We start from the raw sequence: 56,304 nt of genomic DNA on the forward strand, positions 1-56,304 counted from the left end.
CCGAGGGTTTTAGTATAGCGTTCATACAAGGATACCAACAAAGACGTTGGTGTCCTGTTTGATTTCTACCCATTTTATAAGCACATTCGAAAATTTTATTGACAGCTGAAAATAAAGCGCTTACACTAAATGTAGTTATTAGTTGGCGAGCGCCAAGTAGAAAAGTGAAAGAGTTGTTCGTATGGCATTAAGTAATGAACGTCGAATTGGTCGACATGCTATTATGTTGTTGCTCTCAGATGATTCTGAGCAAGAATTGGCAACACTGAAGCAGTCGAATTGGAATGGTTGTACAGGTAAAGTGGGTTCAATGGAAGCGCATAAAGTCGTAGCAGCCATTGAAACGGCTGCAAAGAAAAATGGGATTATCCAACCGAATATCTATCGTGAAACGCATGCATTGTACCATGCCATTATCGAAGCCTTACATGGTGTTACGAGAGGCCAGGTTCAACTAGGTTCTGTTCATCGGACCGTAGGATTATCGTTTGCTGTGTTAAGGGGCAATCCTTATGAAAATGAGCTAGAGGGAGATTGGATTGCGGTTTCGTTATATGGAACCATTGGTGCACCTGTAAAAGGATCAGAGCACGAAGCGATTGGACTTGGAATCAATCACATATAATACGCCCATAGTATTTTAGCAAATAGGGGGCTATATCTTGGAATCTTTTTTGAAGATTTCATTGATATAGTCCCCTTTTCTATTGTCCCTTTACTTGCCTAAAGTGAAATGAAGAGGAGAGAGAAAAATGGTTCTATTAAACGGTCAGACGTTAACATTCGATGAAGTGAAACGAGTATTATTTGATGGAGATAAAGTGGGATTTTCAGATGAGAGTCGCAAGAAAGTTGAGAAGAGTCGTCAAGCGGTTGAGAAAATCGTTGCTGAGGAACGCATTGTATACGGGATTACAACGGGATTTGGGAAGTTTAGTGATGTGTATATTGATAAAGACAATGTTGAAAAATTGCAACTTAATTTAATTCGCTCTCATGCATGTGGAATAGGGCAACCTTTTCCTGAGGTCGTCTCAAGAGCCATGCTTCTCTTACGTGCCAATGCTTTACTAAAAGGCTTCTCTGGAGTCAGGCCGGTTGTTATTGAGAGGTTATTAGACTTGGTCAATGCTCATATTCACCCCGTCGTTCCTGAGCAAGGGTCGCTTGGTGCGAGTGGGGATTTAGCGCCATTATCTCATCTTGCACTTGCGTTAATTGGGGAAGGAGAAGTGTTTTATAAAGGTCAGAAGGTTCCTACTTTAACAGCTCTAACAAAAGAAGGTATTTTCCCGATTACGTTAACGGCTAAAGAGGGCTTAGCTCTTATTAATGGTACGCAAGCGATGACGGCAATGGGTGTGGTTGCCTACTTAGAGGCAGAAAAGCTAGCGTATCAATCAGAGGTGATTGCCTCGGTGACGATTGAAGGTCTAAGAGGAATCATTGATGCATTTGATGAAGATATTCATCTTGCTAGAGGCTACAAGGAACAAGTCGACGTAGCAGCTCGTATTCGTGACCATTTAGCAGATAGTGAATTAATAACGAGACAAGGTGAACTACGTGTTCAAGATGCGTATTCGATTCGTTGTATTCCTCAAGTTCACGGTGCAACTTGGCAGACATTAAATTATGTCAAAGAGAAGCTCGAGATTGAAATGAATGCCGCAACCGATAATCCACTTATTTTTAATGACGGAGAAAAGGTGTTATCAGGGGGCAACTTCCATGGGCAACCGATTGCTTTTGCAATGGACTTCTTAGCGATTGCAATGGCAGAGCTTGCCAACATTTCGGAGCGTCGAATTGAGCGTTTAGTGAATCCACAACTGAATGACTTGCCACCGTTTTTAAGTCCGGAGCCAGGCTTACAATCAGGTGCCATGATTATGCAATATGCTGCGGCATCGCTTGTTTCAGAAAATAAAACACTCGCTCACCCTGCAAGTGTCGACTCGATTCCATCATCAGCTAACCAAGAAGACCATGTGAGCATGGGAACGATCGGATCAAGACATGCATATCAAGTGATCACGAATACGCGTCGCGTCCTATCGATTGAGACGATTTGTGGCATGCAAGCAGCTGAGATAAGAGGGGTGGAGAAGATGGCATCAGCGACTCGTCATTTCTTGAATGAGGGAAGAGAGATTGCGCCAACAATTAGCGAAGATCGTGTCTTCTCAAAAGACATTGAAGCAATTAATACGTGGTTAAAAGAAAAGACCTCAACAGTAGGAAAGATAAAAAAAAATGAAATGCATTCAAAAACAAGATAAACGAGTTTACTTACCTAGTAACATTCACATCGTTCTAGGTAAGTAGATTTATTTTAATAATGAATAACTGAAAATTTGAAATTGATTGAGCGTACATAGGTGATAATCAGAGGGGGTCAACCGTTTGCTAAATGCTGTTGTTATTTCTGTCATTGTTATGGTCGTACTAAGTTTATTAAGAGTGAACGTTGTATTAGCCATCTTGTTTGCTGCTCTAACAGCTGGTCTTGTTGCGGGGCTAGATGTCGTTGAAACAATTGATATGCTTGTCTCAGGTATGGGTGGTCAAGCAAGTACCGCACTCAGTTATATTTTACTTGGAGCGTTTGCGGTGATGATTGGGTATTCTGGGATTACCGGATTTTTAGTGAGGCTATTGATTAATGCCCTAAAAGGGAAAAAAGCGTTCATGCTGCTTACGATTGCAGGGGTTGCGAGTTTATCTCAAAATGTAGTGCCTGTACATATTGCATTTATTCCAATTTTAATTCCACCACTGTTGCATTTGTTTGATAAAATGAAGTTAGACAGAAGAGCCGTTGCGACTTCTCTAACATTTGGATTGAAAGCACCTTATATTATGATTCCAGCTGGGTTTGGTTTGATTTACCATGGAATTATTTCTGGGGAAATGCAAGCAAATGGTATGGAGATTGCGATTACACAGGTTCCACTTGCGATGCTTTTGCCAGGCTTAGGGATGGTAGTCGGCTTATTGATTGCGATTTTCTTTACCTATCGAAATGACCGTGTCCTCACGCCTGAAATAGAAGTAGAGTCTGAAATTGCTGCGACTTCTGAAATGGAAAAGCAATCCTTTACGATGAAGCACTTCTTAACGATTGTGGCGATTATTGCGACATTAGTTGTGCAGCTGACTTTTGATTCGTTAATATTGGGAGCGCTTACAGGTATTGTGTTGATGTTTGGATTTAGAGTTGTTCCGTTTAAACAAGGAGATCACTTTGTGAATGACGGGATTAAGATGATGGGGATGATTGCCTTTGTGATGCTGATTGCATCGGGTTATGCGACGATTTTAAAAGAAACAGGGGCCGTCGAGACATTAGTAGAGGCATCAACTGCCTATCTTGGTGATAGTATGTTGCTTGCTGCGATCCTGATGCTACTAGTTGGATTGTTTATCACGATGGGGATTGGCTCATCATTTGGTACGATTCCGATATTAGCTGCTTTGTTCGTCCCTCTATGTCTTGCTCTTGGCTTTTCGCCACTAGCAACCGCGGCATTAATTGGAACAGCAGGGGCAATTGGAGATGCCGGTTCACCAGCTTCAGATAGTACGCTTGGTCCGACTGCTGGTTTGAATGCCGATGGAAGACATAATCATATTTGGGATACATGTGTCCCTACGTTCATCCATTTCAATATTCCGCTCGTGATTTTTGGCTTAATCGCGGCGATGATTCTTTAATTGAACAAGTTTACAAAAGTACCCACATGTGTGATGTGGGTCTTTTGTATAGATAGAAGGTGTTAGCAATGGAGATTTATTTAGTAGCTAAAGATGAATTGGAAGCCCAAGGGATTCGTTGGATGATTGAGTCTCATTTTACAGCAGTTGTTTTAACAAGGCTTGAGAGTGTCGAAGCGTTAGAGGCAAGCATTCAAAAGCAGAAGCCTGATTTGATTATTTTAGATATGGATCGTTGGAAAGATGAGGGGGCGCAGTTCGAAGGGTTGATGCATCATCAACTGATTCGCTGGCTATTTATCTCGTCTGAGCGTATGTTTCAGACTGCCTATCGTGCTCTTCGCTTTCGAGCAGAAGATGTGTTGTTTCGCCCGTTTTCCCCAGATGATTTAATTAAACATATTCAGCAAATTCGTTTTCATTTGCGTAATCATCAGCAGTCAGCGAACGAAGTGTTGACTGAGTCGCTTGATCCAAAAGTGATGGATTACTCGGATCTGTTCTTAACAGACAGGGAATATGAGCATCAAGTGACGATGGTCGCTTTTCTTACGCCTGATGCCGAGACACTTCCGCTCGTGTATCAAGCGGTTCAACGGTATTCATTTACAGGATTTCACGAAGTGTTCGCGCTAGCAAACTTCATCTTATGTGTACAGGAAACAAAAGAGAAGAAGCTCGTTCAAGAGGAGTACTATGCGTTTTTAACAGATTGGAAAAAGAAGATGGATGAACCGTTAGCTATTGTGATGAAGACGGCATCAAAAGGAAGCTCACTAAAGAAAACGTACCAGGAAACAACACATCTAACAAGAAGAATCTTCTTTGAAGGCTATGACATTATCATAGAAGAAAGGGAAGACCAGACTCCCTTAGAAATGGATCCATTTCTAACGCCACTTGAGCAGCGGCAATGGATTAAAATGCTAGAAAGACGAGAGATTCCAGCGATTCGTGAATGGTTAGAACAGGAATTTTTAACTTTCACCTCTCCTTACCCTGACCCAGAGATTATTCGCATCCGATTAACGAGTGTGCTAGCTCAAATTCGGCGTCATATGAAATCATACAATCTTGTCGATGGGACACTTGAAGCCTTTTACCATAAAGTGTTTCAGCAAATCATCCATACACCGGTCGTCTATCAAATTGTTCAAGAGTTACTCGCATTCACAACAGAGCTCTTAGGACAGAATCATGAGCATTTGCAAGAAGGCTCCCGAACATTTGTTGAAAAAGCGAGGGAGTTAATCGAATCGAATTATTGGGATGCCCAATGGAGTTTAGAAGATTGTGCGGAGGCCCTGCGGATGAATAAAAGCACGTTAAGCCGGCGCTTTAAAGCAGAATCAGGGCAAGCATTCAGAGAAACCTTGCATCATATTCGAATTCGAGAAGCTAAGAAACTATTAAAGGAAACTGACTTGTCATTAGAAGAAATTTCTCGATTGACTGGTTATTCACACCAAAGCTACTTTAATGCTAAATTTAAATTGATTGAAGACTGCACACCGACAATGTATCGAAGTGGAGCTTAATGGCAGAAGTTTCCCTTATCAAAAGAGTTGAATCAAATCTAGGAATGTGTATAATCGTAAGTAATTGTATAGGAGAAATGCTTTCTAGGGTTCCGTAGCAGAATGGCTAGCCTGGTCCGAGAGAAAGCTCACAGCCAAGCTGTGCCACGGAGGGAGAAAAGCCCGGGAGATCACTGTTTACAGTATCTCCTGGGCTTTTTTTGTTTTGATCGAAACAGTAGAAATTGGAGGGAAGTATGATGAATTGGTTAAAGGTGATCATTGCATCTGTTTTTGAAGTCGTTTGGGTGATCGGCCTAAAGCATGCGGTAGGTGTGTGGATGTGGGCGGGGACAATTTTTGCGATTGGTATTAGTTTTTATTTAATGATTATGGCAGGAAAAAGACTGCCTGTTGGCACAGTGTACGCAGTCTTTGTCGGGTTAGGAACGGTTGGAACGGTGTTAGCTGATATTTTTCTTTTCGGAGAGCCGTTTCAATTAAGTAAATTAGTGTTGATCCTACTCTTGCTTTTAGGAGTGATTGGTCTCAAAGTATCGACTGATAAACAAAAGGCAAAAGGAGTTGAATCGTAATGGCATGGTTTTATTTAATCGCAGCTGGGGTAATGGAAATAGTTGGTGTAACGATGATTACGAAATTACATCAGGAACGCAGCTGGAGGAATATCGTTTATTTAATTGGCGGATTTGGTACAAGCTTCATCTTTTTAGCACTAGCGATGGAGAGCTTGCCTATGAGTACGGCTTATGCGATCTGGACTGGAATAGGGGCATCAGGTGGTGTCCTGATTGGGATGACTGTCTATGGCGAACCGAGAAATGTGAAACGAATTTTATTCCTTTCAATGATTCTAGGAGCAGCAGTCGGATTGAAACTGATTTCGTAAAAGGACGTACTCATGTAAAAAACTTGCCAAACCATCAACAATCGTTGCACAATGATAGATATATAAATAAAAGGGGTAATTAGCGATGTCAAGTATGTATGAATTTTTTAAAGGAAGAACGTGGAATTTAACGGAGGAATGGTACGCGGCGTTAGATAAAACACAAGAAGGTATCTATGGGACTAAAAATGAAAAAAAGATTCAAACATTAAAAGAGCAAAACCATCAGTTTCACGTTAACTTTTGTGAACTGTTTAATGAAGAAGCGAAAGACACCGTCTCTAAATTTAATACGTGGTTAAATGAAATCGCCAAGGACCAATCACATTTGAATACCCCATTGGACCAAATTATGGGGGAATTCTTAAATGTTCAGAATCAATACTATCAACTTATTCAAGAATATGTCTTATTGAATGCTCAAAAAGCGTCGCATCAGCAAGTATATGAGTGGAATCGTGTAATTACTAATGCGTTTAAGACCATACTTCAAGAATTCAGTAGAAGACATCTTGAAGAGGCAGAGAGGCTCTTAAAGTCTCAACAAGAAATGATCACCGAATTAAGCTCACCTGTCATTGTTATTAAAGATGACATTGCGATTCTGCCTTTAGTAGGGGATATTGATACATATCGAGCAAAGGTGATCTTTGATAAAACACTTCGACAATGTAACGATGGGGCCATAGAACATCTTGTTATTGACCTATCAGGTGTTCCGATTATTGACACGATGGTCGCCAATCAAATTTTTCAAGTGATGAGTGGTCTTGAGTTAATTGGCACAAAAGCGAGCTTATCAGGAATTCGACCGGAAATTGCGCAGACGGCCATACAACTAGGAATTAATTTTCATAATATCCCAACCTATTCATCATTGGCCCACGCCCTATCAACACGTTTAAATTAAATCTTTTATAAAGATGCTTAGAGTTCATTCTCTAGGCATCTTTTTTTTGTATATTTAGAAAAAAATTATAAATGTTTGAAATCTAACTTCTATTAATCATAAAAAAATAATCAAAGAGAAAAATACGTGAAATTAAATATAAAAATGAAAAGAATTTATAAATAATTAGTTGAATAATCTGTATACAATTACAGTAATACAACTAGGGGGTAGGTAAAAATGAATACGGTTACAAATGGAAAGGTAAAGCGATTTGTGGGAACAGAATTAAATACAAAAGGGTGGCAGCAAGAAGCCGTTCTACGTATGTTGATGAATAATTTAGATCCAGATGTCGCAGAGCGTCCAGAAGATCTTGTTGTTTATGGCGGAATCGGAAAAGCTGCTCGTAACTGGGAGAGCTTTGATGCGATTGTTGAGAGCTTAAAGAAGTTAGAAGCAGACGAAACATTACTTGTTCAATCAGGGAAGCCAGTCGTTGTCTTTAAAACACATACGGATGCGCCACGTGTTCTGATTGCGAACTCCAACATTGTACCAGCATATGCAAACTGGGATACGTTTCATGAGCTAGATAAAAGAGGCTTAATGATGTATGGCCAAATGACGGCTGGGAGCTGGATCTATATTGGCTCTCAAGGAATTGTGCAGGGAACGTATGAAACATTTGCAGAGCTTGCGAAGCAAACATTTAACAACTCACTAAAAGGCACGATCACGTTAACGGCTGGCCTTGGTGGTATGGGCGGGGCACAACCTCTTGCTGTGACGATGAATGGCGGTGTATGTATTGGGATTGAAGTTGATGAGACACGTATCGATCGCCGAATTGAAACGCGTTACACCGATGTGAAAGCTACAACATTGGATGAAGCGATTCGTTTAGCTGAAGAAGCGAAAGCAGCAGGGAAGCCGTTATCCATTGGTCTACTTGGTAATGCAGCCGATCTTCTACCAGAGATGATTGCACGTAACTTCATTCCAGATGTTCTAACGGACCAAACATCTGCACATGATCCATTAAATGGCTATATCCCATCAGGCATGTCATTAGAAGAAGCGGCAGAGCTAAGGACTTCTGATGAGAAAGAATACGTAAAGCGTTCAAAAGCGTCAATGGCAACACATGTGAAAGCGATGCTTGAAATGATGGCCAAGGGTGCTGTGACGTTTGATTATGGTAACAACATCCGTCAAGTAGCAAAAGACGAAGGAGTAGAGAATGCGTTTGATTTCCCTGGCTTCGTTCCAGCTTATATCCGACCACAGTTCTGTGAAGGAAAAGGACCGTTCCGCTGGGTCGCATTATCAGGGGATCCTGAAGACATTTATAAAACAGATCAAGCAATCCTAAGAGAGTTTGCGGATAATGAACATTTATGCAACTGGATTCGTATGGCACAAGATAAAATTCAGTTCCAAGGCTTGCCATCGCGCATTTGCTGGTTAGGGTACGGAGAACGTGCGCGCTTCGGGAAAATCTTAAATGATATGGTCGCAAGCGGCGAATTAAAAGCACCAGTTGTTATTGGTCGTGACCACCTTGATTCAGGTTCGGTTGCTTCACCAAACCGTGAAACAGAAGGAATGAAGGATGGATCAGATGTTGTATCTGATTGGCCGATATTAAATGCCATGGTCAATGCAGTCGGCGGTGCAACATGGGTATCTGTACACCATGGTGGTGGAGTTGGTATGGGATATTCACTACATGCTGGTGTTGTCATTGTTGCAGATGGAACAAAAGAAGCAGAAGCACGTATTGAGCGAGTCTTAACAACCGATCCAGGGATGGGTGTCGTTCGTCATGCGGATGCAGGATACGAGTTAGCGAAGAAAACAGCGCGTGAAAAAGGAATCAATATGCCGATGCTAAAGGATAACGAATAAACCTATTTTTAAAAAGGAGAGATTGGATGGGGAAGCAAGCACTTTTTATACGTCATGCAAACGAAGTCATTACACTAAAAGGAAGTTCGGAAAAACCAATGACAAAAGAGCAGATGGAAGAGCTCCATATTGTCAAAGGGGGAAGTGTCTGGCTAGAAGATGGCAAGATTCATGCAGTTGGTCCAGATGAAGAGCTTCTAGCAACCTATCAAGCTCGTTTAGAAGAGGCAGAGGTGATTGATGCTACAGGTCAAGTGGTCGCACCAGGCTTTGTCGATCCGCATACTCACCTCGTATTTGCTGGAAGTCGTGAAAATGAATTCAATATGCGTCTGCAAGGTTCGTCTTATATGGATATTATGAATGCAGGCGGAGGCATTCATGCGACAACATCCGCTACTCGTGAAGCTGATCATGAGCAACTATATACCGAGAGCAAGCGTCGCCTCGATAAATTTTTAGTGCACGGAGTTACGACGATTGAAGCGAAAAGTGGGTATGGCTTGTCACTAGAGCATGAATTAAAACAACTAGAAGTAGCGAAGCGTCTCAATGACTCTCATTGTATGGATATCGTCAGTACTTTTATGGGAGCCCATGCGGTTCCTGGTGATTACAAAGAGAATCCTGAACAGTTTGTTGATCTTGTGATTAATGAAATGATTCCGAAAGTGGCTGAGTTAGGATTAGCTGAATTTAATGATGTCTTTTGTGAGCATGGTGTCTTTACGCCGGAGCAATCTAAACGAATTTTAGAAGCTGGTAGAAAGCATGGCCTACAACCGAAAATTCATGCAGATGAAATCGAGCCTTATGGGGGCGCTGAGACGGCAGCTGAAGTCGGTGCGGTCTCTGCAGATCATCTGTTAAAAGCCTCTGATGAAGGCATGAAGATGATGGCTGAAAAGGGTGTCATTGCCGTACTACTTCCGGGGACGGCATTCTTCTTAATGGCAGAATCGGCAAACGGGAGAAAGATGATTGATGCAGGTGTACCGGTTGCTCTCTCAACTGACTGCAACCCAGGTTCATCACCGACCGTTTCTTTGCCACTGATTATGAACCTTGGTTGTTTGAAAATGGGAATGACACCAGCAGAGGTCATCACAGCAACAACAATTAATGCCGCGCATGCAATTAACCGTGGGCATGAAGTAGGCAGCATCGAAGTTGGGAAAAAAGCAGACCTAGTCATTCTTGATGTGCCTAATTACATGCAGCTTCAATATCACTACGGGGTAAATCACACGAAAACAGTGATTAAAAATGGAGAGGTCGTCGTTGATGAAGGGAGATTAGTATGAGCAACTATCCTTACCCAATGCTAAATCCTCCTCCGTTCATGTGGAACACAAAAAAAGAAATCACAGAGCCAAAAGTGCATGAATGGATTCAACCATTGGATGATCAGGATTCTGCGAAATGGACTCACTATGATGCCGTCATTCTCGGTGTTCCGCTTTCCCGTTCATCCATCTCTGCATCAAGTGCGAGCGAGAATCCAGAAGCATTCAGAAGAGCATGGAAATCATTTACTACGTACAACTTAGATGAAGACCTTGATTTAAGTGAGCTGCAGGTGGCCGACCTAGGAGATGTTCGTGAGCATGTAACGGACATTTCCATCTGCCACGACAACATCAAAGAAGCGATGAAAGCCATTCAAACGCATCATCCCGATTCCCTTCCCATCATGATAGGGGGCGATCATTCGATTACGGCGATGCTGATCAAAGGCTATAAGGAAAGTCATCCAAGTGAGCGAATCGGCATTTTGCAACTAGATACACATTTTGATTTAAGAGATTTAACCGATAATGGTCCATCAAACGGAACGCCGATCCGTAATCTTTTAGAAAGTAAGGTCATTAACGGGGAAGACGTCTACAACATTGGACTTCATGGTTTCTTTAATGCACGCTCCCTCAAACAATATGCCGATGAAGTTGGACTAAACTACATCACGATGAAACAGGCGAGAAAAAAGGGGATCGAGCGAGTGATTCATGAGGCCCTTGCTGAGTTGGAAACGAAAGTCGATAAAATCTACCTTACTGTGGATATGGATGTGCTCGACATCAGTGCAGGTCCAGGGGCACCGGCATCCACTCCCGGAGGGATGTACATTCATGAATTGCTAGAAGCGGTTCAACTAGTAGGTGCTTCTAACAAAGTCTGTGCGATGGATATCGTCTGTTTGGACCCAACGAAAGATATTGCTAATGCCACGGTTAAAACCGGTGTGCATGTCATGCTGTCCTTTTTAACAGGTTATAAACTTCGACAAGAGCTGTAGCAACAGTTCACTCATGTGTCATGTAGATCGAATGGGTTATATGAGGGGGAGATGGGATGGAAAACGTAAACACATCACCAGATACGAATGCTCAGCTTCAAGCTTCACCCGAACTACATTCTTTTTCGAACTTGCTCAAGTTCTTTCTGTTTAGTGCGATTGGTATTTTTGTCTTCTTTATCCCGATCACGATAGGAGAGAGGTCAACCATTCCTCTGGATCATATCGTGCAATGGCTAACGGCGACATTCCCAACCGTGATTCCGTATTACGCTGGACTGGTGATCCTACTAGGTGCCTTGTATCCATTTATCACGAAGAGCTGGAAGAGTGATTTTACCACTATGGTGTTCTCGCTTTTTAAAGTGTTAGGTCTCCTCGTCACGGTGATGATCTTATTTAATCTTGGCCCAGCATGGCTAATGGCACCAAGCATGGGACCGTTTCTCTTTGAAAAGTTGGTTATCTCGGTAGGTTTGCTTGTGCCAATTGGCGCTGTCTTTTTGGCCTTATTAGTTGGATATGGATTGTTAGAATTTATCGGGGTGCTCATGCAGCCAATCATGCGCCCGATTTGGAAAACGCCAGGTCGGTCAGCAATTGATGCAGTCGCTTCGTTTGTTGGAAGCTACTCAATCGGACTGTTAATCACAAACCGTGTTTTTAAAGCCGGTAGCTATACCGTAAAAGAAGCAACGATCATCGCAACGGGTTTTTCGACGGTTTCTGTGACATTCATGATTGTTGTCGCAAATACGTTAGGGATCATGGACATATGGAACTTGTATTTCTGGACGACGCTTTTTGTGACGTTTGTCGTTACTGCGATCACTGTTCGGATTTGGCCATTAAGTAAGATTAGTGATGAGTATATTACCGAAGAAGGTAAGCCTGAGGAAGTCATTAAAGGAGATCGTTTCAAGCACGCTTGGCAAGGGGCGATGAAGGCGTCCGCGCAATCGCCATCCTTGATCAAAAATGTTGGTGGTAACTTGAAAGATGGTTTCCTGATGACGATGAGCATTCTGCCATCGATTATGTCAATTGGATTATTAGGCCTTTTATTGGCAGAATATACGCCTTTTTTTGATATCTTAGGGTATATTTTCTATCCGTTCACAAGCCTTGTCCAACTTCCAGATGCTCTTCTTGCTTCTAAAGCAGCGGCAATTCATGTGGCCGAAATGTTCTTGCCAGCCTTACTCGTCGTTGAGGCTGAAGTGGTGACAAAGTTTGTAGTTGCCGTCTTATCCGTTTCATCGATTCTCTTCTTCTCAGCTTTAATTCCTTGTATTCTTTCGACAGATATTCCGATTAGCATTCCGAAATTATTGGTGATCTGGGTGCAGAGAACGATTCTCTCGATTTTAATCGCTGCTCCTATTGCTTATCTCTTTTTGTAAATCATGCATGAAGCCCTAAGGTTGGAGCACTCGACCTTATGGGCTTTTTCTAGCTAGGTGTGAAATTATGAATTTTCAAACACTCGTCTCCTAAAATATGCTATCCTTAGTTAAACAAGGACTTTAATCAGGTAATGTACTAGAGGGGGGCTTTGGGGTGAATGCTATTCTTTCGAAGTTTCAGCGCTTCCCGTATGTGTTGTTAGTATTAGCAACGTTTTTTTGGGGAACAAATTTTGTCTTTAGTAGGATGTTGGTAGAGTATATGCCGCCACTACAGTTATCCTTCATTAGGTGGACGATCGCAAGCCTGGTGTTTTTGCCGTTTGTGTATAAGGAACTCAGGCAGCATGGGCCGGTGTTACTTAAGAACTGGAAGGTGCTCACGGTGATGGCGTGCACAGGGGTGGCAGGCTTTAACTCATTGATTTACATAGCGATTCAATATACGACTTCGATTAATGCCTCGCTGGTGAACTCACTTGCGCCATTATTGATTGTCATATTATCCGTTCTCTTCTTGAAAGAGACATTTTCGAGGATTCAATTTATTGGCATAATCGTCTCACTCCTTGGGGTATTGATTGTCATCACACAAGGCAGTTTTGAGCGCTTGCTCACTTTAACCTTTAACCGAGGCGATTTAATTGTGCTAGTCGGTGTCTTTTGCTGGTCTGTTTATTCGGTGGTGATGAAGAAGTACAGTGGTGGTCTTCCAAAGCGTCCGACTTTCTTAGTGACGATGTACATAGGGATGCTCGGGTTGTTTCCATTCTTTTTATTTGAACGGACGTATGCTCCGGTACAGATCACGGAGTTACCATTTGAAGTGATTGGAGGCGTCCTGTATTTGGCAGTGTTTCCGAGTATTGTATCCTTTGTCTGCTGGAATGAGGGGATCATTCAAGTCGGACCTGGGAAGTCGTCGAATTTTCTCCATTTAATCGTTTTGTTTACAGCAGCAATTGCGGTTCTAATAGGAGCAGAGAAGGTAACGATAACACAATTTGTCGGAGGATTGGCGATCTTAACAGGGGTTATCCTGGCGTCCAATCCAGAATTTCTGTATAAATGGATCAGGCGAGAGAGGCCAGTAGAGAAAAGTGTAAGTAGGTAACGAGCAATTGAGTAGATAAATAGATAAAGGAAGTGTAGAGAACGTGAAGCAAGTGTATGTAGATTACAATGCAAGCACGCCAATTGCACCAGAAGTGCGTGAAGCAATGGTACCATTTTTAGAAAGTCATTTCGGTAATCCGTCAGCTTTACATGCAGAGGGAGCGAACGCAAAGAAGGCTGTTCAGCATGCAAGAGATCAGGTGGCGAGTCTTCTAAATTGTACTGATCACGAGATCATTTTCACAAGTGGTGGAAGCGAGTCGAATAACCATGTACTAAAAGGTGTATTTGAAAGCTATAGTCATCGAGGCAATCATATTATTACAACGAAGATTGAACATCCTGCGGTCATGAACCCGTGTAAGTATCTTGAGTGGCATGGTGCTAGGATCACTTATGTCGGCGTCGATCAACATGGCAGAGTCGATCTAAATGAAATCAAAGCTGCGATCACAGAAGACACGATTTTAATTTCGGTGATGCATGCTAACAATGAAGTGGGGACGATTCAACCAATCGCAGAGATTGGAAAGCTAGCAAAAGAACATAACATCTTCTTTCATACGGATGCGTCTCAATCAGTCGGGAAAGTGCCAATTGACGTTAACGAGTTACAGATCGATTTCCTAACGATTGCTGGTCATAAACTGTATGCACCAAAAGGGGTAGGAGCTCTCTTTATCCGTGATGGACTAGAGATTGAACCATTAGTTCACGGGGCAGATCATGAAAATGGACGAAGAGCCGGAACTGAGAATGTGATCTTTGCAGTTGGATTAGGCAAAGCTTGTGAATTAGCCGGAGCGACGATGGGTGAGAACGAGCAGATCCAAGCATTACGAGATTTTTTTTGGGAGCAGCTACAAGCGCAATTCAACGAGCGTATTTCTTTAAATGGCCATCTAGATGAGCGCTTGCCGAATACGTTAAATGTCAATTTTATCGGACAAGTCGGCCAAGATGTCTTAGCGAAATTGCCCCAAGTAGCGGCTTCAACTGGTTCTGCTTGTCATGCAGGTGAAGTGACATTATCCCCAGTACTCGCAGCAATGGGAGTCGATCCCGAAGTAGGCAAAGGTGCGATCCGATTTAGCTTAGGGAAATACACGACGAAAGAAGAGATTGATACGGTTCTCTCTCTTTTACGCGATATGTAATTCAAAACGTCTAATGATGGAGGACATGTAGATGGATATTCAATTTGGGAGCATCCTATATCAACTCGTAACCATTCTCATACTTGTGCTGCCAATCGTCTTAATCGTCTGGCTGATTCGTTCTTCTAGTAGAAGGACTAAGCAGCTAGATCGGATCGAAGCGGAACTAATTGAATTGAATAAGAGTCGAGATCAGAAGGATGCCTAGGTACGACAAGTTAGTCCGAGACCGCATACCGGCGATCATTACGGAGGGTGGCAAGGCATGTAGAGTGGAGCGCTTAGATCAAAGTGAATTCGAGAAAGAGCTACGCTTGAAGCTCCAGGAGGAAATGACCGAGTTAATAGAGGCTCATTCAGGTGCAGAGGTAGTCGAAGAAATCGCTGATGTGATCGAAGTCATGTATGCACTCGCTGCTCTAAAGGGAGCCAGTCCTGATGAGGTTGAACGTGTGCGGCAACGTAAGCATGCAGAACGAGGCGGCTTTCGTGACCGATTGTTTTTACTTGAGGTAAAGGATAGAGGATGAGAAAGAGACGCTAATCAAATCGATTGGCGTCTTTTTCACGCGAAATGAATGGGGAAAGGTGCTAAATCTACAAATTTTGAGTAGATTTGTAAAACTGATAGAGGATTGTCCCTTTTAAGAGCGAAATATAGGTAGGGAAGAAGGATGCAACTAAACTAGTCTAAGTAATCTACCTATAAATGATGCGGCAATGAGGAACGGACATTGAATAGAGAGGATGAAAAGAGTGTCAATTATGAAAGCGGGTTCGATACACGAGATGTTTACTCAAAAAGAAAAGAGAGGCGCACATATCTATTACTCCTTTAATGAGAAACAAAAGTACATGAACCAGGCAAGAGACTTTTTGAGCTACGGTCTCACTTATGGCTATAAAATCATCTTTATTGATGAACAAAGTGTCTATCAAGAAGTAATGAATCAGTTATCGGATCTCTACCCCTCTGAAACGTTTAAGGATATATATTTTTATGAATGCGAAGAATTCTATTTTTCTAATTACAGGTTCGATGCAAGTAGAAACTCTGCACAACTTTCCGCAATAGTAGGACCTTTATTAGAGAATGGTGAACGAGTGATGACATGGGGACAAGTAACCTATGAGAACCATGAAGAGTTGCTCGAAGAATTGAGGATGTATGAAATTAATTGTGATTTATTTATTAACACAAAGGGTTTAATCAGTGTGTGTGCCTATAATGGTCTCACAACGGCAGCATATATCCAAATCGAGTTGCTAAAAACGCATGAATATTTTATGACGGATGATGATTTTTCGACTTCTACAATGTACCATGAGAAACATTTAAAGAACCTAACGGAAATAGAGCGTAATCGCTTAATTAGTATTGAAGTTGAAAATGAGAATTTAGTCATGAACAATAAGAGGCTAGCTAAGGCTAATAAATTAATTGCTAGAAAGAGATCAGAATACAGAAAGCTCCTTCAAGAAATTCCCGTAGCACTTCTCATTACAAAAGGGGAAACGTTATGTTATGCGAATGTAGAGGCGATGCAGGATTTAGTATTATCAGAGATTGATTTCAAAAAAAATAAAAGGATCTTCGATGTCCTGCATATTCAGGATAAAGAGGTTGAAAAAGAGTGGATGAGGGTACTCCATTCAAATATTGATATGACCATTAAAGAAGTGAATGTGACCTTGCATACCGGTCAAAAGAAAACGTATCGTTTGAAATCGATTCCGACTTGGTATGGGGGTGAGGAAGCAAGTATCCATACCTTTATCGATTTGACTCAAAGTAAGGAGTACGAAAATCATCTCATTCGTTCTGAAAAATTAAATATTGCTGGGCAAATTGCAGCGGGCATTGCTCATGAAATCAAGAATCCACTCACTTCGATAAAAGGGTTTTATCATCTCATCAAAACCGGCCTCGTGAAAGATCATTTTTATAAAATCATTGATGATGAGCTTGATCGTATTGAGCAAATAGCAAATGAGTTTCTGATTTTAGCCAAGCCACATTTAGAAGCGAATAGTATCCATGCGATTGATCAGATCATTGAAGAGGTCAAAACGCTTTTAGAAACGCAGGCGATTATGAAAGGGATTGAAATTACGACGACTTATGATGACAGTCCCTTGCTCGTAGACTGTGAGGAAACGAAAATTAAACAATTATTTGTCAACCTCATTAAAAATTCACTTGAAGCCATGAATCATGGACATATTGAAATTAAAGTGAAAAAAAGGGAAGATGATGTGGAAGTTAAAGTGATTGATGATGGCCACGGGATCTCAGCGGACGACCTCAGAAAAATCAATGAACCATTTTTCACAACAAAAAAAGCCGGTACAGGCCTTGGCTTACTAATTTGTGATAAAATCATCAACTCCCATGGGGGCTCTAAATGCATTGAAAGTGAAGAAGGAGTGGGAACCACTTATACGGTAAGATTTCCTTTAGTACAAGATACGCTTTCACCTGAATATCATTGAGCTCGCTTATAACAAAAACACTCAAACCATTTTTGAGTGTTTTCGTGTTTATCCCTATTTCCTTTGCATCTTTAAAAAGACATTTGTAATAAATTTGGAGAATAGAAAAATGAGACAGTACGATAGTAGAAGATGGAAGTATGTAATACCCTTGTATAGTTCGAAAAAATGATGTGCGGAGATAATTGGCTTAAATAGGAACGCTAAAATTAAAGATAGCATAAATGAATAAAGGTAAAAATTCTTATGATGATTCAATGTCCATTGATAGACCAACATAAATGCTACGGGTACTAAGGTAGCTTCTAATGAAATGTTTCCTGAGAGAAATGGTACAAGCTCATAAGGGTATCCCCAAAGCCCGATTCGATCTCCTGCAGTATCTAGATAACCGAACCAAACGTGGATGTTAAATCCGTAAAAGCCTAATAAGAACATGTTTCGTCGATCAATGAAAAAGTAAAGAATGATTAGTGGGGCAATAAACCATAGTAACAGCAGAACCCAAAATTCAAATGTGTCAAAGCCAGAATATAAGGTCCAGTATTCCATTTCTATTTGACTGACCTGTTCTTTTAAGGACTCTATTTTCTCGTATAGCTTTAATTGGTCTTGATCCATGACTTTCTCCATACAATACAGCCCTCCTCCAGTTGCTTTACTTATAGGTTTACAATTAAAGATAAAATTATGTAGGAACGTTCATAAGATTGTGGAGGAGGAGAGTCTTGTCTTCTAAGCTGAATGAAACGCTACTTATCAAGGATACTAAGTTCAAAATTTATTCATTCGTGTTCTGTCTTTTATCTAAGAAGCGAATCCACCCAATAAATCCGCGAACAAGCCAAAAGGTAAATGAAAAAACAGAAAACGAATAATAACCATTCCAACCTTTTCTGAATCTGACTAAGTTGGTTTGCTTCTCGAGCCAATTTTCAATGAGTGCCATTGGTCCACTAAATAGGAATACACTTAAAATCATTTTTAAAGGTTTCATTTTATAAGTAAATTGGTTGTACATCACACACGACAAAGGGAACAAGACATACAAAAATATAATGTTAGAATCAAATGCTTTAGGAAAGTAGCGATGGGGATATTGCACATATTTTTTATTGACCACTGGTCCATCCAATAAGGTAGACACTAACGTTTTACATAAATAGATCAAAAACCAATCTTTTAATGCGCCTTTTTTCCTGAAAAGCAAAAACAAACCACTCAGCCCTAGTGCTGTAATGATATTTAAAATCGTTTTATCCTTCATATTATCACCACCTTACTTAGTAGGGTGTCTTATTTTGAACATGTTATGATTGGGAAATAATAGGTGGTTACAGGAGAAAGAGCGTTGAACAGGGAGTTGAAGAAATGAACATAATCATAACGATCCTATGTGAAGTTGAGCAGTTAGATCAGCAAGATAATAACAGAACCTCTATCTTGGCTTCGTTTCTCTGCACAAATCAAAATGAGAAAAAAGTATTAACAGGAAACTTTGCGGGAGTGATCTTATAAATAAAGCTAAGAATGAAAAGGAGAGCCTCTATGGAGCTCTCCTTTTCTTTAAAATGACACAAATTTATTTCTTATTGGCTTGACGTCCACTTTTCTTTTGGCTTTGTGATGCTGAGTTACCAACTTGAAATTCATCACCTAGTTCAATGTCATTTCGTTTATCTTGTTTCTCGATTTGCTCTCTTGTCTGATCCTTTTTCTGCACACCTTGCTTAGACATGACGTTTCCACCTCTCTTTCAACTAACTTCGTCTTTACTATGTGCAAGTGAAGGTTATTTTATTTTTAATTTTAAATGAAATGATTATGGATCATTATTTGGAATATATTGAAAATGAGTACTGTGTTATGGAAAATGATGTTAAAATAAATGGAAATAAGGAAGATTCATTAGGAGGGATCAGTCAGTTTGGTTTCCATAAAAAAGACTATAAAATATGATGATCTAATAGCTTTAGTTCTCACTGTTTTTTTAGCACCATTGATTGGAAAGAATCTACTTGGATTGCATATTGATCTCAATCAGCCGGTTGTGACGAGTTTGCTCGTTTTACTATTTATTGTGATTTTCTATTATTTGGTTAGGCTTTGCACATCGTTTCTTATGCAGATGCTCAATCCAAGTGTGCGTTCTAAAGGGGTATAAGGGGGAATCCTATGATGAAAAGCCATTTAGTGCTAATCGGTTTTTTACTCATCATGCTAGTGGGTTGTTCGGTGACTGATATGACTCTTAGAGGAGAAAGTGAGTCTTGGAGTTCAACCATAGAATATAAAGCATCAGAAGAGTATAAGGAATATACAGGGTCAATCAAGTATAACGGAGAAGAAGAAATCGAGACGGTATCTTATCAAATCAATGCTCCCTCTTTTCTAGGAATGAATGCTTCAGGTAATCTTGAAGCCTATGAAGAAAATCAAAAAGTCTTCCCCCTCGGACGGAGTGGTGGAACTGGTACCAATTATGATAAACAGATGATAAAAGATGCATTGGAAGATGTAACGATAACGGTGCAATGGGTCACTGCTGAAGGGGAGTATGAGGAAATCATTGAATTTTAAGTGTATGATTCATTTATTTTGATTGGGAGCATTGGCACAAGCAGAGGAAATGCACCAAAAAATAACTCCCTCCAAACTTAACGAACTTTTAATCCATTTTATTTAAAGGTTGTCTTATGGGGGAAAATGAGCATATTTCAACAGTCGACTATGAAGACACGGACCATTATCAAATCACAAGCTACTTTCTCAAAAATAAAGAAAAGTTCTTGACTGAACTATTGAAGGATGAGGAAGAGTAGTTTTCCAGAAAGTGGAGTCAAAGCTCATATGTGCAACATTTCAACACATATGAGCGATCTTTTCTTGTTATGAGTGAGGTCAGTCTACTTATGAGCGAGCTACGTGAAATAAGTGCGCTATTTTAAATATATGAGCATAACGCCTCAAATAGCCTTTATATGTGCGACATCCTCCCCCTCAACCACCCGTAAGACAGAAGAACATCAAAAAAAGTTGATATAATATCTTGCTTTTTCCTAAGATTGGTATTATGATCAGTATATCAAAAAAAATTGATGGATAAGGAGTGAAAGAATGGAACTACCAATTCCATTATTGACAGATGAACAAACGGATTTTTCTTATTATGAGAAGCGTTTCAAGGCATTGGCTGACCAAAAGCGATTGCATTTGCTTTCGATTCTTTGCAAGCAGGGAGCAAGTTGTGTATGTGATCTAACAGAACTCTTAGATTTACCGCAATCAAAGTTATCTTATCATTTGAAAATTTTACTTGATGCTGACCTAATTGAAAAAACGAAAAAGGGTACATGGAATTATTATCATATCAATACAGATACGGTTGATCATTTATTATCAGAACAACTGTGTTGTCTGTTTCGTCCAGCTACTTCATCGTAAGTTGGACTTATTCTTTACATATTACATCAAAAAAAATTGATATATTAAGAGGTGGTTGAAATGATTGAAGTGTTAAAAAGCTTTGTTGTTATTGCTCTTCAATTAACGGTTTTATTTGTTGGGGTGTCTTTTCTTCTAAATTTATTTCAAAGTTACATTCCCTATGAAGCAATTGAGAAGAAATTAAAAATGTCTCATCCGTTGTTAGGAGGGGGAATCGCTTTATTTTTTGCCTTTATCACACCATTTTGTTCCTGTTCCACTATTCCTGTTGTGGTCAATTTGCTGAAAAATGGCGTCCGCTTCGGAATTGTAATGGTCTTCTTATTTGCCTCTCCGGTATTAGACCCAACGATCTTGACGATTATGACGGTGATCATGGGATGGCAAGTCACATTGATCTATATCGTCATAACAGCAAGCTTATCTCTATTAATCGGCTTGTCTTTAGAGTTCTTTGGGTTTGAAAAGTCAGTCAAGCAAGTAGTGATGAGAGGCTATGAACGAGGAAATAAAATGTTTTCCTTTAAGCATGCGTGGAAGGAAACCCTTGCTTTAATGAAGTCGGTCTATCCTTATTTAATCATTGGCGCATTGATTGGGGCCATTATTCATGGTGTCGTTCCAGCAGAGTTTATTAGTGCTCACTTTGGTGGAGATGCTTGGTGGATGATTCCGATTGCTGCGGTTATTGGAATTCCATTATATATTCGGTTGTCGAGCATGATTCCGATTTCGCAAATTCTTATTATGAATGGGATGGCGCTTGGGCCCGTTATGGCAATGATGATTAGTTCAGCAGGGGCAAGTCTTCCCGAACTGGTTTTATTGAAAACGATTTTTAACAAATCACTTATGGCTGTGTTTGTCTTATCGGTTATTACGATGTCAACGATTTCAGGATTTGTCTTTTACTTATTATAAAAAGGAGCGAGGTAAAATGAGAAAATTAATTGGGTACTTACAGTCAAAAGGGCTCTGGATGGTCAAGTGCTGCCAACATACCAAAGCTCAAATAGAAGAACTCATTCGTCATGATCAAATCGAAAAGGATCAAGAAATGATGAAAACAAAAATGTATCAACATCATTACTAAAAGGAGGCGTTAGAATGTTAAAGAAGTTAACTCAAGTATTACAGCCCAAGTCGAAAAAAAAATCATGTTGTAAGGTGGTCATTGAGGAAGTGAAGGTACAAAGTGAATGCTGCGAGAAGAATAGGGAGAAGTAGAGAGAGATCTTAACTGAATAGTCGCTTCACCTTAAAAGCAGTCTAACTCACATAAAAAGTTGACTGCTTTTTTGTAATTGCGCTTATTCTCTATCTTTAATTATTTTCTAATCACCAATAGCACTTGCGTAATAATAGCCAAAATCGGCAACTCAAGTAATGGTCCGATGACCAGAGCTAAGGCGACTAATGGTTGGTCTGAAAAAGCGGTCATCGCAATTGCTAAGGCGATCGGTGAGTTTCTAGCGAGCGTTGTCAAACTAAGACTAGCGCGATCAGGAAATGGGAACTTCATCAGCTTTCCAACTTGTTGACTGATGATGAAATTTATAACGAAGAACAACAGAATCGGTAAAAGCATTTTCCACATTAAGTCTAGGTTAGCAAGTAGCACCTGCCCTTGTGAAGCAAACATTGAGACAATGGCTAGGCTTAAAAACAGGATCGGCAACACGCTAAAAGTAGACATGAGATTATCATATAAATGTTGCTTGTTTCTGAGCACTCCTTTGGTTAAAAGTGCTAAGACGAGAGGAACAAGTAAGACTAGAAAAATACTTTCTATTAAAAAAGTAGGGTTAATAACACCCGTTTTTCCCCCGAAGATCAGGAGGTAGACAGGCAACAAGATCACTTGCAAAAAGAGGTTCAAAGGTAAGATGGCGGTTGATAAAGCAACATTTCCTTTTGCGATTCCTGTGAAGATTAAATACCAATCCGTACATGGGGTCACCATTAACATAATAAATCCGAGGTACAAGGCAGGATTGTCTGCTAAGAAGACCATCGCAAGGAGCCACGCTAAAACAGGTGTCCAAATAAAGTTGATCAACAAGGTAGTATAGGTGAACTTAATGTTTCGAAACGCTTTTGTGATTTCATTTAGGGGGATTTGGAGAAACGTGATGTAGAGCATTGCGACTAATAGCGGCACAATTACAATTTCGGCCAGCTGTTCAATCCCCCCCACTTGACCAAGAGCTATACCTAGAACGACGGCTAAAAAAATAATAAAGGAATAAGCTTTTTCGATTATACTCATATGAATCACACCTGATGAATTAAGATTTAATTGCCATTACATATTATCATAAGTAGAGTGTGCTGCTCGAAATAAAAGGAATTAAGAAGACATTTGCAGAATCTATAAAAAGAGGTGATGAACACGAATGAAAGATTTTCAGGGTGATGTTCTTAGTATGTTATTGACACTTACGCTTTTATTACTTATATTCTCTCCTTTGATTTTTTCAAGAAGACAAGTGGAGTCAAGAATAGAGTTTGGCTGGAAGCATGTATTGAAGTCAAAATGGTTTGGCATTCCATTCATCTTTCTTTTGTTACTAACGGATTTTTCCACGCTTACTTTAGGATATATTCTTATAATGATGGTTTCAGCGCTCATGGTTTCATTTTCGCTTTCATTTATCGTTCATCTTTTTAGAACACAGCGATTCACAGAATAATCTAGAGGAGAGAGTGATTTGAAAAAGAAACCTGCCTTATTAATAGGTTTATTAATTATCATTTTTCTACTTTTACATTCCACCCCAAGCCTCGCTCTTAGGACGCATGTACTTGTTCTAGGTTACCCGAAGGCGGCTGTTACGTCTGGAATTGTAGAAGATGACTACCATAACGAAGTAGACAAAGAGGCATTTGAAGAGCAGAATGCTAAAGCATATACATTAACAGAGCCCCCGATTGAAAAAAGCACACAAGGTCAGTTAAGTAACTTTTTAGTGAAGAAGATTGGTTTCTTGTACTTTGCAGAATTTTATGGTGATGGGTAACGAAGGTAGTTGTCTTACATGAAGCGTAAAGCTTTTAAACGAAAGGAGGAAGTACATATTAAATGAAAGAGATAATGCAAAGGGTTGGAACGATCTTCGTGAAGTCCCGTCTACGCTTCCCGCTTTATCTATTACAGTAATAACAGGTGCCGGCTTCTTTATAGCACCAGAACTCATCGAACCAACCATTTTTATCGCGTGTTTAGGATTGCTTCTCATTATGGAGAGCATTCACCCAGAGGCGTACCGGGCTTTATTTTTTGAGCCGGTAACGAGTTTTTTACCGAAAAAAGTACAGCTACCCCTAATTATTATGCTAAGTATTTGCGTAATGATGGTAGGGTTGTTTTTTCTAGTGATAGTAATCGGGGTAGGATTGGCACGCTTCTACAATTAAAAACGACAGTCGGTCATGGGGCTGATGCAATAATCTCACCTAAAAGTTGTATATCCTTATAGATGAGCTCTTTTGTCTGAGTCTCTTCACATCTTTTATATTCATTCATTAATACATACATTTCCTTGAGGAATATTATCATTTCTTCATGTGAAATCATCATCAAGATCCCCCTTAATGTGATTTTAGAACTAGTATCTCTTAAATTATATGGGATTAAAGACTGTGCGTAAATAGTAAATATAGGTAATAAGTATCGCTTTAGTGAGAATGGAAAAAGGGCATAAAAGTGCCCTTCAGACTTTGAGATGTTTTCTTTAGAGTCTTTCTTTATTCATTACCTTTTGCATGCAGTGGAGGTGGAATTAACCAACCTTTTTCTTTGTTCAGTTTAAGTACTTTTGCACCGAATTGAGCTTTAGCTTGGTGGAACTGTCCATACATCATCGCGATATCTTCTCGAATCGATTGGCCCATTGCTTGGCTACAAGCTACTAAGCCAGCTGCTACATCTTTAGAAAGGGTAGCACTGATTTCTGGATCAGTAAAGCGCGCTCCAACGGGAATATCTTCTAGGTTAGCCGAAGGACGATCAGGGGAAGCTGCAGGTAAACCAATTCCATTCACTTTTAAAAGTTCTTCTAATTGATGGTTTTCATTTTGAAGACCTTGAATTCCTTCTTCTAGAAGCTTCTTTAAATCTCCATCACCAGCATGATGAGTAAGTGCTTGATATCCAGCAATCATCCCGTTGTTTCCAAGTAAATTAGTCCAAGCAGCAAATACCTCACCATAATGCATCGGTTCATCTTGTGGGTTACCACTTAATATACCCATAAAAACACTCCTCGCTAATTTTTGTATATTCATTGTTGGCCTCTTTTCCATGAATATCAGCTAACAAAAAGTAGTTTTAGATCAAATGGGAGAAATTATTCACGTTCGTCATTATTAATCATATTTGCACCGAAGATGAGCTCCTTACACCTCTTCAGGACCTCTTCTTGATTTTTTCGCTCAGCAGCATAACGCGGGTGAAATTTGGATGTAGTCAGTTGTTTTATTTCTTCTATTTTAGAAGGATTGGCTGGTGCTGGTTCGATCACTTTGTTCTGATGATTGAATAGCTTGCCGGTCAATCCTTTAAACTCATTTGCGGTACAAATGGTGAAGTAACAGTCCGCCATTTTTTCAGGAGGAGGGAAGTAGAGATTTTGTATTATCGCTGCAACTCTCCATGCAGGCTTGAATTTTCTTAGGGTCTCCTTAGACATTCTTGCTCCATTAATTTGCAAAGCATTCACGCTGATGTTGTCAGCTTTCAACTGCTCTGCTAGTAGAAATGTTAGCGTCACAAGAGCCATTTTTGAGTCGCAATAATGCTGATAAACACTATAAGGTTTCTCCCCTTTATAGGGCCCTGTGACGTGATCCCACTGAATCGTTCGCTTCGGGTCGAAGAAATGCTTAATGATCGTGCTTGAAGCATGAAGAATTCTTGCATCAGGAGAACGTGAAAGCAGCTCTTTTAATAAAGTAGTCATGTAAAAAGGTCCAACCGTATTGGTCGCAAAGGTGAATTCAATCCTGTCCTCTGAAAGACGATGACCCTCACCATGATTAAAATAGGCTGCATTGTGAATGAGAATGTCGAGCTTATCATAACGCTTCTTCAGCTCTTTGCAGCACTCACGAATGGACCTTTGTGAGGACATATCCACCTCGAAAAGCTCCACTCGAGTATTCCCTGATTGCTGCTGAATCTCCGTTAAGGCTTGCTGACCAGACTTTTTATTTCGGCATGCCATTAAGACAGTGAGTCCTGCTTCGGCAAATTGTAAAGCAGCAGCTTTTCCGATTCCTGAATTGGCCCCAGTAATCAAAACAATCCGATTGTCCACGTCCATTCCTCATTTCTTCTCTATTGTTTAGCAGCAATCAACGCAGTGGCTGTGCTCTCTAGCATATGGATTAAGTTTTTTTCATCAAACGCAAGCAACCTGTTGGCAATCATTACACCAAGTCCAGCTTGGAACACTCTCATCTTCAGAAAGAGATCCTTTAACTCTTCCTCATTCAGCCCATCGAGATCCGCATCCTCTTTCATCATCTCAATCAAATCAGAACCCATCTCTTGATCAAATTCATCCATATAACTTGTAGGCTTCAACACGAAGTCCTTATAGATCTCGCTATATTCATTCGCAAACCGTAAGCTCGCTAACCCGATATCATAAAAGGGATGTCCTGTGTTTTCTGCTTGCACCATTTCTTTGCTAATGGCTGCAATCCTTTTAACAACTGCTCTCTTTAAATCCTCGACATGCTTGAAATTGACATAAAGAGGCGCGATCGAACTACCAATCTTATCGGCTACTTTACGAATCGAAATGCTTTCAAGTCCTTCAGATTTGGCGATTTGAAACGCAGCCTCGATGATTTGTTCCTTAGAAAACTTAGGCTTAGGTGGCATAACATTCCCTCCTCCATTATATAATAGATGTTATATAACATCTATTATATAATGGAACGAAAAGATGGTGCAAGTCTATTAAATCAACCAGAGTATGTTAAAATAGGAATGAGATGGAATTTTTAAATTAGGTAATTCATAAAGCTGAAGGGAGTCAAACATGCGTAAATATAAAGTGGTCTTATTCGATTTAGACGGGACTCTCTCTGATCCAAAGGTTGGAATTACTAAGTCTGTTCAATATGCCCTTCAGAAGATGAGGAAGGGTGTACCTGAGGTGGATCAGTTGGAGTGCTTTATCGGTCCTACTTTACAGCTTTCATTTACTGAATATTGTCATTTTGATGAAGCTACTACCATAAAGGCGATTGAGTATTATCGAGAAAGGTTTAAGGACGTTGGAATGTTTGAAAACGAGTTGTATCCACATATTCCAGAGCTACTAAAGTCGTTAAAGGAACAAAACATCTCGTTGGTCGTAGCAACCTCAAAGCCTACTGTTTTTGCTGAGAGAATTTTAGCGTATTTTAAGATTGATCATTATTTTGATCATATTATCGGAAGTCACTTGGATGGAACCCGATCCACAAAAGGAGAAATCATTCAGTATATTCTCGAATTATATAAGGGATATGAGTTAAGTGATTTTGTCATGGTGGGAGATCGAAAGCATGACGTGATTGGAGCGAAGGAAACGGGCATTTCATCAATCGGAGTAACGTATGGTTACGGCTCGTATGAAGAATTAAGTGATTCAAAACCAACCTATATTGTGGATGGTGTTGACCAGTTAGACGAGGTTTTGCTTGGTTATTCAATAAAGTAGTGAGTGGATAAATGGTTAGTTTATCAACCTTGTTTCATCCTATTTTACTGGATGTATATACAAAAAGGCTTAGGTATCACCTAAACCTTTTCGATTGCAAAGTGAACAAAGCTACTAATTAGTGGGCTTTTTAAAATTGATCAGGAAATTGCTCGATAATGCCTTGAGTAAGTGCATCAGCCATCACGATTATATGGTCTTCACCTTTATCAAATGCACTTATATCAGCATCCCAATCCTTATGAATTCTTGCTACCACACCTTCTGTAACGAGTTGTAAATGCATATGTAGCAATTCCTTTAATGCCTCATTGGTCCAATTTGGATTAGCGCTACTGAGGAACTGAGCAATATCATCCGCATTTTTATACCATTCTGTATTAAATTTTTTAAGATCCTCTTGGTTACCGATTTTTGCTGCTTGCACTATATTTCCAGCTATGAGGATGTGCTCTCTTAACAACTCAGTCAGCTTGTTACCAGCATCCTCTCCATAGTAGGGCTTGATGGCATTCCCTAAATCTTCTTGATTTTGCAATAACCTTGCTAACACCTTATCCGTATCTTCCAAGTCTGCGAGGGCGCTTACGTAATAATTTCGAGTCCATATCGTATGGTCAATCCAGAGTTTTCTTAAGTCTTCCTTTAATTTAACTGCAGGTTGGCTACTACACTGATTTTGTTCACGAACCCTTTCTTGTGCTCCAGCTTCTGTAGTTGAAAAGAGCAAAGCAAAGCACATAAACAATAGCGTTACATTGATTAGTCTTTTTTTCAAAAGAAACCCTCCTTCGGTTATGAATAGCATTGGATTTTTCTTAGTATGAGATTCTTTAATTGATTTTACTCAGGAAAGATATCACGAGGGGTATAAAACTGTTGCTATCGAAATCGAAAGTTTATTTAAAATCTGTGCTGCTAGTGGGAATTTTTCCAGCACTGGAGGTTCTAGCTCTTTGGGGAAATGTAAATAGGTAATATATCAAGAAAGTAAAGGAGACTCGAATGGCGCGTATGGTGTTAGTAGTAAGTGTATCAATCATTAGAGATGATGAAGTGTTAATGATAAAAGAAAATAAATCGACTGCTAGGGATAAGTGGAACTTTCCAGGTGGACGCATCGAATACGGTGAAGACATTCTACATGCAGCTTGTAGGGAAGTTAAAGAGGAAACTGGATATGATGTAGGACTTCAAGCCACAACGGGTGTCTATCAATTTATCAGCCATACCGACAATCAAATCCTGCTCTTTCATTTTACTGCTGAAATAATAGGGGGTCATTTGAATCTCCAAGAGGAAGAGATTTCAGACGGTGCGTGGATTAAGATAAGCGATCTTGAGAAACTTAGTCATGAAGGATTACGAGAGCCCAAAGTGCTCATGCAGATAATCGACAACTTGGTAAAAGAAAAGTTACATTCAATAAATCTATTTAACAAGCAGATCCTTTAGAAGATATGAGGAGTAGCCCTTACACATTCAAATAGGATCCAATAACGAAGGGAGGCCCCTCATCATGAGTGCTAACGATATCTCCATTAGAAAGATGAATCATAACGACTATGAAGTGATGGCGAAATGGTTAAGTACAACAGAGGTGCTAGAATTTTACGGAGATATACATTCGCCTTTTTCACTTGAACAAGTTAAGGAGAAATACGGACCAAGAGTGGATGGCGATGTTCCGGTCGTTCCTTTTATTGTTGAATTAAACAGGGAGACGATCGCCTTTATGCAATACTATAAATTGAACACAAAACAGTTTAAAGAATATAGCTATCATCCAGGAGATCATGTATATGGGATTGACCAATTCATTGGTGAGCCTCATCTCTTTAATAAAGGAATTGGGAGGATCATGGTTCGTAAGTTTATCGATTACATAAGTGAGCACAAGAATGCAGACATCATTATTTTAGATCCTAACATCTCAAATGTCCGAGCGATAAAATGCTATGAAAAATGTGGTTTTAGGAAAGTGAAAAAAATAAGCGATGATTGTAATTGGTTGATGGAAATGAAGATTTCAGCTTGAAAAGTTAATTTAGAGAGAGAGTGACACAGATGTTTACGCTTAAACAAACAGGTTTATTGCTTATCTTTGCAAGTATCCTGATTATTATCACAGGCTGTAGTACTAAAAATATTGACGATGCAATGAGGGAAGTAAATTCAGTAGACTTAACTACAGAGAATATTGACGGCATTAAGTTGGGTGTCTCCATTACGGATGAATCATTTATCAATGAGCAAGGGAAGTTTGACCCACATCCTGACAATGATTTTTACGCTGCACAAAGAAATTATGATCAATACTGGAATGATAGAATGATTATGAGTATTGATCGAGAAAAAAAGGAAATTCTCCAAATAGGTCTTTTGGAAAACAATCTTACTTCCGAAAGTGCAAAAGGAATAAAAGTAGGTATGCCGATTGATCAAGTGATATCTGTTTACGGAGAAGATTATTTTACTTACAACGACAAAGAGCAAACGATTTACCAGATCGGGTATGTGGATCATCATCACAACCTGCTGATTTTGTTTACTCATTTTGATAATACAGTAACAAATATAAATGTAGGATATGCGTTTGATCGATTGAAATGGGAATAGGAAGCAGAAAGTCTAATAAGAACAAAGGGTAAAATCAAATTCGAGGTAAAAGATAGGAGAGAGTGAAATGAAAAGGTACTTGGTGTTTATTGTTAGTTTTGGAGTGCTGTATATTGTTTTTGAATTGATATCAGGCTTGATCTTGACAACCTTTTTTACTCCTGAATTTGTAAGCGTAGAAAGTAGTTTACAGCAAGAAGTTGCTTTGGGGTATCATTCATCGATTCCCTTACTAATGCTAGTTTCTGTTGCAACTATAGCATTTTTCATATCAAATAAGGTTTCTAATGTATACGGAGCTTAATTTTAGGAAGTGCTTCTTGCGGGTGAATAAGTTAGAAAGCGAGGGATGAAATATGGGGATTAATTTTCATAGCAAAGAAAATCAACTTTCTTATACGACTCGAACAGCTGATCGTTCATGGGTGGAAACCGTGCAAAAGCTCCTGCCTATCAAAACGATATCTTATGCAGCTGATGTCGGTTGTGGAGGTGGAATATACTCAAAGGCCCTATCTGATATGGGAGTCGAAAGAGTAATAGGTGTTGATTTTTCAGAAAGTAACCTTGAAGGTGCAAGAGAAAACTGTAAGGATTACACTAACGTGTCCTTTAGGTATGGGCAGGCATATGAGACTGGGTTAGAAGGTGGCTGTTATCAGCTCCTACTTGAAAGGGCTTTGATCCATCATCTTGAAGACTTAAATGCTTGTTTTAAAGAAGGGTATCGGGTTTTAGAGAAAGATGGAGTGTATATGATTCAAGATCGAACTCCAGAGGATTGTTTGCTAGCAGGTTCAGAAACTCATATTAGAGGGTATTTCTTTGAATGCTTTCCTAAGTTAGTAGAAAGAGAGACAAAACGCAGATATACTAGCGCTTCAGTCATCAAAGCTCTTAAAGATGTAGGGTTTAAAGAGATCGAAGAGGTCACGTTATGGGAAACAAGAAACGTTTATGAGAAGAAGGAGCAGTTACTTAAAGACATAAGCGAGAGAACGGGTAGAAGCATTTTACATGAGTTAGATGATAAAGAATTAGCCTCACTTGTTGACCATATTGACGATGCCCTAACCATAGATTTGAACATCGTTGAAAAAGATCGGTGGACGATTTGGAAGGCTGTTAAGTAGATGGAAATTAGATTAGCAGGGAAAGAGGACTTAGAGGGAGTGGCACTTCTATTAAATGAGGTTACCTTGGATTTACAAAAAAGAAGGATTCTTCAATGGGAGTACCCCTGGGACGAAAAAGCCCTTTTCAAACAGCAGCAGTCTGAGAGCTTATATGTGGTGGTACGAGATGAAGAAATAATTGGGACTTTTTGTTTGAGTGAAATAGATTCAATCAATGATTTAGTCGTGGATAAAGGGAGTAAATATTTAGCACAACTTGCGATTATTCCTGCCTTTCAAGGGAGGAATGTAGGCTCCTCGATAACCGAGTTTGCGTGTGATGTTGCAGAAAGAGTAAATAAATCGCTGTATTTAGACTGTTGGGCTGGAAACGGTAAATTAAGAGCGTTTTATACAAAAAATGGCTTCGCTTGCCTCGGTAACTTTAAAGAGGCCGATTATTTCATTAGCGTGTTTAGGTATAACTGAATAAGTGGTGAGGCTGGCCGCTAAAGTGATAGTCTTAAATGAATGAAATGAAGCTGTCTTCAAGGGCAACATGTATTTTTTAAATTACTAGGCATCAGGATCATTAAAATGAAAGTTTACGATACGAATCTTTCTGTTCTATTAAGGAAATAAAAAACAAAGCAAGGGCATATGCCCTTGCTTATTTATTCCTCTAAAAAGAGTATTACGAAATTTATTTATACGACTTGTCTCTCCCAAAAACGATGAGCACTAATCGCTTCGATAAATTGAGTAGCGAATTCAGTGGTTTGTCCTTTTCCTGCAATGATGCCGGGACCTTTTACTAGTTGCTGTGCTTCAAACCATAGCAGTCCTTCGCTCGTCACTGCGATCGGTTTATAATGCATGTATGCTTCTTTTATAAGTATTTTTGCATCTTTTTCAAATTCCTTGTTCGCATTTGCTCCTCCTTCTACATAGACCGCATCAAAAGCAACCGACCCATCTGTGAGAAATGTATGCTTTGACTCTAGTTCTGTACCGTCTAAGGCTTTAATTGGGCCCAGTTTGTCGCTTAAAATAGTTGCATGTACTCCATTTGATTCTAGGACTTCTAAGACTGCTTTTACATTTATACTATTAAATCCATCTGCAATAACCACAACAGCTTTTCGGGTATTGGGTTTTTTAAGTGTGTTTTCCTGACTAAGAGCCGGGGAAGATTTTGTTGCATTTGTTGTGCCAGATGTAGGGACCACTACATCAATGGCTTTTGCAAAAGCTTGTGTCATATCCAAATCAACATTTGCGAACATGTTGACAACATTTTGTCGTACATCTTTACTTTTAACCTTACCAAGCTCAAAACGGAAAGCATCAATAATATGTTGCTTTTCAGCTGCACTCATACTATTCCAAAATAGAGTTGCTTGAGAGAAATGGTCTTTAAAACTTTCACTTCTAGCACGTATTTTGCGTCCTTCGACTTTTTCTTGATAATGAGCATATCCACCTTCAGCTGGACTGACTGTTTTTGGTGAATTATTTGCAAGTGAATTATTGTGATAGGCTACTTGACCTTTGTTAATCGTTTGACGATGAAAGCCATCACGCTGATTATTAAAAAAGGGACAAACTGGCCGATTAATTGGAATCTCATGAAAGTTAGGCCCACCAAGGCGTAGGAGTTGTGTATCTGTGTATGAGAACAGCCGTGTTTGAAGAAGTGGGTCATTTGTGAAGTCAATTCCTGGTACTACATTTCCAGGATGAAAGGCCACTTGTTCTGTCTCAGCAAAGAAATTGTCAACGTTACGATTCAAAGTCATCTTGCCAATAATACGAACTGGAATATCTTCTTCAGGCCAAATTTTTGTCGCATCTAAAACATCAAAATCGAAGGCAAACTCGTCCTTCTCTTCGAGGATTTGTACCCCAAGCTCAAATTCTGCATTATTTCCCATATTGATAGCATCCCATAGATCTTTTCGCATGAAATCAGGGTCTTTTCCACCTAATTTTTGTGCTTCGTCCCACACCAATGAATGTGTCCCTAATAGAGGTTTCCAATGGAACTTAACAAAGTGAGCTTTGCCTTCTTCATTTACAAATCGAAACGTGTGTACACCGAAACCTTCCATCATTCGAAAACTTCTTGGAATAGCGCGGTCACTCATAAGCCACATGATCATATTAGCAGACTCTTGATTCTGCGATACCCAGTCCCAGAATGTATCATGAGCAGCACTTGCTTGTGGTATTTCATTATGAGGCTCGGGTTTAATGGCATGAACCAAATCTGGGAATTTAATCCCGTCTTGTATAAAAAAGATCGGAATGTTGTTCGCTACCAAATCGTAATTCCCTTCCTCGGTATAAAACTTAGTTGCAAAACCGCGCACATCACGTGGAGTATCAAGTGACCCGCGGGAACCGACCACTGTTGAAAAACGAACAAATACAGGAGTTTTCACATTTGGATCTTGTAAGAATTTAGCCTTTGTAAATGATTTCATCGATTCATATACTTCAAATTCCCCGTGAGCGGCAAACCCGCGGGCATGTACAACACGTTCCGGAATTCGTTCATGGTCAAAATGAGTCATTTTTTCCCTGAAATGAAAATCTTCCAATAATGTAGGACCGCGTTCTCCAGCCGTTAGCGAAAATTCATCTTCTGAAAGTTTTAATCCCTGATTGGTCGTCATAATTTTATCTTGATTATCAGCACTCCTAAATAATTCTAACTGTTCATTTTTACTGTTTTCATTTATTTCTTTTTCTTCATTCATCTTAAACCACCCCTTATATGGAAATCTTAATCATTAGTAATATCTTTCGTCATAAATGTTATATTTATACAAAATTTAACTTGTTATGAAGTTTATACGGAGAATATCAGTAATGTCGTTTTTTTTACTCTAGTCAAAGCTTGTGCAGGAGTACGGGTATCCTCTTCCATAATTAATGAAAGAATAGATATGGTTTAAAATAGAAAATAATGTTAAATTTGGAGGGAGTATTTTTGGGAGGAAATCCTCTTCTGGATAGTGAAAGGGAGTCTTGATGTTGGAAGGGGAGAAAAGAGTGCTTAATACAATAAACCTGCAAGAGCGGATGAAGCATTATCAGGTAGCTGGTGTAAGTGTGGCGAATATTCTTAATCAGGTAATCAGTTTAGAGAGTTATGGAACGTTAGAAGCTGGTAGCGTTAAATGTGTAGACGATAATACTCTATTTAATGCCTGTTCAATTAGCAAGTTTTTAACGGGGATGCTTGTGGTGATTTTAGCGGAGGAAGGATTAGTTGATGTGGATGAGGATGTGAACGAAAGGCTAACCTCATGGAAAGTACCACTGAATAAATGGACGGGAGTGAAGGCCGTTACTTTACGGAGCTTGCTCAGTCATCAATCTGGAATAATCGACCCTGAAGGTAGCTTCTCCCCGTTGAATATTACTGATGACATCCCATCAATGGTTGAATTATTAGAGGGGAAGACTCCTTATTGTATCGAACAAATTGAAGTGAAGTATGGCCCAGAGAGCGAATTTCACTATTCTGATGCAGGCTTTTGTATCATCGAGCAGCTACTAGAAGATGTTACTGGCAAGTCGTTTGTGGAATTAATGCAAGAAAACTTATTTAAACCACTGGACATGACAAATAGTACATATAAGATGAAACCATCTAAATTAAACAGAGCGAATGCTTCCTGTGGTCACAACAAGAAAGGGGAGGTCGTAGATGGCAGCTATCCGGTTTACCCTTATTCCGCAGCATCTGGATTATGGACAACATCTTCAGATTTAGCCAGTGCAGTTCTGGAGTTGATGAATGCACTACAGGGGGAAAGTAAGCTTGGTCTTTCTGCAAATGCAGCAAAAGAGATGATTTCTTCCCAAGGTGGCAAGGATTGGTGTGGATTAGGTGTGTTTTTAAACGGGTCAGAAAAGGAAGTGGAAATGTCATCACTCGGCTGGGGCGTAGGCTTTCAATGTATGCTTGTGGCCACTCCTTATGCAGGACATGGATTGGTCGTCATGACAAATACAGATCTAGGTGTGCATCAATTAAAAGGGATCATTGGTGAGATGTATCAAGCGTATAGCTCTTAACAAACAAATAATGGTAGTATCGTTATATAGAAAGCAATCAAAAATATCGGAGAAAGGATGTTAAACATGCCGTACATTAATATTAAAATTACAAAAGAAGAAACACCCGTCACGACTGAACAAAAACAACAACTCATAGAAGGAGCAACGACCTTACTTCAGGAAGTGTTAGGAAAGAATCCTAAAACAACGGTTGTCGTGATTGATGAAATCGACATGGAGAATTACGGCCTTGGTGGGGAGAGTATTAAGGAAAGAAGAAAGCGTGGGGAATAGAGAGCATAGATGAAAGAGAGAAGCTGTCATGTTGACGGCTTTTTTCTGTATGAGCAGTTGGAAAATGATGTTAAAATAAACATAGACATAATATTGGTAGTAGTCGTGTGAAGGGGAGATTTAAATTAAAGAGTAGTAAAATGAGAGCCCAATTAATAGTGATGGTCATTGGTGCAGGCGTTGGAGGAATCTTAGGAGCTTATTACCAAGGGTGGTTGTGGTGAATCGCTTGATTTATAAATGGAGGTGAGCCTGTGGGAGAGAGGGTAAGTTATGAAACCATTATCTTTATCGTACTCTGTGCTGTTCTTTTTGGGGTAAGTAATTTAGTTCTTTCCTTTTCCCCACACCGGTTATTTGTATTGTGATGGCCGAGCGGACTATTAAGTATGTCATAAGGAATCGTAGTACAGAGGAGAAAAATGGATGGAAAACTTGATATGATGTCGCAAATGAGTCATTCATTCTTTCAAACTATATCTGCTAGTGTGGTAGGAACCATTCTACAAATGACTTTCTTTGTACTGTTTTTTGGAGGTTTACTAGCTGAACTACCTAGTATTGTTGGATTTATCTCGTGTTTTTTGATTGGGCTATTGAGTTTAATTGCCGGAGTGTATTCGATAAAAAAGGGGTACTGTGATTTCTTTTGGTTAACTCTTTATGCAATCGGAAGCAGCTTTATTTCAATACTTATTCTATTGCTTACCCTCTATATGTACCTCTCAGTCGAAGGAGATGGCATGGGGCCGTTGCTATTGCAATAACTAGCCATAAAGGGTTAGAAGGGAGGAGTGTTAGATGACGCAAGAGATGGTTATAAAGGTTAGGGATGTGAATTTATTTGCTAAGCTGGTGGGGGAGCATCAGGGTAAACCGACTGTGATCATGGATGCTGGGTATGGAGATGATTCATCCGTTTGGAAGTCAATGATCATGGAGGTTGCTGCGTTTGCGAATGTGCTCATTTATGATCGAGCGGGTCTTGGAAAAAGCGGTAAGAGTTCGAACGAGCGGACAAGTCTGGAGATGGTGAAAGAATTAAACGAACTTCTTCATCAGATGAATCTAGATCCACCGTACCTATTAGTAGGGCATTCATTTGGTGGTGTAAATATGCGATTATATGCAACAGAATATCCTGAGGAGGTGTATGGTCTTGTCTTAGTGGACGCTACACCAGAAGACTACAGAGAACGCTTTCTCCCAACAATGTCACAAGAGTTTCAACAAGCCTATGCCAAACAATTTACGCGCGAAGGCAATTACGAAGAAGTCATCAAAAGCTTAAAGCAGCTCAAAGAAACCAAACAAAGAATACATATCCCTCTACTCGTTCTTTCAGCAGGCAAAAAAGCATATTACACAAAATCTGCTCAAGAGCTATGGAATGACATGCAAAAAGAGATGGCGACTCTTTCATCAAAGGGCGAATTCATTCTTGCGGAAAATAGTGCTCATTACATACAAAACGATGAACCTGAAGTGGTTGTGAATGCGATTAAGAGGCTGATAGAGGGAATAAATTAGATGGAGCAACTAGCTTAAACAAGCAATAAAGGAATCATAAGACCATTAAAAGGATTTGGTTATCAAAAGATCGTAGAAGTGCTTTTTTGAGGAGGGGGTTAAAACCTTCAAACTCTGAGCCTATGATGTATAATAGGAAACGTAGAAGCAGAAGAAATCAATCATTGAAAGTGAGTGTTCATCATGGGTCGTAAATGGAACAATATTAAGGAGAAAAAAGCAGCTAAAGATAAAAATACAAGTCGGATTTATGCGAAATTCGGACGTGAGATTTATGTTGTGGCAAAGCAAGGTGAGCCAGATCCTGAATTGAACCAGGCATTAAAATTTGTTCTAGAGCGTGCTAAAACTTATAATGTGCCAAAGCATATCATCGAACGTGCGATTGAGAAAGCAAAGGGTGGCTCGGAAGAAAATTATGACGAACTACGTTATGAAGGCTTTGGTCCAAACGGGTCGATGATCATAGTAGATGCCTTAACAAACAACGTTAACCGTACAGCTGCTGAGGTGCGCGCAGCATTTAGTAAAAACGGTGGGAATATGGGAGTCAGTGGATCTGTTGCTTATATGTTTGAAGAAACGGCTGTTGTTGGTCTGGAAGGCAAAACGGCAGATGAAGCTCTTGAATTGTTAATGGAGGCAGACGTCGATGTGCGTGACATTTTAGAAGAAGACGATGCAGTCATCACGTATGCAGATCCAACTCAATTCCATGCTGTCCTAGAAGCATACAAGCAAGCTGGGGTCGAAGATTTTACGGTGGCAGAAATTACGATGCTCGCTACAAGTGAGGTTGAGCTTTCCGCAAATGAATTAGATCAATTCGATAAGATCATGGATACATTAGAAGATTTAGAGGATGTTCAACAGGTTCATCACAATGTTGATTTAGGAGAATAATAGTAAGGTAGTACAAGTCTCATCCCAGTGGTGAGGCTTGTTTTTATATCTGCTCTATCTGCTCTATCTGCTGCTTTATGTTTAGCTCATTTTTCTCGGGGAATAAAAGGCTACATGATCATTCAACTTACAGGAGGCTTGTAAATTGGCTAAGACAATTTTGATTACCGGAGCAGCAACAGGACTTGGAAAAGGAACAGCAATCGGTCTCGCAAAAGAAGGACATCATGTGATTGCTACCGTTGAACTTGATGCTCAGATAACGTCACTTAGAGAAGCAGCAAAGGATGAAGGAATTCATTTAGAAGTGTTTAAAATGGATATTAAGAATCCCGCTGACCGAGCGAGGATGTTACGATATGACTTTGATATATTTGTCGCAAATGCAGCGATTAATGAAGGAGGACCTCTTGGCGAAGTGCCGATGTCTATTTTTCGAGAGATCTTTGAAGTGAACGTATTTAGTACATTAGAAACAGCTCAATTAGCGGCACAGAAATTTGTGCGCAAAGGTTATGGGAAAATCATGTTCATGTCCTCCATGGCAGGCACGATGGCAGGTCCATACAGTGGCTTATATGCAGCATCTAAACATGCCTTAGAAGCGATTGCAAAGTCTCTGCAAAAAGAGATGGAGTATTTCGGGATAAAAGTAGCTACGATTAATCCTGGCCCATTTGAAACAGGATTTAATGACCGCGCTGTCGAGGCGAAGTGGAAATGGTATAACGAAGACATCCATTACTCACCGGCGACAGAAATGAGAGAAAAAGACCGTCGGGTGGAGGATCAATTTGACCCAGCAGATATGATTGCGAAAATGGTTGAAGTGATTCCACAGGACTCACATAAATTCCGTATCGCTTATCCGCCAGAAACAGAAGAACAAATGAAGAAAGAAGAAGCGGAAAACTGGACCAAAGAAATATAGAGTAGTAGAAAGAGCTCCTGAGATCTGATCAGGAGCTTTTTTTGTTTCGTTAATTCCTCCTTATTTTTTCCATCTTTCAATGTTACACTTGAAGGAACAGAACATGACATTGGTGTTTTCGTAAAAGGAGTGAAGGCCCGTATGAAGAAAGATCTCAAACAAAATCTAGTCGGTATCACCCTCTTTTTTACCTTTTGTGTGATCGGAATGCTGTTTTCAGACCGTCTGCCTTTACTGACTTTTATTGGGATAATAGGGCTAGCCGGCACATCCTATTTTATCTTCCGTATAGTGACAGATGCGATTGGATTTCAGAGGGAATGAGCAGTCGGAATATTGTTGCACTTACTTCGGTTTGCCACTCCCTTTTGAAATTGTACAATTAAGCTCAAACGTTACAACAATTCCCATGATCTCAGGCTTGATCGCTGGATATGTATTACTAAATAGTTTAAAAGAATAGTGAAATTGTCAAAAGAGGAGATGATCTTGGCTCATGAATGTCCCATTAGATGTATACATTCAAAAGCTTGTTGATGTGTTTGAAGAACACACTGATAGAGAGTACGCTGAATGGTCAAGAAATTATTTAAGAAACCAATTCGCTTCTTTAGGGGTCCGAACTCCGATTCGAAGAAAAGTGACGCTACAATTTTTGAAAGAGTATGGATTGCCACTAGAAGGTGAACGTAAAGAACTTATCTTTGTTCTTTGGAATCTTCCTGAGCGTGAATACCAACAAGCAGCCCTAGACATTCTTGTAAAGGTCAAAAAAGACCTCACTCCAAATGATGTGACATGGATTTCAGAGCTTATTATCAAAAAATCATGGTGGGATACAGTCGATGTACTCGCTCCCCATATTATCGGGTATATGTTCCAGAAGTACCCTAAATTGATTGGTCCATTTGCTGAACAGTGGATTGAAGATGACAACATATGGTTGCAGAGGTCAGCGATCTTATTTCAACTGAAATACAAAGATCAAACAGATGAATCACGTTTGTTTGCGTATATTTTAAGAAGAGCAGATAGCGAGGAATTCTTTGTTCAAAAGGCGATTGGGTGGGCCTTACGTGAATATGCAAAGACTCGTCCAGCACCGGTGAAGCAATTTGTAAAGGAACATTCGTTAAAACCACTCAGTAAACGAGAAGCGTTGAAGCATTTATCTTAATACAAATGCTTTGATGAATTGGAGGGATTACATAAATGAATGAAGTGTTACTCATCTCAATTATGTTTTTACTATTTTTAACGTATAAGTTCCTTTCAATTGTTAGAAATAAAGAGGGAACAGAAGGTAATAGGAGAATAGCTTGGTTACTGTATAGTGTTGCTGTGGTCACGATTATCACAGTGAATGTTTTTCTTTATTAACAAAGGTAGGAGTGAGTGATATATGGGCATTGGCTCGATAATTGTTTTTTATCTAGTCCCAATTGTGCTTGTTGCATTAGTTATTCGTTGGGTCAGGCTAATCAAAGTGAATTCGGATGAGCAGGTTCAACAAAACAAACAAATCATTACCTTGTTAGAAGACATTAGAAAGAGGAAAAACACCCTTTGACCCGAATTGAAATTTCTATACAATAGAAGTCATTAGGGAACGTTCGACATAGTAAACATATGGAGAGCATAGCTAAAGGGGAGTCTTATTTATGTTGGAAAAAGAGATTGATAAGAAAGTAGAGTCGTCACCACTGGATGGGTTTATACATACATATATCATGAAAATGAAAGGTGAGAAAAAGAGTATCCCTCAGGTTGAAATGAAAGAGGGAGCGATCTCGGCTACGGGTGGTTTTCTTGCCATTATAATCATTAGTGCGGTTGCTGTCCTATTAGGTTTTCCAATGGTGCTAGGTCCGATGGGGGCAAGTTGTTTGCTAGTATTTGCAGCGCATGAGGGACCTTTTTCGCAGCCACGACAGATCCTTGGCGGACATCTTATTTCAACGCTTGCGGCATTGTCGATATGGGATATATTCGGGAGAAATCACCTTACAATCGGGATAACATTAGCCGTGATTTTGCTGTTAATGCTAGGGTTGAAAATGGTTCATCCTCCAGCTGCAGCCAGTGGAATGGTTGCAATCAACACACAAGCCGGATGGGGGTTTCTTCTTACGATTATGATCGGTGCGCTACTAATCGTGGTGCTATCCGTCCTTTATAATAATCTTTTCAAAGACCGGCAATATCCAAGGCAGTGGTTTTAGCAAGAGAACGTGAGCGTATCACAGCTCTCTTTTTTATTACTCGTAAGTGACTCCAATCATTTAAAGACGATTGAAGCCCTTGTACAGAGTGAGGTTTGGAATGGGAGGATTAGTTTACATGAATGTGTATGTAACCATTTTTTATAATTTCTGTATTTCTGGGGCTTTGTGGAAGCGGAAACGGTAACCGGAGAATATATATGTACAGATTCAAAAATCTAGGGCTAAGAAGGGCGAGTCACAGCAACTGCTATTTTGAGTAGTTGCTCTTTTTTTGTTTTCACTCAAGAGAAATGATGAAAAAGTGGAAGTTCTACTGGAAATGATATGTTAGAATGACATGTAACTGGTAATGTGTGAAATGGTATTTTTGGAGGGTCAATATGGAAATATGGTTATTATTTTTCGTGGTGATTCTATTATTCTCTGTGAACAGTATCTACAATCGGGTTAAGTCAACGGAGGCTAAGATCGATCGAATTGCTAAAAAGCTTGGTGTATCCAACTCTCCACTTGATGAAGAGCTACGTGCGCTGTTAAAAGCAGGAAAAGATGTGGAAGCTGTGAAGGTAGCAAGAGATGAGTTAGGACTTAGTTTAGTAGAAGGAAAGAAGTATGTGGATTCGTTAAGGGATTAGGCTGAATGAAAAAGGGAGTAAGCTTTGAGATTCCAAACGCATATGGAAGGCCGCTTGGGGAAGTACTTATTCTTCAACCATGCAAGGAATTGTGGGTTTAAGAGGTGGCATACATAACAGATGAAAACGATACAAGAACAAGCCTCAAAGCGTGGTGAAGCTTTCTTCTTTCCTTCTTAAGGCTGGGTTTCTTTTTTCTGAAAAAGTTAACGATGAGGATAATGTGTAAAAAAATGGGTCATTTACCCTATTACAACATTCGCCAAAATCCTTATAATTAACTAAGTATTACATAATTTACCTGGTGAGGGGATAGCGAATTGAGCAAGAAATTAGTAATGGTAATTGGATCGCTTATGTTACTTTTTTTGGGGGGATGTTCTCTTTATCAGAACGTAATAGGCAATACCGATCTGATGACAAGTTATCTAGAAGACACAGAGAGCATTACTGATGGGTATTTAATGCTGCTGAATGAGGAAGCGACGATTGAAGATGAGGAAGAGTTAACGAACTTCACAGAAGATCGTGTTATCCCTACTCTCAATCAGTTACTTGCAGATTCTAACGAAGTGGAAGCGAATTATTCAGATGAACAACTGTTAGAAGTTCATGCTCTTTTGCCACAATCCTTTGAATTATTGGTTGAAGCAAATGAAAAGTGGCTAGAAGGAAACGATGAAGCTGAAGACCTGTTTATGCAATCAGAGGAGCTTTATCTTCAATATGAAAATGATTTAGAAAAGCTTGCGTCAAAATGGGGCATTGAAATTGTCTGGGAAGATATAGAGGAATAAATGAGAGCCCCTTTGTTAGGGGCTTTTTTAGTTATAGTCGCAAAATTTTATAATAAAACAAGGAAATCTGATTTTAAAAACTAATAAGGATAAGAGAATATTTACATTTTAGGGGTGTGTGTATGCATACATTTTTTGAATATAACTGGCAGGTCAGAGACGAGTGGTTTACTTGGTGTAATCAACTAACCACTGAGGAGTTGCTGAAATACCGTATTGGCGGGGTGGGGGGTATTTTGTATACACTCTTTCATGTCATTGATGTCGAGCATAGTTGGCTTCGGGCGATTGTGGGGAAGGACGATCTCGTCGTTCCGTTTGCTGAGTACGATACTCTTGAAGGCATTAGATTTCTTTCTGATACCTATAGGAAGGAGATCAAAGAGTTTTTACCAAAAATTTTAGCTGAATCAACAAATCAACTTGTAACGGTAGCTTGGGATGAAAAGAACTATAGAAAAAATGATATCCTTCATCATGTCATTGCTCATGAAATCCATCATATCGGTCAGCTTTCCGTTTGGGCAAGAGAGGTGGAATTAAAACCAATTTCAGCTGATTTTTTAGGAAGAGAGTTCACATCTATGAAGTAAACATGATGACAAAGCAGGAGGAGTGGAGTTTACAAATGACTACAAATGTTCCTAGTTTTCCAATGATAGAAACAGAGAGATTAATTCTAAGAAAAGTGACGGTAGATGATGCAGAAAGTATGATGAAGTATTTGTCTGATCCAGACGTCATGGAGTATATGGGATTAGAACCGTTTAAGTCGATTGCAGATGTCTTGGGTGAGATCTCTTGGTACGAATCGATATTATCCAACAAGACGGGAATTCGATGGGGGATTACTATAAAAGAAGAGGATAAGGTGATTGGCAGCTGCGGTTTTTTGAACATCATCTCCAAGCATTACCGCACTGAAATTGGAATTGATTTGAGTAAAGAGCATTGGGGACAAGGAATCGCAAGTGAGGCGATTGAAGCTGTCATAAGGTACGGCTTTAACCAGATGAACTTACAAAGAATAGAAGCGTTAATAGAACCAATGAATATCTCCTCGCAAAAATTGTTTGAACAACAAGGCTTTATCCAGGAAGGGTTATTGAGAAAGTATGAGTACACGCGAAATGGATTCGATGATCTTTATATGTATTCTTTGTTAAAGGAAGATATAGAGGCAGAAGGTAAATCATGATGCTAGAAATTAAAAGGCCAACTGACTTTACATTAGTTGCGAGCTTTATAGCGGAGTTAAATAACGAGAAGGAACACCATGTCGTGTAAATAACTTAAAAATGGGGCTGGGACAAATCTAAGAGGTTTAACTAAGGATACGAACGAAGCGCTAGATTAGCGGATGAAATATACGTAGACCTCATGCGGGATGAAAAGCAGAGGTGAGACCCTGCAGTCCGTAGCACGAGGAGGCTCACCAGCTTCCCGCGGAAAGCGAAGTATATTTCAGGAGCGGTATACATAGACCGCATCCGTAACGTTCGATTTTCCATAAGTTAAAATACTTTTGTCCCAGTCTCATACTATAGAACTCCCTGTAAGCTTTAAGCTGTCGGTTACCTATTTTGTAAATGGAATATTCAACAATTCTGGTACTGTGACAAACTCATACCCCTGTTCTTGCAATGATGGAATAATTTGTTTAAGGGATTCGATTGTATTTGTCCGATCTCCATCCCAATCTGCCCCATCATGCATGAGGATAATAGCTCCTGGTTGAACGTTGTCTATTACCTTTGAAGCGATGACTTCTGGTGGATCTTCCTGCCAATCCAATGAATCGACTGACCAACCAATTACCGAATATTGCATTTCAGCAAGTTTTTCGACCAATTCATTATATAAAAAACCATACGGTGCACGAAACAGACTTGTTTGGTAACCAATAATGTCTTTAAGAACATCTTCAGTTCTTGTTACTTCCCTCTCTAGGGTTGCTATATCGCCTTCTTTAACAAGATTAGGGTGGAAGTAAGTGTGGTTTCCAATCACATGCCCTTCATTATTCATCCGCTCGACAATTTCAGGATAAGCGATAGCACGTGAACCCATTAAAAAAAACGTGGCGGGTACGTTGTACTGATTTAAGACATCTAATACTTCTTCAGTAAAACGGGGATCAGGACCGTCGTCAAAGGTTAATGCGATTCTATTTTGATCGGTTGGTCCCTGTAAGAAAAAGGTGTCTGGATAGCGTTCCTTCAAGATATTCATATCAACAGGCTGTTGACGTTCTCTCTCGGGATTTTCACGTCCCCTTCTAAGCTTATCTGACTTGTCTTTTTTCCATGAGATTTGTAGCTCGGGATCCTCCGGAGCTAATTCATTACCCAAAACCGTCATGATATCTGTCATTTGAAAACAAAACAAAAGTACAGCAACTAACAACACCTTAAACATACTCTCTTTCATTCATTCATCTCCTATCAAAAAGTCGTCATACATTGTTATTTTTAATAAAAAAGGAGCATTTATACAAAGAAAAGGAAAACAATCCGATAAAGCTTTCGTATAAAGAATCAGTTAGGGGGATAATGAAAAAAGAGAACCCATTACAAATGGGTTCTCTACATCTTTTATTTAACAACAATTCTACCTTCTACTTCAGGAATTGAGTTGTTTGATTGAAGGGCATTGATCAGGATCGTGCTAAGCAATTCGCCACTGTCAAATTCAATATTGTCTACGTTAAACATCTCAAAACCATCTCCGCCTGCAGCCGTAAAGTTATTCGTTGCAACGGAATAAGACTTTACTAAATCAAGCTGTTCGCCGTTAACAAGCACTTCACCCACGCGACTTCCGGCAGGCTTTGCTGGATCGAAGCTGAAGCTAAGGCCAGATACATGGAGGAAGCCACCATTTTCTGCAGGATAGAGGCGAACAGAATGCTCAAGTGCAGCCAAGATCTCGTCTCCGGTTAATGTGGTACTGACAAGTGTATTATCAAATGGAAGCGTCGTAAAGACATCGTTTCTGGTGACTTCTCCTGGCTGAATCGAAGCGCGGATCCCGCCACCGTTTGTGAGAGCAATATCGGTACCAAGCTCAGCGCGCATTGCATCTGTAATCAGGTTTCCAAGATTGGTTTCCTTTGTCCTTACATCTGTACGCTCTCCGTCAAGTTGTACATCTGTAGTAGCAATGACTACATTTAACTCTTGATCAACCTCTTCTTTATACTCATCTAAAATAGCAGTTACAGAAGGATCTTCTGTTTTATCTGCATGATCACGGTAAAGGAATCCGTTCACACCAATGAGGTTGTCGTTGTGGAAAATCAAATTCGTATGGCCAAGTGCTTTTCCATATTCATTCGCCTGTGTGACATATCCATGAGTATATTTGATTGGCGTTTCAATTGTATCGTGGCTGTGTCCACCAAAAATAACATCAATTCCATTCACTTCATTGGCGATGTTTACATCTGTATCAAGACCTGAATGGGAAATCGCTACAATCGCATCTACTTCATTTTCTAACTCAGCCACTAGTTGCTTGGCTACTGTAACTTCATCTAGAAAAGTAATTCCTTCAATACCTGCAGGGTTCGTTTTCACAGCTGTATCTGTAGCCGTTAAGCCAACTAAAGCGATCTCTTTTCCATTCCTTTCAACAATCGTATAGCCATCTAAAAATGGATCGTCATCTTTTAAAATATTTGCACTAACTAGTGGGAAATCAAGCTTGTCCTTTAATTCTAAAAGGTAATCTTGACCGTAGTTGAAATCGTGGTTCCCAGGCACCATCGCATCGTATTTCATTTCATTCATCGCATCAACGGCTGCTAGTCCTTGATTAAAGTTCACATAGTTTGTTCCATGGAATGTATCTCCAAGGTCAACGAGTAGGGTAGGGTTCTTGCTACGTGCCTGATTAGCCAGCTCACTGATCTTTGCCAACCCTAATTCTTGATTTGTTTCGTTATGCATAATTCGCCCGTGCAAGTCATTTGAATGGATGACAGAAACAAACTCAAAGTTGGTTTCGTAGGTTGATAACATTGCTTTCAGCTCTAGGTGAGTAACCGGTTTTTTAGGTTGGAAGGTAGGCTGACTAGAAGGAATCAGACCCAATTCAGCTGCAGCTGAAAGTTCTTGGTGATACTCACTGTTAATAGCTTTAAAATCTCTGAAGGCTTTAAGTGAATCGATCGAATAGGAATCTCGAAGATTAAGAGAGCGAATTAAGAACACATAGGCTTGTTCTCGAGTTACTTTCTCATTCGGTCCAAACGTAGAACCACTCGTGTCGTCTAATATATTTGTACGGATTGCTGCTTCAAGATAAGGTTTTAATTCCGCATCGACATCCGTAAATGGAATCTCTCCATCTTGCAAATCAATACCAAGTGTATTGACTAATTGCTTAATAAATTCTCCTTTTTCCACAGGTTGATTCTGGTTCTGCCCAGCTTCAACAATACTTGGATTAAATAAACCTGAAAGCCCAATTACGACGGCTAACATCAAGGCAAGCATCTGTTTACATCCGTTCATATAATCACTCCTATTTACATTGATTTCAAATCCATTTCTATTATAATTTGAAAAGAATGAATTCGGGGGAGTTTTCAGTTAATCTTGTAAGATGAGGAAAATATAACTATTTTCTAGCTAGTTCGTAAAGGAATATTAGACTACTAGATTTCTTGTTTTTTCAAAAAAGGAGGAAGCGATATGAGAAAAGTTGAAGTGGTCCCTTACCAACAAAGATGGGCAAAGGACTACGAGTCGGAGAAGGACCAAATTGAGACCGTATTGGAGGATGAATGTCTCGCCATTCACCATATTGGAAGTACAGCGATACCCACGATTTCTGCTAAGCCTATTATCGATATTATGGTGGAAGTGAAGGACATAAAGAAGGTTGACGATTTTAATGTGGAGTTTGAGAATTTAGGCTATGAAGCGCTGGGTGAGAACGGTATTACAGATAGACGCTTTTTCAAAAAGGGTGGGGATGATAGAACTCATCATGTTCATATTTTCGAACAAGAAAGCCTTGGAATCAAGCGCCATATAGCTTTCAGAGATTACATGCTTGCTCACCCGGAAGAAGCAAAAAGGTATAGCGAATTAAAACAAAAGCTAGCACGAAATTTCCCGAGCAATATTGATCGATATATCGAAGGGAAGGACGGATACATCAAAGAGATTGAAAGAAAAGCAATGGAATGGTTGCGGGAGAATAAGGGTGACGAACAGGAATGAAAAGGAATGAATAGAGGGGATTAATATGGGAATGTTTTTTGAGAAAGTGAATCGGAAAAGTGCGATGCCAGTCGTGGTTCTAAGAATTACGATAGCATTAGGCATGGTTATATTATTTATAATGGGAATCACAAATGACTTTGATTTCTTCTATATTGGGTTGATGTTTATGTTAGGGGCGGTTGGTTCTGTAATAGATGGAGTGGAACGATTGTACAGAAATGAGAAGAGAAAGCTGTCCCTTTTAGATTTCGGCTTAGCGGCAGTTTATGTGATTGTAGGTTTAACACTGTATCTTTAGTTACGTTCCACATATATAAATAGGAGGACTCGAGAAAATGGTCATTACATACGATGCAGATGCAGAGATGGCTTATATTTATTTAGCAAAGCCAGCTACCTATGAAATAATCGAAACAACGGAGGTCGAAGAAAATGTTGATTGTATGATCGACATTGGACGAGAGATTCCGGTTGTAGGAATAGAAGTTGGTGGAAGGTCCGCAGAGAAACTAGCTTATGTAAAAAGAGAAAACAACCACTTTACTCGAGTGGTAACAGAAGTTGGAGATGAGTTTTTCTTGTTAGTAGTAGAAGATCAACCAATTACAAAATCAGTTGCATTTGGTGATGAGGGAGCAGTAAGTTTACTTTTTTCAGATAAAGCGTGTACAAACTTTATCGGAGTAAGAGTAAGAGGTGAGAAGTATAGAGGGTTGGATGATTTATAAGCTGAGTCTCTTCTTCAAAAAGGTACTTTATTAACGCTTTCATTTTAATGTTATTTGTCTTACAATTGAAATACACCTATAGAATGAGGGAGGAAAGAGTATGGAAGAAAATAAAGAAGTGGATATCAAGTCCCTTAGCCGTAAATCCTTGTCGAAGCAAGTCATTGATGAAATCATTAATTTACTAATGACAGGTCAATTAAAGCCAGGTGATCGAATTCCATCTGAAATGGATTTAATGGAGATCTGTGATGTAAGTAGACCGGTTATCCGCGAAGCATTAACCTCACTTGAAGTGATGGGAATTGTAAACAGAAAGACGCGTCATGGAACCTTTTTCTCTGAAAAGATTGGGAGTAAACCATTTTCGATGATGTTGGCACTCTCGGCCGGAGATGTTGTATCGATCATAGAAACACGCGTTGCTCTTGAGTTGGGTTTAGTAACGTTAGCTGCTGAGAAAATAACAGACGGAGAGTTAGCAAAATTAAAAGATTCAATTGAAGATATGAAAAAGCTTCCAACAGATGATTCGTCTGAACTTGATATGCGTTTTCATAAAATGATTGCTCATAGTGCTAGAAACCCGCTTTTTGAAGGGATTATTGATGCATTACAGAAATCTCATATGAAAGTATTAGAGCATATTCCATTAGAGGATCGCGATTTAAATGCGACAATAAAGTATCATCAAGACATTTATGATGCATTAGAAAAAAGAGACCCAATTGAAGCCTATATTGCGATGTATCGTCATCTAGATTTTGTTCGAAAGAAAGCCCTAAGAGCGCTTGACCTTAAAAATGAAGCCAAATGATGGTTTTGAATAAATCATTATTTGGCTGATCAAGGTGTAACATTTTTAGAAAATTCAGTATTGACTTATAAATTCATTTGTCTTACAATTAAATTAACAAACAAATAGAGTATCAGAAATCCTTTAAGTGATACAAATAGTTTTAAAAAAGCGAAAGATTGTAAGCGTATTCTTTTGGATGAGGAGAGATAATCAATGATGAAAGTATCGGTAACAACAACTAAATTTGATTTAACGGATGCAGAGTTGAGACAAATGTGTCAGCTTGGGATTGACTGTGTTGATTTTGGTACAGGGTCTTCCTTTCCTGGAGTGAAAGAACAAGGCTTTCCAGATCTAGATGCCGTGTTAAAAATGAAGAAACGTGTCCGGTCATTTGGCTTAGATGTGAATAGAGTGACGCTCCCTGATCTATCTCAACGTTTTATGAATAGTGAAGATGGGAGTGAAAAGGAGCTTGAAAACTCGGTAAACGCAGTGAAGGTCTTCGGTGAAGCTGGGATCAAAATTGTCAGACAACGGTTTGCAGGTGATACCTATAACTATATGACAAAGAGCTACCAAGCGCGGCAACGTGGGGGAGCGATAGGGAGAGGGGAAAGTTTAGGGTTTCAGAAAGAGCCTTATCAAACTCCTACTTTAGAGGAACATGAGAAATGGTGGTTACGCTTTCTGGATGCGTATGCTGAACTTGTTCCAACTTGTGAAGATTACGACGTGAATCTAGGGATGCACCCATCTGATTCACCTAACCATGATACACCATTTGGAGGTCTAGGATACCGCAGGATAATGGATGAATTCCCAAGTAAAAATGTGGGTTATATCTATTGTGTTGGCACAAGAGCTGAAGAAGGTGGCAGCCCTCTAGTATTGAATGAGATAAACCACTACGGCAGAAAAGATCGCATCTTTCTTGTTCATTTTCGGAATGTTCGTGGGTCACTCCCAACTGCAGGCGCATTTGAAGAAGCCCTCCTAGATGATGGCGACATGAATATGTATAAAATTTTATTAGAGCTTAGAAAGGTAGGATATAACGGTTGTTTAAATCCTGATCATGTTCCGATGATGGAAGGTGACAAGCCAGACCTAGATGGGAACTGGGCTCACTCGAATATTGGCTGGAGTTATGGCAGTGTTGGCTTTGCTTATTCGATCGGCTACATAAAAGCACTACTTGCTGCATTAGTCGAATTTGAAGGATAGTACTCTTCAACGAAAGAGGGAGGATGCGATGTTAAAACTTAGTAATGATGGAGTTGCAAGCGTTTTCTTATTGGCGATTTCAGTTCTTATGTTCGTTGCCACTTATAGCATCCAACAAATGACGGTTTCAAATATTGGTGCAGATTTCGCACCTAGATTAGTAGCTGTTGGGTTGTTCATTCTTAGTGTCATTTTACTGATCACTTCTATTAGGAAACAAAAAAATCCTAAGGCCACACTTGAAGAAGAGGTGGAGGAAGATGAGGAAATAGATGCTAGCCAACCAATAAGTAAAAAGTCAGTCTTATTGACAACAGGGTTATTGATTGGGTACGTTGCTCTAATTCCTATCATCGGTTTTTTACTGATGACGGCCATTTATCTATTTTTGCAAATGTATGTCTTAGCTGAAAAGTCACACCGAAATATTGTATTGTTTTTGGTTGTGTCGATCGTCTCTTCTGGGCTTATCTATTATTGCTTTAAATCTATTTTCTACTTAAGACTACCAGCAGGGATTTTAGGATAAGGAGGTGTTAGAGTGTTCGATCTCTTTTTACAAGGGTTCTCTGAAGTAATGACCTTTCAAACGATTCTTTTGATCTTACTTGGTACGGCAGTAGGGCTCATCTTTGGTTCGATTCCTGGATTAACTGCCACGATGGCCATCGCAATTGTTCTTCCCATGACATTTGGTATGAGTGCAATGGATGGGATGGCTATTTTAATGGGATTATATATCGGTGGGATTTCAGGGGGGCTAATTCCAGCTATTCTATTAAAATTACCTGGAACACCTTCATCGATTGCTACTACATTTGATGGCTATCCGATGGCTAAAAACGGAGAAGCAGGAAAAGCTTTTGGTTACGCGATCTTATTCTCATTTTTAGGGGGGTTATTAAGTATCATTATTTTGATGCTCTTATCTCCGCCTTTAGCGAAAATTGCGCTGAAATTTGGTCCATACGAATATTTCGCCATTACAGTGTTTGCCCTGACGATGATTTCAAGCCTTGCAGGAAGCTCTCTCGTAAAAGGGTTAATAGCGGGGTTAATGGGGATCGCTTTAGCTATGGTAGGATCTGCTCCCATTGACGCTTTTCCGAGATTTACATTTGGATATAGCGCGCTTGATGCCGGATTTAATATCTTGCCTGTCTTAATTGGATTATTTGCGGTTGCAGAAATTATTAAGGCTTCTGAGAGAAAGATCAAGAAAGGCAAATCGGTGGATTACAAAATGAAAGGTTTTGGCTTTTCAGTTAGGGATTTCTTTAAGCAAGGTTGGAATGGATTAAGATCGAGTTTCATTGGTACTGGAATTGGAATTCTACCAGGGATTGGTGGAGGAACAGCAAATATTATTGCTTACGTCACAGCAAAAAATCGTTCCAAAAATCCTGAAAAGTTTGGAAAGGGAACCCCGGATGGAGTGGTAGCGTCTGAATCAGCTAATAATGCTGCAGTAGGCGGGGCTCTTGTCCCATTAATCGCTTTAGGAATTCCAGGAGATACCGTTACAGCCCTTTTACTAGGTGGATTGGTTATCCATGGATTGACACCCGGACCACTCCTTTTTCAGAATAACGGAGATATTGTCTATGGGATTTTTATCGCTTTAATTATTGCCAATATTGCGATGATTGCTCTCCTCTATTATGGGATGAGGTTCTTCACAAAAATTTTAAGTATACCAAAATATATTCTTTTACCTATTATTCTCGTTTTATGTGTTGTTGGAGCAATAGGTGTAAACAACAGAATGTTCGATGCTGCTGCATTATTATTCTTTGGGATCCTTGGTTATTTAATGATCAAATATAAGTTCCCGATCGCACCAATCATTCTCGGATTTATCCTTGGCCCGCTGGTTGAAACGAATCTTCGTCGAGGGTTGATGTATTCACAAGGAGATTTCATACCGTTTCTCACTCAGCCAATTGCGGCGGTATTTTTACTCTTAGCTGTCTTATCGATTGTTTTTAAATTAAGAGATAATTACAAGAAGAAAAAACTAGATGAGATAGACGGGATGAACACAGGAATGTAATGCTGGTTTTGATAGAGATCATAGCTCTATTAAGATAGAAAAAACTTTTGGGGAGGGTTTTATGATGAAAGGTTATTTGAAACCAATTTTAATGATGTTGGCAGTATGGTTTCTAAGTGCTCTAATTGTTGGATGTTCGAGTGAGGGTGGCTCCGGTGAAGCAAGTAATTCCACAGATAATGGGGCTGAAGGGTCTAGTGCTGAAAATGTTGAGGGAGCTGTAGATTATCCGACAGGGCCAGTTACAGTTGTTGTTCCTGCTGGTGCCGGTGGAGATACAGACATTAATGCACGTACATTTGCTAAATACCTTGAACAAGAATTAGGTCAGCCAGTTGTTATTTCAAATGTAACTGGGGCAGGAGGTACAGTAGGTGCTCGTGAAGTATTAGATGCAGATGCAGATGGACAAACGGTTTTATTCTTCCACAATTCATTGCTGTTAAATAAGATTTTAGGTCTAGTTGACTTTAGTTATGATGATTACAAGCTTGCTGGGATCTCAATTTTAGATGAGGGAAATACGTTCATGGTTAGTGGTGATTCGCAATTTGAAGATCTACAAGATTTAGTGGACTATGCCCGTGAAAATCCAAATGAAGTATCGATTGCAACTGAAGTTGGTGGATTTACGCACCTACAATTATTAGCACTCGAACAAGACCAAGATATTGAGCTTAATATTGTTGATGTTGGAGGCGCTGCAGATAAAATTGCTGCACTTCTTGGTGGACATATTGATATTGTACCGACATCTCTAGGTCTAGTGAAAGAATATGTGGAATCCGGTGATATGAGAACACTGGGGATCATGGCTGAAGAAACAGCAGACTTAATGCCTGAGGTACCTACATTTAAAGAACAAGGTGTTAATAGTAGTTTTGAAAAGTTCTTCTTCTTTGGATTCCCATCAGATACTCCAGATGAAGTCGTTGAGAAATTCTCAAGTGCGATGGAAACTGTCATCAACAATGAGGAGTATAGAGCAGAAGCTGAACAATATTTAGTATCACCAACATATATGAATCCTGAAGAAACAGCTATCTACATGCAGGAGGCAGAAGCTTACTACGAAGAGCTTTATGAGCAAGAATAAATCATTCACCCTATCCAGCTTACATCAATTCTCATGAATCATGTTATAGCAGGGTAGGTTGGATCAAACTTAAAGAGAATAATTGATGTAAACGATGCAATAACGAAATCTTTTTTTTGAGTGAATTTGTAAGACAATTAAACTATAAAACAAACGTAAATGGTCGCTAAGTTAGCGAGACATTAAAGGAGATGAAGGTATGGACACTAGAAAAACATTCCCGCGAGGTATTCTTGGTTTCCCAACAGCACCATTCAAAGAAAATGGAACGATTGATGAAAAGGCACTTGAGATAAATATTGACTTTCTTATTAATGAAGGACTTAGTTCTATTTTCATTGCATGTGGATCTGGAGAGTTTCATGCGATTAGTAGGGCTGAATATCAAAAAATGGTTGAAGTTGCGATCAAGATAACAGCTGGCCGCGTTCCGGTCTATACAGGAGTTGGTGGCAATATTTCGGATGCGGTTGAGCTAGTAAAGTTATCAGAAGATTTAGGTGCAGATGGATACTTAATCTTACCTCCTTACCTTATTGATGGTGAACAAGAGGGGTTATACAACTACTATAAGGCAATTATCAAAGAAAGTGAGCTTGATGCAATTCTTTACAACCGCGACAATGCCATTGTAAACCTTAATACGCTTCAACGCCTGGTAAATGAATTCCCGCAAATCGTCGGGTTAAAAGATGGTTGTGGAAATATGGAGTTAAACTTAGAGCTTGTTCAGACTATCGGTGATCGTCTGGAATGGTTAAATGGAATGCCTTTTGCAGAGATTACTATGCCTGCATATGCGCAAATTGGCTTTAAATCTTACTCATCAGCTATGTCGAACTACATGCCGCATATTTCACGCCTTTTCTTTAATGCGCTCAATGAAGGAAATGAAGAAGTAGTGAATGATATTTACGTGAATGTACTACTACCAATTAATTCAATCAGAAAGTCTAGAAAAGGATATGCCGTATCTCTGATTAAAGCTGGGATGAAAATACAAGGATTCCCTGTAGAAAATTCTGTACGACCACCATGTATTCCAGTTGAAGAGGATCACTACAATACGTTAAGTAAGATTATTGATGAGTCGCTAAAAAGATACCCAGTAGAGAATAAAGAAATTACAAAACTATAAACTTTTTTAACATAATAGGAGGATTATCTATGTCAGTAGAAACAAAAAATAAAACGTATTTAAATTATGTGAATGGTGAATGGATCACTTCTTTAAGCGGAGAAGTGAAAACCAATCGAAACCCTGCCAATACAGATGATGTTGTTGGTTCGATTCAATTATCTACGAAAGACGAACTAGGCTCTGCAGTTGTGGCTGCAAAAGTGGCACAAAAAAAGTGGAGAAATTTATCTGGGAATGATCGAGGAGCGTATCTATTTAAAGCTGCTGACATACTAGAAAGTCGATTAGAAGAAGTGGCTAAATGTATGACACGTGAGATGGGGAAAACCTTACCAGAAGCCAAAGGCGAGACAGCTCGTGGAGTAGCCATCCTTCGTTATTATGCTGGTGAGGGATTACGTAGTGAAGGAGATGTTATCCCGTCTACTGATCCAAGCGCGATTATGTTTACAAGACGTGCTCCTTTAGGTGTAGTAGGTGTGATTACACCATGGAATTTTCCTGTTGCGATTCCATTATGGAAGATGGCACCGGCTTTAATTTATGGGAATGCAGTTGTCATTAAACCAGCCCAAGAAGCGGCTGTAACATGCGCAAAGGTAGTGGAATGTTTAGAAGAAGCAGGATTTCCAAAGGGAGTGGTGAATTTAGTAACGGGTTCAGGTTCGGTCATCGGGCAAGCTTTAACAGATCATCCTGATGTGAGTGGTATTACATTTACAGGCTCAAATACAGTGGGTAAAGGTATCGGTCAAGGTTGCTTAGCACGAGGCGCTAAATATCAGCTTGAAATGGGTGGTAAAAACCCTGTCATTGTAGCGAAAGATGCAGACCTTAATCTAGCAGTGGACGCAACAATCAGTGGTGCTTTCCGTTCAACAGGCCAAAAATGTACGGCGACAAGTCGTGTCATTGTTGAAGCTGGTATCTATGAAAAGTTCAAAGAGAGATTATTAGCAAAAACTGCCGAAATAACAGTCGGCAACGGTTTAGAAGAAAATATTTGGATGGGGCCTTCTGCAAGTGAAGGGCAGTTAAATACCGTCCTTCATTATATTGAAAAAGGAAAAAGTGAAGGAGCTACGTTGCTTGCAGGTGGAAACAGACTAACGGGTGGAGACTATGATAAAGGCTACTTTGTCGAGCCGACCATTTTTGAAAATGTATCTCCAGATATGACGATTGCCCAAGAAGAAATTTTTGGACCAGTAATTGCTTTAATTCAAGTGAATACCCTTGAGGATGCTCTTCAAGTGGCCAATAACGTAGAGTTTGGATTAAGTGCTTCGATCTTCACGACAAACATTGGGCATATGCTTTCTTTTGTTGAA

Annotated in this window: 67 protein-coding genes and 1 riboswitch (1 of these 68 running past the window's edge); of the genes, 55 read left to right on the forward strand and 12 right to left on the reverse strand. The window is 39.6% G+C overall.

Annotated elements, in window-relative coordinates:
* Positions 1-181: 181 nt before the first annotated feature.
* The 16 genes from hutP to RYX56_RS00425 all read left to right on the forward strand — a co-directional run bounded on the left by hutP (position 182) and on the right by RYX56_RS00425 (position 17,412).
* The gene (gene hutP, locus RYX56_RS00350) at positions 182-625 is read left to right on the forward strand and encodes a histidine utilization transcription antiterminator HutP (protein WP_317120154.1); all 444 of its coding nucleotides are present in this window, start codon (positions 182-184) and stop codon (positions 623-625) included.
* Positions 626-752: 127 nt separating this feature from the next.
* Positions 753-2,282, forward strand: coding sequence for a histidine ammonia-lyase (gene hutH, locus RYX56_RS00355; protein ID WP_317120155.1), 1,530 nt, complete (start codon positions 753-755; stop codon positions 2,280-2,282).
* A 124-nt stretch (positions 2,283-2,406) separates the two neighbouring features.
* Positions 2,407-3,717 carry a Na+/H+ antiporter family protein gene (locus RYX56_RS00360; RefSeq protein ID WP_317120156.1) on the forward strand — a complete coding sequence of 437 codons (1,311 nt, stop codon included), beginning with the start codon at positions 2,407-2,409 and terminating at the stop codon, positions 3,715-3,717.
* Between the two features lie 68 nt (positions 3,718-3,785).
* A complete protein-coding gene (locus RYX56_RS00365; RefSeq protein WP_317120157.1) occupies positions 3,786-5,255 on the forward strand; it encodes a response regulator transcription factor in 1,470 nt (489 codons plus the stop codon).
* Positions 5,256-5,328: 73 nt separating this feature from the next.
* Positions 5,329-5,426: riboswitch (guanidine-I (ykkC/yxkD leader) on the forward strand.
* A 68-nt stretch (positions 5,427-5,494) separates the two neighbouring features.
* A complete protein-coding gene (locus tag RYX56_RS00370; RefSeq protein WP_317121279.1) occupies positions 5,495-5,830 on the forward strand; it encodes a DMT family transporter in 336 nt (111 codons plus the stop codon).
* Complete coding sequence (locus RYX56_RS00375) at positions 5,830-6,144, forward strand: DMT family transporter (RefSeq protein ID WP_317120158.1); 315 nt, start codon at positions 5,830-5,832, stop codon at positions 6,142-6,144. Before RYX56_RS00370 ends, RYX56_RS00375 begins: the two co-directional genes overlap by 1 nt.
* An 85-nt stretch (positions 6,145-6,229) precedes the next feature.
* Positions 6,230-7,054 carry an STAS domain-containing protein gene (locus RYX56_RS00380; protein WP_317120159.1) on the forward strand — a complete coding sequence of 275 codons (825 nt, stop codon included), beginning with the start codon at positions 6,230-6,232 and terminating at the stop codon, positions 7,052-7,054.
* Positions 7,055-7,273: 219 nt separating this feature from the next.
* Positions 7,274-8,944, forward strand: a complete 1,671-nt coding sequence (gene hutU / locus RYX56_RS00385) for a urocanate hydratase (RefSeq protein ID WP_317120160.1) — start codon at positions 7,274-7,276, stop codon at positions 8,942-8,944.
* Positions 8,945-8,970: 26 nt separating this feature from the next.
* Complete coding sequence (hutI, locus tag RYX56_RS00390) at positions 8,971-10,248, forward strand: imidazolonepropionase (protein ID WP_317120161.1); 1,278 nt, start codon at positions 8,971-8,973, stop codon at positions 10,246-10,248.
* A complete protein-coding gene (locus RYX56_RS00395; RefSeq protein WP_317120162.1) occupies positions 10,245-11,240 on the forward strand; it encodes an agmatinase family protein in 996 nt (331 codons plus the stop codon). Before hutI ends, RYX56_RS00395 begins: the two co-directional genes overlap by 4 nt.
* 56 nt (positions 11,241-11,296) lie before the next feature.
* Positions 11,297-12,643: a YjiH family protein gene (locus tag RYX56_RS00400; protein ID WP_317120163.1), complete on the forward strand. Its 1,347-nt coding sequence runs from the start codon at positions 11,297-11,299 to the stop codon at positions 12,641-12,643.
* A gap of 157 nt (positions 12,644-12,800) precedes the next feature.
* A complete protein-coding gene (locus RYX56_RS00405; protein ID WP_317120164.1) occupies positions 12,801-13,760 on the forward strand; it encodes a DMT family transporter in 960 nt (319 codons plus the stop codon).
* A 43-nt stretch (positions 13,761-13,803) separates the two neighbouring features.
* Complete coding sequence (locus RYX56_RS00410) at positions 13,804-14,919, forward strand: cysteine desulfurase family protein (protein ID WP_317120165.1); 1,116 nt, start codon at positions 13,804-13,806, stop codon at positions 14,917-14,919.
* A gap of 31 nt (positions 14,920-14,950) precedes the next feature.
* Positions 14,951-15,127 carry a DUF4083 domain-containing protein gene (locus RYX56_RS00415; RefSeq protein WP_317120166.1) on the forward strand — a complete coding sequence of 59 codons (177 nt, stop codon included), beginning with the start codon at positions 14,951-14,953 and terminating at the stop codon, positions 15,125-15,127.
* Complete coding sequence (locus RYX56_RS00420; RefSeq protein ID WP_317120167.1) at positions 15,120-15,449, forward strand: pyrophosphohydrolase domain-containing protein; 330 nt, start codon at positions 15,120-15,122, stop codon at positions 15,447-15,449. The genes RYX56_RS00415 and RYX56_RS00420 overlap by 8 nt, the downstream gene beginning before the upstream one ends.
* Positions 15,450-15,684: 235 nt before the next feature.
* On the forward strand, positions 15,685-17,412 hold the full coding sequence (locus tag RYX56_RS00425; protein ID WP_317121280.1) for an ATP-binding protein: 1,728 nt from the start codon (positions 15,685-15,687) through the stop codon (positions 17,410-17,412).
* Positions 17,413-17,466: 54 nt separating this feature from the next.
* Here RYX56_RS00425 and RYX56_RS00430 read toward each other — a convergent pair whose 3' ends face one another.
* Both RYX56_RS00430 and RYX56_RS00435 read right to left on the reverse strand, forming a co-directional pair.
* Entirely contained in the window at positions 17,467-18,045 is a 579-nt protein-coding gene (locus RYX56_RS00430; protein WP_317120168.1) for a CBO0543 family protein, read from the reverse strand.
* A 148-nt stretch (positions 18,046-18,193) separates the two neighbouring features.
* A complete protein-coding gene (locus RYX56_RS00435) occupies positions 18,194-18,679 on the reverse strand; it encodes a CBO0543 family protein (protein WP_317120169.1) in 486 nt (161 codons plus the stop codon).
* 104 nt (positions 18,680-18,783) lie between these two features.
* Between RYX56_RS00435 and RYX56_RS00440 the strand changes: the two genes are divergently transcribed.
* Positions 18,784-18,930 (forward strand): hypothetical protein, encoded by a 147-nt coding sequence (locus RYX56_RS00440; protein ID WP_439108444.1) that lies wholly within the window; start codon positions 18,784-18,786, stop codon positions 18,928-18,930.
* Between the two features lie 64 nt (positions 18,931-18,994).
* Here RYX56_RS00440 and RYX56_RS00445 read toward each other — a convergent pair whose 3' ends face one another.
* Positions 18,995-19,150 (reverse strand): hypothetical protein, encoded by a 156-nt coding sequence (locus RYX56_RS00445; protein WP_317120170.1) that lies wholly within the window; start codon positions 19,148-19,150, stop codon positions 18,995-18,997.
* 437 nt (positions 19,151-19,587) lie between these two features.
* Here RYX56_RS00445 and RYX56_RS00450 point away from each other — a divergent pair, with 437 nt between their 5' ends.
* The 4 genes from RYX56_RS00450 (at position 19,588) to RYX56_RS00465 (ending at position 21,952) form a co-directional block, all read left to right on the forward strand.
* Entirely contained in the window at positions 19,588-19,992 is a 405-nt protein-coding gene (locus RYX56_RS00450; protein WP_317120171.1) for a hypothetical protein, read from the forward strand.
* A 537-nt stretch (positions 19,993-20,529) separates the two neighbouring features.
* Positions 20,530-20,856 (forward strand): ArsR/SmtB family transcription factor, encoded by a 327-nt coding sequence (locus tag RYX56_RS00455; RefSeq protein ID WP_317120172.1) that lies wholly within the window; start codon positions 20,530-20,532, stop codon positions 20,854-20,856.
* Positions 20,857-20,916: 60 nt separating this feature from the next.
* Positions 20,917-21,780 (forward strand): permease, encoded by an 864-nt coding sequence (locus RYX56_RS00460; RefSeq protein WP_317120173.1) that lies wholly within the window; start codon positions 20,917-20,919, stop codon positions 21,778-21,780.
* Positions 21,781-21,796: 16 nt separating this feature from the next.
* Positions 21,797-21,952 (forward strand): hypothetical protein, encoded by a 156-nt coding sequence (locus RYX56_RS00465; RefSeq protein ID WP_317120174.1) that lies wholly within the window; start codon positions 21,797-21,799, stop codon positions 21,950-21,952.
* A gap of 234 nt (positions 21,953-22,186) precedes the next feature.
* Here RYX56_RS00465 and RYX56_RS00470 read toward each other — a convergent pair whose 3' ends face one another.
* On the reverse strand, positions 22,187-23,128 hold the full coding sequence (locus RYX56_RS00470) for an arsenic resistance protein (RefSeq protein ID WP_317120175.1): 942 nt from the start codon (positions 23,126-23,128) through the stop codon (positions 22,187-22,189).
* A 127-nt stretch (positions 23,129-23,255) separates the two neighbouring features.
* Here RYX56_RS00470 and RYX56_RS00475 point away from each other — a divergent pair, with 127 nt between their 5' ends.
* Positions 23,256-23,552, forward strand: coding sequence for a hypothetical protein (locus RYX56_RS00475; RefSeq protein WP_317120176.1), 297 nt, complete (start codon positions 23,256-23,258; stop codon positions 23,550-23,552).
* Positions 23,553-23,570: 18 nt separating this feature from the next.
* Positions 23,571-23,879, forward strand: coding sequence for a YjcN family protein (locus tag RYX56_RS00480; protein ID WP_317120177.1), 309 nt, complete (start codon positions 23,571-23,573; stop codon positions 23,877-23,879).
* 410 nt (positions 23,880-24,289) lie between these two features.
* On the opposite strand, the gene RYX56_RS00485 is transcribed toward RYX56_RS00480, so the two are convergent.
* From RYX56_RS00485 to RYX56_RS00500, 4 genes are all read right to left on the reverse strand, one after another.
* On the reverse strand, positions 24,290-24,439 hold the full coding sequence (locus tag RYX56_RS00485; protein ID WP_317120178.1) for a hypothetical protein: 150 nt from the start codon (positions 24,437-24,439) through the stop codon (positions 24,290-24,292).
* Between the two features lie 167 nt (positions 24,440-24,606).
* Positions 24,607-25,146, reverse strand: a complete 540-nt coding sequence (locus tag RYX56_RS00490) for a DUF3231 family protein (protein ID WP_317120179.1) — start codon at positions 25,144-25,146, stop codon at positions 24,607-24,609.
* Between the two features lie 62 nt (positions 25,147-25,208).
* On the reverse strand, positions 25,209-26,177 hold the full coding sequence (locus RYX56_RS00495) for an SDR family NAD(P)-dependent oxidoreductase (protein ID WP_317120180.1): 969 nt from the start codon (positions 26,175-26,177) through the stop codon (positions 25,209-25,211).
* Between the two features lie 20 nt (positions 26,178-26,197).
* On the reverse strand, positions 26,198-26,749 hold the full coding sequence (locus RYX56_RS00500; RefSeq protein ID WP_317120181.1) for a TetR/AcrR family transcriptional regulator: 552 nt from the start codon (positions 26,747-26,749) through the stop codon (positions 26,198-26,200).
* Between the two features lie 160 nt (positions 26,750-26,909).
* On the opposite strand from RYX56_RS00500, the gene RYX56_RS00505 reads away from it, so the two are divergent.
* Positions 26,910-27,575, forward strand: a complete 666-nt coding sequence (locus tag RYX56_RS00505) for an HAD-IA family hydrolase (RefSeq protein WP_317120182.1) — start codon at positions 26,910-26,912, stop codon at positions 27,573-27,575.
* Between the two features lie 130 nt (positions 27,576-27,705).
* Here the strand turns inward: RYX56_RS00505 and RYX56_RS00510 are convergent, their stop codons facing one another.
* Positions 27,706-28,317: a glycosyltransferase gene (locus RYX56_RS00510; RefSeq protein ID WP_317121281.1), complete on the reverse strand. Its 612-nt coding sequence runs from the start codon at positions 28,315-28,317 to the stop codon at positions 27,706-27,708.
* 263 nt (positions 28,318-28,580) lie between these two features.
* Between RYX56_RS00510 and RYX56_RS00515 the strand changes: the two genes are divergently transcribed.
* The 6 genes from RYX56_RS00515 (at position 28,581) to RYX56_RS00540 (ending at position 31,798) form a co-directional block, all read left to right on the forward strand.
* The gene (locus RYX56_RS00515) at positions 28,581-29,030 is read left to right on the forward strand and encodes an NUDIX hydrolase (protein ID WP_317120183.1); all 450 of its coding nucleotides are present in this window, start codon (positions 28,581-28,583) and stop codon (positions 29,028-29,030) included.
* A gap of 64 nt (positions 29,031-29,094) precedes the next feature.
* A complete protein-coding gene (locus RYX56_RS00520; protein ID WP_317120184.1) occupies positions 29,095-29,613 on the forward strand; it encodes a GNAT family N-acetyltransferase in 519 nt (172 codons plus the stop codon).
* A gap of 29 nt (positions 29,614-29,642) precedes the next feature.
* A complete protein-coding gene (locus RYX56_RS00525; RefSeq protein ID WP_317120185.1) occupies positions 29,643-30,194 on the forward strand; it encodes a hypothetical protein in 552 nt (183 codons plus the stop codon).
* 67 nt (positions 30,195-30,261) lie between these two features.
* On the forward strand, positions 30,262-30,498 hold the full coding sequence (locus tag RYX56_RS00530) for a hypothetical protein (protein ID WP_317120186.1): 237 nt from the start codon (positions 30,262-30,264) through the stop codon (positions 30,496-30,498).
* Between the two features lie 52 nt (positions 30,499-30,550).
* On the forward strand, positions 30,551-31,327 hold the full coding sequence (locus tag RYX56_RS00535; RefSeq protein ID WP_317120187.1) for a class I SAM-dependent methyltransferase: 777 nt from the start codon (positions 30,551-30,553) through the stop codon (positions 31,325-31,327).
* Positions 31,328-31,798 (forward strand): GNAT family N-acetyltransferase, encoded by a 471-nt coding sequence (locus RYX56_RS00540; RefSeq protein ID WP_317120188.1) that lies wholly within the window; start codon positions 31,328-31,330, stop codon positions 31,796-31,798.
* Between the two features lie 218 nt (positions 31,799-32,016).
* Here RYX56_RS00540 and RYX56_RS00545 read toward each other — a convergent pair whose 3' ends face one another.
* Positions 32,017-34,071, reverse strand: a complete 2,055-nt coding sequence (locus tag RYX56_RS00545; RefSeq protein ID WP_317120189.1) for a catalase — start codon at positions 34,069-34,071, stop codon at positions 32,017-32,019.
* A gap of 274 nt (positions 34,072-34,345) precedes the next feature.
* Between RYX56_RS00545 and RYX56_RS00550 the strand changes: the two genes are divergently transcribed.
* The 15 genes from RYX56_RS00550 to RYX56_RS00620 all read left to right on the forward strand — a co-directional run bounded on the left by RYX56_RS00550 (position 34,346) and on the right by RYX56_RS00620 (position 43,893).
* Entirely contained in the window at positions 34,346-35,398 is a 1,053-nt protein-coding gene (locus RYX56_RS00550) for a serine hydrolase domain-containing protein (RefSeq protein ID WP_439108445.1), read from the forward strand.
* Positions 35,399-35,464: 66 nt separating this feature from the next.
* Positions 35,465-35,674, forward strand: a complete 210-nt coding sequence (locus RYX56_RS00555) for a 2-hydroxymuconate tautomerase family protein (protein ID WP_317120190.1) — start codon at positions 35,465-35,467, stop codon at positions 35,672-35,674.
* Positions 35,675-36,096: 422 nt separating this feature from the next.
* The gene (locus RYX56_RS00560) at positions 36,097-36,441 is read left to right on the forward strand and encodes a hypothetical protein (RefSeq protein ID WP_317120191.1); all 345 of its coding nucleotides are present in this window, start codon (positions 36,097-36,099) and stop codon (positions 36,439-36,441) included.
* 34 nt (positions 36,442-36,475) lie between these two features.
* The gene (locus tag RYX56_RS00565; protein WP_317120192.1) at positions 36,476-37,204 is read left to right on the forward strand and encodes an alpha/beta fold hydrolase; all 729 of its coding nucleotides are present in this window, start codon (positions 36,476-36,478) and stop codon (positions 37,202-37,204) included.
* A 183-nt stretch (positions 37,205-37,387) separates the two neighbouring features.
* Positions 37,388-38,107, forward strand: a complete 720-nt coding sequence (locus RYX56_RS00570) for a YebC/PmpR family DNA-binding transcriptional regulator (RefSeq protein ID WP_317120193.1) — start codon at positions 37,388-37,390, stop codon at positions 38,105-38,107.
* 145 nt (positions 38,108-38,252) lie between these two features.
* Positions 38,253-39,038, forward strand: a complete 786-nt coding sequence (locus RYX56_RS00575) for an SDR family oxidoreductase (protein WP_317120194.1) — start codon at positions 38,253-38,255, stop codon at positions 39,036-39,038.
* Positions 39,039-39,179: 141 nt separating this feature from the next.
* Positions 39,180-39,362, forward strand: a complete 183-nt coding sequence (locus RYX56_RS00580) for a hypothetical protein (protein WP_317120195.1) — start codon at positions 39,180-39,182, stop codon at positions 39,360-39,362.
* Between the two features lie 172 nt (positions 39,363-39,534).
* Positions 39,535-40,215 carry a DNA alkylation repair protein gene (locus RYX56_RS00585; protein ID WP_317120196.1) on the forward strand — a complete coding sequence of 227 codons (681 nt, stop codon included), beginning with the start codon at positions 39,535-39,537 and terminating at the stop codon, positions 40,213-40,215.
* Between the two features lie 35 nt (positions 40,216-40,250).
* Positions 40,251-40,418 carry a hypothetical protein gene (locus tag RYX56_RS00590; RefSeq protein ID WP_317120197.1) on the forward strand — a complete coding sequence of 56 codons (168 nt, stop codon included), beginning with the start codon at positions 40,251-40,253 and terminating at the stop codon, positions 40,416-40,418.
* Positions 40,419-40,440: 22 nt separating this feature from the next.
* Complete coding sequence (locus RYX56_RS00595) at positions 40,441-40,608, forward strand: hypothetical protein (RefSeq protein ID WP_317120198.1); 168 nt, start codon at positions 40,441-40,443, stop codon at positions 40,606-40,608.
* Between the two features lie 91 nt (positions 40,609-40,699).
* Complete coding sequence (locus RYX56_RS00600; RefSeq protein WP_317120199.1) at positions 40,700-41,260, forward strand: HPP family protein; 561 nt, start codon at positions 40,700-40,702, stop codon at positions 41,258-41,260.
* Between the two features lie 383 nt (positions 41,261-41,643).
* Positions 41,644-41,898 carry a hypothetical protein gene (locus RYX56_RS00605; RefSeq protein WP_317120200.1) on the forward strand — a complete coding sequence of 85 codons (255 nt, stop codon included), beginning with the start codon at positions 41,644-41,646 and terminating at the stop codon, positions 41,896-41,898.
* Positions 41,899-42,218: 320 nt separating this feature from the next.
* The gene (locus RYX56_RS00610; protein WP_317120201.1) at positions 42,219-42,695 is read left to right on the forward strand and encodes a hypothetical protein; all 477 of its coding nucleotides are present in this window, start codon (positions 42,219-42,221) and stop codon (positions 42,693-42,695) included.
* Positions 42,696-42,817: 122 nt separating this feature from the next.
* A complete protein-coding gene (locus tag RYX56_RS00615; protein ID WP_317120202.1) occupies positions 42,818-43,288 on the forward strand; it encodes a DinB family protein in 471 nt (156 codons plus the stop codon).
* 35 nt (positions 43,289-43,323) lie between these two features.
* Positions 43,324-43,893 carry a GNAT family N-acetyltransferase gene (locus tag RYX56_RS00620; RefSeq protein WP_317120203.1) on the forward strand — a complete coding sequence of 190 codons (570 nt, stop codon included), beginning with the start codon at positions 43,324-43,326 and terminating at the stop codon, positions 43,891-43,893.
* Positions 43,894-44,273: 380 nt separating this feature from the next.
* On the opposite strand, the gene RYX56_RS00625 is transcribed toward RYX56_RS00620, so the two are convergent.
* Together RYX56_RS00625 and RYX56_RS00630 are read right to left on the reverse strand one after the other, a co-directional pair.
* Entirely contained in the window at positions 44,274-45,125 is an 852-nt protein-coding gene (locus tag RYX56_RS00625; RefSeq protein ID WP_317120204.1) for a polysaccharide deacetylase family protein, read from the reverse strand.
* 164 nt (positions 45,126-45,289) lie between these two features.
* Positions 45,290-47,212 carry a 5'-nucleotidase C-terminal domain-containing protein gene (locus RYX56_RS00630; RefSeq protein WP_317120205.1) on the reverse strand — a complete coding sequence of 641 codons (1,923 nt, stop codon included), beginning with the start codon at positions 47,210-47,212 and terminating at the stop codon, positions 45,290-45,292.
* Between the two features lie 180 nt (positions 47,213-47,392).
* Between RYX56_RS00630 and RYX56_RS00635 the strand changes: the two genes are divergently transcribed.
* The 10 genes from RYX56_RS00635 to gucD all read left to right on the forward strand — a co-directional run.
* A complete protein-coding gene (locus RYX56_RS00635; RefSeq protein ID WP_317120206.1) occupies positions 47,393-47,926 on the forward strand; it encodes a GrpB family protein in 534 nt (177 codons plus the stop codon).
* A 25-nt stretch (positions 47,927-47,951) separates the two neighbouring features.
* Entirely contained in the window at positions 47,952-48,227 is a 276-nt protein-coding gene (locus RYX56_RS00640; protein ID WP_317120207.1) for a hypothetical protein, read from the forward strand.
* Between the two features lie 37 nt (positions 48,228-48,264).
* Entirely contained in the window at positions 48,265-48,657 is a 393-nt protein-coding gene (locus tag RYX56_RS00645) for a DUF2283 domain-containing protein (protein WP_317120208.1), read from the forward strand.
* 100 nt (positions 48,658-48,757) lie between these two features.
* Positions 48,758-49,474: a FadR/GntR family transcriptional regulator gene (locus tag RYX56_RS00650; RefSeq protein ID WP_317120209.1), complete on the forward strand. Its 717-nt coding sequence runs from the start codon at positions 48,758-48,760 to the stop codon at positions 49,472-49,474.
* A 195-nt stretch (positions 49,475-49,669) separates the two neighbouring features.
* Positions 49,670-50,683 (forward strand): mannonate dehydratase, encoded by a 1,014-nt coding sequence (locus tag RYX56_RS00655; RefSeq protein WP_317120210.1) that lies wholly within the window; start codon positions 49,670-49,672, stop codon positions 50,681-50,683.
* Positions 50,684-50,711: 28 nt separating this feature from the next.
* Complete coding sequence (locus tag RYX56_RS00660; protein WP_317120211.1) at positions 50,712-51,212, forward strand: tripartite tricarboxylate transporter TctB family protein; 501 nt, start codon at positions 50,712-50,714, stop codon at positions 51,210-51,212.
* 48 nt (positions 51,213-51,260) lie between these two features.
* Positions 51,261-52,736: a tripartite tricarboxylate transporter permease gene (locus RYX56_RS00665; RefSeq protein ID WP_439108461.1), complete on the forward strand. Its 1,476-nt coding sequence runs from the start codon at positions 51,261-51,263 to the stop codon at positions 52,734-52,736.
* A 61-nt stretch (positions 52,737-52,797) separates the two neighbouring features.
* Entirely contained in the window at positions 52,798-53,832 is a 1,035-nt protein-coding gene (locus RYX56_RS00670) for a tripartite tricarboxylate transporter substrate binding protein (RefSeq protein ID WP_317120213.1), read from the forward strand.
* Between the two features lie 199 nt (positions 53,833-54,031).
* On the forward strand, positions 54,032-54,970 hold the full coding sequence (kdgD, locus tag RYX56_RS00675) for a 5-dehydro-4-deoxyglucarate dehydratase (protein ID WP_317120214.1): 939 nt from the start codon (positions 54,032-54,034) through the stop codon (positions 54,968-54,970).
* Between the two features lie 29 nt (positions 54,971-54,999).
* On the forward strand, positions 55,000-56,304 hold the 5' portion of the coding sequence (gene gucD / locus RYX56_RS00680; protein ID WP_317120215.1) for an alpha-ketoglutaric semialdehyde dehydrogenase GucD. 159 nt of this gene lie beyond the right edge of the window; only the first 1,305 of its 1,464 coding nucleotides appear in the window; it begins with the start codon at positions 55,000-55,002; its stop codon lies beyond the right edge, outside the window.

Source organism: Alkalihalophilus lindianensis, from assembly GCF_032843265.1.
GTDB classification, from domain to species: Bacteria; Bacillota; Bacilli; order Bacillales; family Bacillaceae_D; genus Alkalihalophilus; species Alkalihalophilus lindianensis.

Coding starts and splice junctions, on each gene's coding strand:
- RYX56_RS00580 (WP_317120195.1), top strand. CDS start 39,180: ATGAAGAAAGATCTCAAACAAAATCTAGTCGGTATCACCCTCTTTTTT.
- RYX56_RS00605 (WP_317120200.1), top strand. CDS start 41,644: ATGGAAATATGGTTATTATTTTTCGTGGTGATTCTATTATTCTCTGTG.
- RYX56_RS00465 (WP_317120174.1), top strand. CDS start 21,797: ATGAGAAAATTAATTGGGTACTTACAGTCAAAAGGGCTCTGGATGGTC.
- RYX56_RS00655 (WP_317120210.1), top strand. CDS start 49,670: ATGATGAAAGTATCGGTAACAACAACTAAATTTGATTTAACGGATGCA.
- RYX56_RS00365 (WP_317120157.1), top strand. CDS start 3,786: ATGGAGATTTATTTAGTAGCTAAAGATGAATTGGAAGCCCAAGGGATT.
- RYX56_RS00490 (WP_317120179.1), bottom strand. CDS start 25,146: ATGAATATACAAAAATTAGCGAGGAGTGTTTTTATGGGTATATTAAGT.
- RYX56_RS00565 (WP_317120192.1), top strand. CDS start 36,476: ATGACGCAAGAGATGGTTATAAAGGTTAGGGATGTGAATTTATTTGCT.
- RYX56_RS00525 (WP_317120185.1), top strand. CDS start 29,643: ATGTTTACGCTTAAACAAACAGGTTTATTGCTTATCTTTGCAAGTATC.
- RYX56_RS00645 (WP_317120208.1), top strand. CDS start 48,265: ATGGTCATTACATACGATGCAGATGCAGAGATGGCTTATATTTATTTA.
- RYX56_RS00470 (WP_317120175.1), bottom strand. CDS start 23,128: ATGAGTATAATCGAAAAAGCTTATTCCTTTATTATTTTTTTAGCCGTC.
- RYX56_RS00485 (WP_317120178.1), bottom strand. CDS start 24,439: ATGATGATTTCACATGAAGAAATGATAATATTCCTCAAGGAAATGTAT.
- hutP (WP_317120154.1), top strand. CDS start 182: ATGGCATTAAGTAATGAACGTCGAATTGGTCGACATGCTATTATGTTG.
- RYX56_RS00625 (WP_317120204.1), bottom strand. CDS start 45,125: ATGAAAGAGAGTATGTTTAAGGTGTTGTTAGTTGCTGTACTTTTGTTT.
- RYX56_RS00630 (WP_317120205.1), bottom strand. CDS start 47,212: ATGAACGGATGTAAACAGATGCTTGCCTTGATGTTAGCCGTCGTAATT.
- RYX56_RS00590 (WP_317120197.1), top strand. CDS start 40,251: ATGAATGAAGTGTTACTCATCTCAATTATGTTTTTACTATTTTTAACG.
- RYX56_RS00640 (WP_317120207.1), top strand. CDS start 47,952: ATGGGAATGTTTTTTGAGAAAGTGAATCGGAAAAGTGCGATGCCAGTC.
- RYX56_RS00520 (WP_317120184.1), top strand. CDS start 29,095: ATGAGTGCTAACGATATCTCCATTAGAAAGATGAATCATAACGACTAT.
- RYX56_RS00595 (WP_317120198.1), top strand. CDS start 40,441: ATGGGCATTGGCTCGATAATTGTTTTTTATCTAGTCCCAATTGTGCTT.
- RYX56_RS00445 (WP_317120170.1), bottom strand. CDS start 19,150: ATGTCTAAGCAAGGTGTGCAGAAAAAGGATCAGACAAGAGAGCAAATC.
- RYX56_RS00530 (WP_317120186.1), top strand. CDS start 30,262: ATGAAAAGGTACTTGGTGTTTATTGTTAGTTTTGGAGTGCTGTATATT.
- RYX56_RS00555 (WP_317120190.1), top strand. CDS start 35,465: ATGCCGTACATTAATATTAAAATTACAAAAGAAGAAACACCCGTCACG.
- RYX56_RS00550 (WP_439108445.1), top strand. CDS start 34,346: ATGTTGGAAGGGGAGAAAAGAGTGCTTAATACAATAAACCTGCAAGAG.
- RYX56_RS00475 (WP_317120176.1), top strand. CDS start 23,256: ATGAAAGATTTTCAGGGTGATGTTCTTAGTATGTTATTGACACTTACG.
- hutU (WP_317120160.1), top strand. CDS start 7,274: ATGAATACGGTTACAAATGGAAAGGTAAAGCGATTTGTGGGAACAGAA.
- RYX56_RS00585 (WP_317120196.1), top strand. CDS start 39,535: ATGAATGTCCCATTAGATGTATACATTCAAAAGCTTGTTGATGTGTTT.
- RYX56_RS00430 (WP_317120168.1), bottom strand. CDS start 18,045: ATGGAGAAAGTCATGGATCAAGACCAATTAAAGCTATACGAGAAAATA.
- hutH (WP_317120155.1), top strand. CDS start 753: ATGGTTCTATTAAACGGTCAGACGTTAACATTCGATGAAGTGAAACGA.
- RYX56_RS00665 (WP_439108461.1), top strand. CDS start 51,261: ATGACCTTTCAAACGATTCTTTTGATCTTACTTGGTACGGCAGTAGGG.
- RYX56_RS00415 (WP_317120166.1), top strand. CDS start 14,951: ATGGATATTCAATTTGGGAGCATCCTATATCAACTCGTAACCATTCTC.
- RYX56_RS00375 (WP_317120158.1), top strand. CDS start 5,830: ATGGCATGGTTTTATTTAATCGCAGCTGGGGTAATGGAAATAGTTGGT.
- RYX56_RS00540 (WP_317120188.1), top strand. CDS start 31,328: ATGGAAATTAGATTAGCAGGGAAAGAGGACTTAGAGGGAGTGGCACTT.
- kdgD (WP_317120214.1), top strand. CDS start 54,032: ATGGACACTAGAAAAACATTCCCGCGAGGTATTCTTGGTTTCCCAACA.
- RYX56_RS00395 (WP_317120162.1), top strand. CDS start 10,245: ATGAGCAACTATCCTTACCCAATGCTAAATCCTCCTCCGTTCATGTGG.
- RYX56_RS00500 (WP_317120181.1), bottom strand. CDS start 26,749: ATGCCACCTAAGCCTAAGTTTTCTAAGGAACAAATCATCGAGGCTGCG.
- RYX56_RS00660 (WP_317120211.1), top strand. CDS start 50,712: ATGTTAAAACTTAGTAATGATGGAGTTGCAAGCGTTTTCTTATTGGCG.
- RYX56_RS00450 (WP_317120171.1), top strand. CDS start 19,588: ATGATGAAAAGCCATTTAGTGCTAATCGGTTTTTTACTCATCATGCTA.
- RYX56_RS00370 (WP_317121279.1), top strand. CDS start 5,495: ATGAATTGGTTAAAGGTGATCATTGCATCTGTTTTTGAAGTCGTTTGG.
- RYX56_RS00455 (WP_317120172.1), top strand. CDS start 20,530: ATGGAACTACCAATTCCATTATTGACAGATGAACAAACGGATTTTTCT.
- RYX56_RS00670 (WP_317120213.1), top strand. CDS start 52,798: ATGATGAAAGGTTATTTGAAACCAATTTTAATGATGTTGGCAGTATGG.
- RYX56_RS00510 (WP_317121281.1), bottom strand. CDS start 28,317: ATGTGCTTTGCTTTGCTCTTTTCAACTACAGAAGCTGGAGCACAAGAA.
- RYX56_RS00505 (WP_317120182.1), top strand. CDS start 26,910: ATGCGTAAATATAAAGTGGTCTTATTCGATTTAGACGGGACTCTCTCT.
- RYX56_RS00425 (WP_317121280.1), top strand. CDS start 15,685: ATGAAAGCGGGTTCGATACACGAGATGTTTACTCAAAAAGAAAAGAGA.
- RYX56_RS00650 (WP_317120209.1), top strand. CDS start 48,758: ATGGAAGAAAATAAAGAAGTGGATATCAAGTCCCTTAGCCGTAAATCC.
- RYX56_RS00635 (WP_317120206.1), top strand. CDS start 47,393: ATGAGAAAAGTTGAAGTGGTCCCTTACCAACAAAGATGGGCAAAGGAC.
- RYX56_RS00440 (WP_439108444.1), top strand. CDS start 18,784: ATGAACATAATCATAACGATCCTATGTGAAGTTGAGCAGTTAGATCAG.
- RYX56_RS00545 (WP_317120189.1), bottom strand. CDS start 34,071: ATGAATGAAGAAAAAGAAATAAATGAAAACAGTAAAAATGAACAGTTA.
- RYX56_RS00515 (WP_317120183.1), top strand. CDS start 28,581: ATGGCGCGTATGGTGTTAGTAGTAAGTGTATCAATCATTAGAGATGAT.
- RYX56_RS00435 (WP_317120169.1), bottom strand. CDS start 18,679: ATGAAGGATAAAACGATTTTAAATATCATTACAGCACTAGGGCTGAGT.
- RYX56_RS00400 (WP_317120163.1), top strand. CDS start 11,297: ATGGAAAACGTAAACACATCACCAGATACGAATGCTCAGCTTCAAGCT.
- RYX56_RS00560 (WP_317120191.1), top strand. CDS start 36,097: ATGGATGGAAAACTTGATATGATGTCGCAAATGAGTCATTCATTCTTT.
- RYX56_RS00615 (WP_317120202.1), top strand. CDS start 42,818: ATGCATACATTTTTTGAATATAACTGGCAGGTCAGAGACGAGTGGTTT.
- RYX56_RS00535 (WP_317120187.1), top strand. CDS start 30,551: ATGGGGATTAATTTTCATAGCAAAGAAAATCAACTTTCTTATACGACT.
- RYX56_RS00600 (WP_317120199.1), top strand. CDS start 40,700: ATGTTGGAAAAAGAGATTGATAAGAAAGTAGAGTCGTCACCACTGGAT.
- RYX56_RS00570 (WP_317120193.1), top strand. CDS start 37,388: ATGGGTCGTAAATGGAACAATATTAAGGAGAAAAAAGCAGCTAAAGAT.
- RYX56_RS00620 (WP_317120203.1), top strand. CDS start 43,324: ATGACTACAAATGTTCCTAGTTTTCCAATGATAGAAACAGAGAGATTA.
- RYX56_RS00460 (WP_317120173.1), top strand. CDS start 20,917: ATGATTGAAGTGTTAAAAAGCTTTGTTGTTATTGCTCTTCAATTAACG.
- hutI (WP_317120161.1), top strand. CDS start 8,971: ATGGGGAAGCAAGCACTTTTTATACGTCATGCAAACGAAGTCATTACA.
- RYX56_RS00380 (WP_317120159.1), top strand. CDS start 6,230: ATGTCAAGTATGTATGAATTTTTTAAAGGAAGAACGTGGAATTTAACG.
- RYX56_RS00420 (WP_317120167.1), top strand. CDS start 15,120: ATGCCTAGGTACGACAAGTTAGTCCGAGACCGCATACCGGCGATCATT.